The sequence below is a fragment of the Agrococcus sp. GW821-FHT14H11 genome, from assembly GCF_058803545.1.
In genome coordinates, this window is the sequence record NZ_JBXAPA010000006.1 from 1 (window position 1) to 56881 (window position 56881).

Below are 56881 nucleotides of genomic sequence, written 5' to 3' on the forward strand. Positions count from 1 at the left end.
CCGGCCGATGGCCAGGGGCTCTCTCTTCGTGACACATGTCGCGACTCAGGTGAGACCTATGTCGCGACTCATCACAGGGCGGAGGATGGGGGATTCGAACCCCCGAGGGCTTGCACCCAACACGCTTTCCAAGCGTGCGCCATAGGCCACTAGGCGAATCCTCCTGAGCCGGCCGCGAACGGCCGACCTAGCGATCCTAGCGGAGCGAGAAGGGGGCGAGGACCGAAGTCCCCGCCCCCTCCCTCACTGCGCTGCTACGGGCAGATCGCGTACTCCTCGACGGCGGACGACAGGGTCGCCTCGCTGCCGAGCAGGAAGACCGGCGGCTGTCCCAGCCGCAGGCTCTCCGTCACGATCGCCGAGTTGATGCAGGTCGGCTTCGCCAGGTACAGCGGCGAGCCCTCGGCGGCCGCGAGCGCCGAGGCGCTCAGGGCATCCGGGAACTTCTGCCCGCTGGCCAGGTACATCGCCGGCACGGGGCCGTCGAACATCTCCTGGTTCACGAGCACCGCCGTCTGGTAGCGGTCCGAGCCTGCGAAGCGGTGGACGACGAGACCCAGCAGGTCGAAGTCCAGCTCGATGCCGTTCGACATCGAGTTCTGGTCTCCGAGCAGGTACACGTTCTCCGCGCCGAGGCGGTCGAGCTCTGCGACGGACGCGTCATCCGCGCCGTCCCGGAGGCCGTCCACCAGCAGGATCGGAGCGTCGATCGAACCGGCTGCCGCGCCCGCCGACAGGGCGTCGGGGTAGTTGCGGCCGGTCGCGACGAACGCGTTCGCCGAACCCTCCTCGAAGGCGTACTGCGCGATCAGGCGGCTCGTCTCGTACCGGTCCGCACCGCCCACGCGGTCGACCGTGCCGGCCAGGCCCTCGAGCTCGTCGGCGACCGCGGGCGCGACCGAGGGCTCGCCGCCCACGATCACGATGCGCTCGGGCGACAGGCGCTCGATCTCCTCGGCCACGACGTCGGGCAGTGCGCCGCCCTGCGTCAGCAGCAGCGGTCCGCCCTCACGGGCAGCGGCGGGGGCAGCGGCGAGGCCGTCCGGGAACTTCTGGCCGCTGGCGACGTACACGACGTCAGCGCCCTCCGGGAAGCCGTGCTGCGAGATCGCGACCGCGGTCTCGTAGCGGTCGTCGCCCTCGAGGCGCTCCGGCGTCGGCATCGTCAGGTCACCCGTCGTCACGTGGACGAAGGTGCGCACGTCGGTGCCGCCGTAGCCCACCACGCCGAGGTACTCGGCGTTGGTGTCGAGGCCGTTCCACATGGCCGTGTAGGTGAAGTGCCCGCCGACGGTGCCGTCGATGGACGTCGGCTCCGTGCGGAACGAGCCCTCCTGCTGGCCCGTGCCGACGGCGACGTGGTCGAGCTCGAAGGTGCTCGGCGCGCCGGCCTCGCCGGTCGCCCAGACCTCGGCGATCGCCACGTAGGTGCCCGCCTGCGGGTCCTCCAGCAGCAGCGTCTCGTCCGCCGACCCGGTCGCAGCCGTGAACTGCTCGACCGGCGTGCCGGCGTCGTTCAGTCGCAGCACGTACAGGTCGTGGTCGGCCGTGTCGTCCTCGGCGTCGAGCGAGAAGTAGTGCGCGATCTCGCCCTCCGGGATCTCCACGACGTACTGGAAGTAGTCGCCGGCGTCGCCGCCGTCGGCTCCCAGCAGCTGGAACGGAGCCAGGCCGTTCGCCTCGAGCGGGATCGAGCCGTCGATGCCCGAGATGCCCGAGACGGGAGTCTGTCCGACGGTGCCCATGCCCTCGACCCACTCCGGGGCGGCCACCGCGACCGGCTTCACCGCGAGCGGCGAGCGGACGGTGTGCTCCGAGCTGGTCCAGGTGAGGAAGCCCGACGTCCACGCGCCGAGCTCAGCGCCGGCCGTGGTGAAGGTCACCTCGTAGGAGAGCGACTGGCCCGCCTCGGTGAACTCGAGCGTGGACGGCGACACCGCGACGTCGATGCCGGACATGCCGGACGTCGACACCGCGTACGAGCCGGCCTCGAGGGCCGTCACCGTGCGCGTCACCGTCTGCGTGCCCGCGAGCGAGCCGACGGCGATCGAGGCGATGTTGAGGTCGCTCGGGTCCATCGGGGTGCCCACCCACGAGTCGGGCAGCACGTAGCCGAGCCCGCGCAGGTAGCCGAACCAGTCGGCCGTGCCGTTCTCGTAGACGAGGCCCGCGTCGAGCATCGACTGCGTGTTCACGAAGCCGGCGCCCTGCGCCCACGGGTCGGTCGAGACCGAGCCGTCGAGGTTGCGGGTGTCGGTCGCGGTCGTCATCAGCGCGCTCTTGACCTCGGCGGGCGAGGCGTTCGGGTGCGCACCGAGGTAGATCGCGCCGAGGCCCGCCACGTGCGGCGCGGCCATCGAGGTGCCCGAGAGCATCCGGTAGGTCGGCTCGCCGTCGGCGGGGTTGGGGCCGGCGGCAATGATGCCGACACCGGGGGATGCCACGTCGGGCTTGATGACGTCGCTGCCCTCGGCGAGGGCCGGGCCGCGGGACGAGAAGCCGGCCACGACGGGCGCGACGGTCTCGATGCCCGAGGTGTTGCCGGCCTCGAACGAGACGACCGTGCCGGGCGTCTGCGCAGCGGCCAGGAGCTGGTCGCGGTACTGCGCGTCGACGTGGATCGTCGGGATCACGTGGTCGTCGAGGTCGATCGAGCCGGGCGTGACGTTGACGAGCACCGCGGCGATGCCGCCGGCGTCGGCGACCGTCTGCGACTTGTCGACGCGCGCGATGACGCCGCGGTCGCAGAGCACGATGGCTCCGGCGGCCTCGGCGGCGTCGAGCGTGCCGGGGAGGCAGAGCGCGGCCTCAGCCGGGTCCTGGCCGTCGGCGGCGATGTCGCCGGCGTAGATGAAGGGCCCGGAGATCTCCGGCGCGCCCTCCTCCATGGGGACCGTGATGGAGCCGCCCGGGATGCGCACGTCGCCCGGCAGGACGACGGTCGCCTCGTAGTTCGGGATGCTCGCCGCGGCGACCGTGGTGTACCAGGGGGATGCGTGGTCGAGGGTCGACGCACCGGGGCCCGAGTTGCCGGCCGAGACCGACACGAAGACGCCGGCTGCCGCAGCACCCAGGAACGCCACGTCGGTGGCCGTCGCGACCGAGGTCGCGGCGCCGCCGCCGATGGAGAAGTTGATGACGTCGACGCCGTCGATGACGGCCTGCTCGATCGCGGCGACCGAGTCGCTCGTCGCGCAGCCGTCGTCGTTGGCGTTCGGGTCGGGGTCAGGTCCGGTCCAGCACACCTTGTAAGAGGCGATGCGGGCCTCGGGCGCGACGCCCGACATGGTGCCCAGGTCGGCGCCGCCGGCGGAGGTCACGGCGACCTCGGCGTTGCCCGCCGCCGTGGAGGCGGTGTGCGAGCCGTGGCCGTCGCCGTCGCGCGGTGAGAGGTACTCGCCGAGGTCCTCGCCGCCGATGTTGTCGGCGCCGAAGCCGTCGACGTAGTAGCGGGCGGTGATGATCTTGGTCGAGCAGTCCTCGGCCGTGAACTGCGATCCCGTCTCGCACGCGCCGACGAACTGGCTGCCGTCGCCCTTGTCGAAGACGATCGCGTCGCCGTCGAGGTAGGGCTCCGCGCCCGGCGTCGTGCCGAGCGCCTCGCCCGCGAAGAGGGGGTTCTCGGGCGCGATGCCCGTGTCGAGCACGCCGACGACCACGCCGGCGCCGGCCTCGTCGACCCCGCCGACCTGCGACCAGAGGCCCTCGAGGTCGAGGTACTCGTTGGCTGGGCTCGCCTGGATCTGGAGCATCTCGTCGGGGAAGATCTGCGAGACGCGCGCGTCGCGCGCCAGCTCGAGCGCCTGCTCGGCCGACAGGTCGGCGACGAAGCCGTTCATCGTCACCGTGAGGTTCGTGGCGATCTGCGCGCCGATCGTGGACGCGACCTCGGCCTGCTGGGTCTCGAGGTGCGCGGCGTACGCGTTCGCTGCTGCCGAGTCGACGTCGATGTCGTCGGTGCCGAGCGGTGCGGTGCGCGCAAGGTTGGGCAGGCCGCCGCGGTAGGTCGACATCGCGTCGTCCTCCAGGACGACGATGTAGCGGCCGCTGTCGAAGCCGCTCGTGTCGATGGGGGGTTGAGGCGGAGCAGCGCTCGCTGCGGCCGCACCAAGCACCGACGCCCCCGCGCTGAGCGCGAGGGCGGTGGTGAGTGCGATGCCGCTGCGAAGGCGCACACGCTTCGAGTTCAGTGTGCTCACAAGGTGATCCTTCGTTCAGGACGAAGCCCCCGGTGAAGTGGGGGGCAGATACGGCTGAATCTATGGGCGCGCTGTGGTCGGCGGAAGAGTGTCGAGGAAGCGTTACCTTTTCGTGACCTCCCGGACGCATGGCACTAGCGTGGAGGGGTGCCGACCCGCATCGTCATCGCCTCCCCGGAGGGCCACGCAGGCAAGTCGATCGTGGCGCTCGGCCTGCTCGACGCCCTCGGCAGGAGGGTCGAGCGCGTCGGCGTCTTCCGTCCCGTCGCCCGCTCCGAGGAGGAGCGCGACGGCGTGCTCGAGCTGCTGCTCGCGCACGACGCGGTCGAGCTCGACTACGACGAGGCGATCGGCACGACCTACGCCGCGGTCCACGAGGACGCCGAGGCCGCGCTCTCGACGATCGTCGACCGCTACCACCGCATCGACGAGCGCTTCGACGCGATCGTCATCGTCGGCTCCGACTACACCGACGTCGGCAGCCCCACCGAGCTCGGCTTCAACGCGCGCGTCGCGGCCAACCTCGGCGCCTCCGTGCTCCTCGTGCTCGGCGGTCGCGACCCCGAGACCGACGCGCCCCGCACGGCCGACCAGCTGCGGCAGCTCGCCGAGGTGACGACCGCCGAGCTGGCCCAGGCCCACGCATCCATCGCCGGCGTCGTCGTCAACCGCGCCGACCCCTCGGCGATGGGCGAGATCCCGGCGGCGATGGCCGGGGCGGTGCCGGCCGGGGTGCCCGTGTGGTCGATCCCGGAGGACGCGCTGCTGAGCGCGCCCAGCGTCGGCTCGCTCTTCCGCGCCGTCGACGCGACCCTGCTGCGCGGCGACCCGGGGCTCCTGTCGCGCGAGTCGCTCGGCACGGTCGTGGCGGGCATGTCGATGGAGCACGTGCTCGAGCGGCTCATCGAGGGCGGCATCCTCGTCATGCCCGGCGACCGCTCCGACGTCGTGGTCGGCACGCTGCTCGCGCAGCAGTCCGACACCTTCCCGTCGATCGCCGGCATCATCCTCAACGGCGGCTTCGAGCTGCACCCCGCCGTGCAGCGCCTCCTCGACGGCCTCGACCTCGACCTGCCGATCGGCGCCAACCCGCACGGCACCTACGAGACGGCGCGGCGCATCGCCGGCACGCGCGGCTCGCTCATCGACGGCACGCAGCGCAAGCGCGACGCGGCGCTCGCCCTCTTCGAGCAGCACGTCGACGCCGCGGCGCTGCTCGAGCGACTCGAGGTCGCGACGACCGACGTCGTCACGCCGCTCATCTTCGAGCACAGCCTCATCGAGCGGGCGCGCGCCGACGTGCGGCACATCGTGCTGCCGGAGGGCGACGACGACCGCATCCTGCAGGCCGCATCCACCGTCCTCGCGCGGGGCATCGCCCGGCTGACCATCCTCGGCGACGAGGCGTCCATCCGCCAGCGCGCGGCGGCCCTCGGCCTCGACCTGTCGGGCGCCCGCATCGTCGCGACCGACGACGCCGAGCTGCGGCCCCGCTACGCGGCCGAGTACCAGCGGCTGCGCGCGCACAAGGGCGTCTCGATCGAGCAGGCGATGGAGCGGCTGCTCGACGTCAGCTACTTCGGCACGCTCATGGTGCACCTGGGCGACGCCGACGGCATGGTGTCCGGCGCCGCCCACACGACCGCGCACACGATCAAGCCGTCCTTCGAGACCATCAAGACGAAGCCGGGGGTCTCCGTCGTCTCGAGCGTGTTCCTCATGGCCCTCGCCGACCGGGTGCTCGTCTACGGCGACTGCGCCGTCATCCCCGAGCCGACCGTCGAGGAGCTCGCCGACATCGCGATCTCGTCGGCGCAGACGGCGCGCGAGTTCGGCATCGAGCCGCGCGTGGCGATGCTGTCCTACTCGACGGGGGAGTCGGGCACCGGCGCCGAGGTCGACCGCGTGCGGGCCGCGACGCAGCTCGTGCGCGAGCGGGCCCCCGAGCTGCCGGTCGAGGGCCCGATCCAGTACGACGCGGCGGCGGACGCGGCGGTCGCGAGCAAGAAGATGCCCGACTCGCAGGTGGCCGGGCGGGCGACGGTCTTCGTCTTCCCCGACCTCAACACCGGCAACAACACCTACAAGGCGGTGCAGCGCTCGGCGGGCGCGCTCGCGATCGGCCCCGTCCTGCAGGGGCTCAACAAGCCCGTCAACGACCTCTCCCGCGGTGCGCTCGTGAGCGACATCGTGAACACGATCGCGATCACCGCGATCCAGGCGCAGGCCTCGGGGGCGCACGCACCGGGAGCGCAGGCATGACGCGCTCCGTCTTCGTCATCAACGCCGGCTCGTCGAGCCTCAAGTACCAGCTGGTCGACGTCGACGCGGGCCGCGCACTCGCGAGCGGCCTGATCGAGCGCATCGGCGAGACCACCGGCGAGGCCAAGCACGAGGTGCCCGGCAGCGAGCCCGTCGTCGAGCAGCGCGTCATCCCGGATCACGAGAAGGCGTTCGGATGGGTGCTGCGGCAGTTCGAGCGGCACGGTCCCGACCTCGAGCGGGCAGGGCTCGTCGGCGTCGGGCACCGCGTCGTGCAGGGCGGCGCGCGCTTCGACCGCGCCGTGCGGGTCGACGACGACGTGCAGCAGCAGATCGAGGACCTCGCCCCGCTCGCCCCGCTCCACAACCCCGCGAACCTCCAGGGCATCCGCTCGGCCCGTGCGACGTTCCCCGGCCTGCCGCACGTCGCGGTCTTCGACACGGCCTTCCACCTCACGATCCCGCCGGCGGCGCACCGCTACGCGATCGAGGAGCGCGTCGCCGCCGAGCACCGCGTGCGCAAGTACGGGTTCCACGGCACGAGCCACCAGTACGTCTCGCGCCGCATGGCCGAGCTGCTCGGCAGGCCGCTCGACGAGGTCAACAGCATCGTGCTGCACCTCGGCAACGGCGCCTCGGCGACCGCGGTGCGCGGGGGCAGGAGCATCGAGACCTCGATGGGCATGACCCCGCTCGCGGGCCTCGTGATGGGCACGCGCTCCGGCGACATCGACCCGGGCGTCGTCTTCCACCTCCATCGCGTCGCCGGCATGTCGGTCGACGAGATCGACACGCTGCTGAACAAGCGATCGGGCCTGCTGGGCATGACCGGCACGGGCGACATGCGCGACGTGCTGCAGGCGGCGGATGCGGGGATCGGCCGGGCGGTCGAGGCGCTCGAGATCGTCGGGCACCGCCTGCGCGGCACCGTCGGCGCCTACCTGGCGCACCTCGGCCGCACCGACGCGATCGCCTTCACCGCGGGCATCGGCGAGAACGCCGCGCGCGTGCGCGAGATCGCGCTCGAGGGGCTCGAGGGGCTCGGCATCGTGCTCGACCCCGAGCGCAACCGCGGCCGCGGCGAGCGCCGCATCTCGGCCGACGGCTCGCCGATCGAGGTGTGGGTCGTGCCGACGAACGAGGAGCTCGAGATCGCGCGGCAGGTCGCGGCGCTGGTCGACGCCCCCTGACGACCGGCGGGCCGAGCGGCCGGTGGACGTACGGCAAGACCCTGGCGGGAGATAGCGCGTCGGCTACGCTCTCGACAGGATGACTCGAGGATGCCTCGGAGTTCAGCGGGCCCCGCTCCAGCATCCTGATGTCACGACGCCCAACTCGAGACCTCGTATGAGGAGGCCACGATGATGCATGCACACCAACCCCAGCCAGGGCTGCGCCTGGTGACGGCCGCAATGGTCGCCGCGCTGAGCGTTGCGATGGTGGTGCTCTCACCCCCGACTCCGGCCACGGCCGAGTCGACCGAGGCGGGTCAGTCCCTGGTGGCCGTCCGAGGGACGACGGTGTTCGTGCAGAACCGGATCGAGGACACCGTGGCGCAGCGGTCGTTCGTCTACGGGCGCTCGGGCGATCGGCTCGTGTTCGGCGACTGGAACGGCGACGGCATCGACACCATCGCCGTGCGACGGGGCGGCGGGGTCTACGCGTCTGACCGGCTGGGGCCGGGCACCGCCAACCGCGTCTACAGCTTCGGGCGCACGACGGACGAGCTGCTCGTCGGGGACTGGAACGGCGATGGCGTCGACACCGTTGCTGTGCGGCGCGGCAGCATCATGCACTTCACCGATTCCCCGGCCGGCGGCTCAGCGAACCGGGTGGTGGGCTTCGGTCGCTCCTCGGACCAGATCGTCGTCGGCGATTGGGACGGAGACGGCATCGACACCATCGCGGCACGCCGCGGGTCCAGTCTGTTCGTCCTGGATCGGCTGCGTTCCGGTATCGCGGATCGCGCCTTCCAGCTCGCGAGCGGGACGACCGACGTCCTGGCGGGGGACTGGGACGGCGATGGGGACGACACACTGGCCGTGCGAGCCGGAGCCCGGGTCGCGTTCTCCGACTCGCTCGGCGGCGCACCGATGACGTCGACGCGCTTCGGGCGGGCCGATGATCTCGTGGCAGCCGGCCGTTGGACGAGCCCTGTGGAGCGCCAGGCGCCTCCGACCGCCCGACCGCCCGCCGATACTGACTTCACCTCCCAGATCATCAATGCCTCGACGCTGGGCGACGGCTATGCGAGGAACTCCGTCAACACGACCTCGTTCCGAGCGGACTCGGTCGTGACGGCCACGATCGGCGAAGAGCTCGTGCAGTTCGCCGCCTACTACGACGCGCAGGGGCGGGTGGTGCTCGCCAGCCGGCCGCTCGATGGCCCATGGCGCACGGCGATCACGCAGCATCGAGGCGACGTCACGGACGCCCACAACTCCATCAGCATCGCGGTCGATGGGGAGGGGCTGCTCCACGTCGCGTGGGGCATGCATGGGACTCCGCTTCGCTACGCCGTCTCCACCGCACCGGGTTCGCTCGTCCTCGGCGGTGCAGTCCCCATGACGGGCATGCATGAACGCTCGGTGACGTACCCCCAGTTCTTGCGAGCATCGACCGGGGATCTGTACTTCCTCTACCGGGACGGCTCCAGCGGCAACGGTTCGCTCCACATCAACCGGTATGCCGCGGCGACCGGCGAGTGGTCTCGCGCGGCCACCAGGGTGATCGATGGCGAAGGCGAGGTGTCGCCCTACTGGCAGGCGACGATCGACGCCCAGGACCGGATCCATCTGTCCTGGACCTTCCGCCGCACGGCAGCGGTGGAGACGAACAGCAACGTCTACTACGCCGTCGCCACGGACGCGAGCGCGACGACGTGGGCTCGCTCCGACGGCAGCGTCTACTCGGGTCCCATCACGCTCGACACCGCTGAGCAGATCGCCGCAGTGCCCGAGGGATCGAACCTCATGAACCAGACGTCGATGGCGGTCGACGACGAAGACCGCCCTTTCATCGCCTCGTACTGGACGAGCGACGGCGTGACTCAGTACCACGTGATCCGCCAGTCCCAAGCGGGCTGGGCAGTCCTCGACACGCAGATCCGCACCACCACGTTCGACCTGGCCGGCATCGGGACGAAGGCCGTGCCGATCGCCCGGCCGCAGATCGCGGTGCGCGGATCGGGCGACGAAGCGCAGGTGCTGCTGCTGATCCGCGACTCGGAGCGCGCTTCTCGAGCCGCGCTCGCCACGACGGCCGCCATGGCGTCGAACTCCTGGACCGTGGACGATCTGACGAGCGACTCCATGGGCTCGTGGGAGCCCACCTATGACACATCAGCGTGGCGATCGACCGGCAGGCTCTTCGTGTTCCTGCAGCCTGTGCTGCAGGGCGATCACGAGACCCTGACGACGCTCGAGCCTTCGCCCGTGTCCATCGTCGAGGTCCTCACGCCCTGATCCTCCGCGGGCCGGCGAGCTCGGGTGCGAGCCGGCTCAGCGGTCGGCGAGCTCGCCCACCTCGAACTGCGCCAGGCGCTCGGCGGGCAGCTCCATGCCCTCGTGCTGCGCGGCGAAGTCCTCGGTCGCGTCGGTGCCGCAGATGCCGAGGATGCGGTCGGGGCCGCCGGGGTGCTCGGTCACCCACTCCGTGAGGTCGTAGACGGTGCCGTCGATCGCGACCCAGCAGGAGGCGGAATCGTCGTGCCCCGCGACGTCGCCGATCGAGATGCCGTCCTCGCCCGCGGACGGGGTCGGGCCCACCGCCGGCTCCGGCTCCGCGCTCGGGGCGATGCCCGCGACGCGGTCCTGCCAGACGGCGGTGGCGCCCGTGTGCCCGGTCAGCACCGCGATGATGAGCGCGCCGAGCGCGACGGCCGCCAGCACGATGCCGCTCAGCAGCCCGATGATGCCCGACGAGCGCCGGGCGCGGGTGAGCCGCCGCTGCCACAGCCACCACGCGAGGGCGGCGGCGAAGAGCGTCGCGGCGGTCGCGAGCAGCCAGTTGCCGAGCTGCTCGTGCTGGCCGGGGGAGCCGACCCTGGCGGCGAGCGCCTCGCCCGAGAGCTTCGCCACGAGCGCGCCCGCGGCGGCGATGCCGAGCACGCCGACGACGGGCCAGGCGAGCGACGCCCGCCAGCGCGGCATGGCGAGGACGAGCAGCAGGCCGAGCGCGCCGAGCGGCAGCAGCACGACGGGCACGTGCACCGCGAGCGGGTGCAGCGGCAGGCCGAAGGCGAGGTCGAACGGGTTGCCCGTCGCGGGAAGCATGCCGACACGGTACCGGCGCCCACCTGCGTCGCACCGGTGCCGCGCGTTGGGTACGATGGATGCGGCTCCCCGCGTGGCGCCATCCAGGCCAAATCCCCCAGGTCGGAGACGAAGCAAGGGCAACCGGGCTCTGGCGGGTGCGCGGGGAGTCCTGCATGTCCGGGATCGGCGCGGCACGTCACCGGCGGGAAGTAGCCTGGGTCGCATGGTCGCCGCCCTCTACCGCCGCTATCGGCCGGAGTCGTTCTCCGAGCTCATCGGGCAGGCGCACGTCACCGACCCGCTGCGCACGGCGCTGCGCGCCGACCGCGTGAACCACGCCTACCTCTTCTCGGGCCCCCGCGGCTGCGGCAAGACCACCAGCGCGCGCATCCTCGCGCGCTGCCTCAACTGCGCCGAGGGCCCCACGCCCGAGCCGTGCGGCGTCTGCGACTCGTGCGTCGAACTGGGCCGCGACGGCGGCGGCTCGCTCGACGTCGTCGAGATCGACGCGGCGAGCCACGGCGGCGTCGACGACGCCCGCGACCTGCGCGAGCGCGCCACCTTCGCGCCGAGCCGCGACCGCTACAAGGTCTTCATCATCGACGAGGCGCACATGGTGACCTCGGGCGGCTTCAACGCGCTGCTGAAGATCGTCGAGGAGCCGCCCGAGCACATCAAGTTCATCTTCGCGACGACCGAGCCCGAGAAGGTCATCGGCACCATCCGCTCGCGCACGCACCACTACCCCTTCCGGCTCATCGCGCCGGCGCCGATGCTCGAGTACGTGCAGCAGCTGTGCGCCCAGGAGGGCGTCGAGGTCGCGCCCGGCGTGCTGCCGCTCGTGGTGCGCGCCGGCGGCGGCTCCGCGCGCGACACCCTGAGCCTGCTCGACCAGCTCATCGCGGGCTCCGAGGGCGGCGTCACCTACGAGCACGCGGTCGCGCTGCTGGGCTTCACGCACGGCGAGCTGCTCGACGAGATCGTCGCCGCGCTGTCGGCGGCGGATGCGCCGAGGCTGTTCGCGTCGATCGACCGCGTCGTGCAGACAGGCCAGGACCCGCGCCGCTTCGTCGAGGACCTGCTCGAGCGGCTGCGCGACCTGATCGTCGCGCACGCGGCCAGCGACCCCGCCGCGATCCTGCACGGCGTCCCCGAGGACGAGCTCGCCACGCTCGTCGAGCAGGCGGGCGGCTTCGGCGCGGCCGAGCTCTCCCGCGCCGCCGACATCGTCGCGAAGGCGCTCACCGACATGGCGGGCGCCACGAGCCCGCGGCTCCACCTCGAGCTGATGGCCGCGCGCCTGCTGGTGCCCGAGAGCGGCGACCCCGAGGTCGGCACCCTCGCGCGCGTCGAGCGCCTCGAGCAGCGGCTCGACGGCGCGACGCCCGCACCCGCAGCGCCGGCCGCCGCGCCACCGCCTGCCACCGCATCCGCGCCCGCCCCGGCGCCGCCGAAGTCCGCGCCCGCGTCGAGGCCGAAGGCCGCGCCCGCACCCGCTGCTGCGCCGAGGGCCGCGCCCGCATCGGCACCCGCCCCGCCTGCGAGCGCCCCCGCGCCCGCTCCGGCCGCGGTCCCGCCCGTGCGGACGCCTGCGGCGAGCGCGCCCGCGCCGACGCCGGCTGCTCCTGCGCCGCAGGTCGCGGCGTCGGCGGAGGCGATCACGTTCGGCCAGCTGCGCGACGCCTGGGACGAGGTGCTGCAGCTGCTCGCCGACCAGCACCGCTCGGCGTGGATGGTCGCGACGACCCTCACGCCGATCGACCTGCGGGACGGCGACGTGCTCGTGCTCGGCTTCCAGTCGGAGGCCGACGTCGAGCGCTTCAAGCAGCCCCAGGGCACGCGTCCGAGCGTCGCCGACGCGCTGCGCACCGCCATCCGCGAGCTGCTCGGCTTCGACGTGCGGTACGTGCCGCGCACGCGTCAGGGCTCGCGCCGCGCGTCCGAGCCTGCCGCTCCGGCAGGCGGCGAGGAGGCGCACCGAGGCCGCGCCCCGGCCGCGCACGCACCCGCTCCGGCCGCCGCGCCCTCACCCGCGCTCCGGCCCGACGCCTCGGTCGCGGTGGCGCCTGCCCGCCGCGCGAAGCCAGAGATCGCGGCGGCAGCGGCCGCCGCGGAGCCGGTCACCGGCTGGGCCGTCGCGACGATCCCGAGCGACGCGGAGGCGCCGCCAGAGGACCTCCCGGAGCAGGGCCTGCCCGACCAGCCGGAGCCCGACCCCTTCTCCTTCGTCTCCGCGCCCGACGCCCCGGTCGCGGCCGAGCCCGCGCCGGTCGAGCAGCAGAGGGCGGCTCCGACCGGGCCGTCGCTCGCCGAGCTCGCGCGCTCCGCGCCGGCGCCCGAGCCCGCGCTCTCGGCTTCGCAGGCCGCGCGCTACGGCGAGGCGGTCGTGCGGGAGGAGCTCGGAGCCGAGCTGATCGAGGAGCGCCCGCGGGTGCGAGGGGAGCGCTAGGTGTACGACGGCATCGTCCAGGACCTCATCGACGAGCTCGGGAGGCTGCCCGGCGTCGGACCGAAGTCGGCGCAGCGCATCGCGTTCCACATCATCCAGACCGAGACCTTCGACGTCGACCGGCTCGCGACGATCCTCCAGACGGTGCGCGAGCGCGTGCGCTTCTGCGTCGTCTGCGGCAACATCGGCGAGGAGGACCGCTGCGCGATCTGCCGCGACCCTCGCCGGGTGCCGACGACGATCTGCGTCGTCGAGGAGCCGAAGGACGTCGTGGCCATCGAGCGCACCCGCGAGTACCGCGGGCTGTACCACGTGCTCGGCGGCGCGCTCAACCCGATGCAGGGCGTCGGCCCCGACCAGCTGCGCGTCGCGTCGCTCATGACCCGGCTGCAGGACGCCGCGGTCGAGGAGGTCATCATCGCCACCGACCCCAACGTCGAGGGCGAGGCCACCGCGACCTACCTCATCCGCACCCTCCTGCCGCTCGGCGTGCGGGTGTCGCGGCTCGCGAGCGGGCTGCCCGTGGGCGGCGATCTCGAGTTCGCCGACGAGATGACGCTCGGCCGGGCGTTCGAGGGCCGCCGCACCGTGGAGCGTTGAGCCCGCAGCGCTCATCCTCGAGGTGAGCGGAGGGCTCACAAGGTCGAGGAGCGCGCGGCCGGAGGCCGCTCGCGTCGCGAGACCGTGGCGAGGCGTCGACGCCGAGGGCATGCGCCCGCCGCCTAGACTGGGGTGTTCCGGGACCTGGGGAGCGGCGTGAGCCTCATCGTGCAGAAGTTCGGCGGGTCGAGCGTGGCCGACGCCGAGAGCATCAAGCGTGTCGCGAAGCGCATCGTCGAGACGAGGAAGCGCGGCGACGACGTCGTCGTGGTCGTCTCCGCGATGGGCGACACCACCGACGAGCTGCTCGACCTCGCCCACGCCGTCGTGCCGAACCTCCCCGCGGGTGGTCGCGAGCTCGACATGCTGCTCACCGCCGGCGAGCGCATCTCGATGGCGCTGCTCGCGATGGCGATCAAGTCGCAGGGCGCCGAGGCCGTGTCGTTCACCGGCAGCCAGGCCGGCATGCTCACCGACGACCGGCACGGCTCCGCCCGCATCGTCTCGGTGACGCCCGGCCGCGTGCGCCAGGCGCTCGATGCCGGGCAGATCGCGATCGTGCAGGGCTTCGCCGGCTTCAACAAGGTCACCGGCGACATCACCACGCTCGGCCGCGGCGGCTCCGACACCTCCGCGGTGGCGCTCGCCGCGGCGCTCGAGGCCGACGTGTGCGAGATCTACACGGATGTCGACGGCGTGTTCACCGCCGACCCGCGGGTCGTCCCGCGCGCCCGCCGCATCGCCCGCGTCACGAGCGAGGAGATGCTCGAGCTCGCCGCCGCCGGCGCCAAGGTGCTGCACATCCGCAGCGTCGAGTACGCCCGCCGGCACGGCGTCACCCTCCACGTCCGATCGTCGTTCACGAGCGACGACGGCACCATCGTCTACGACCCAGAGAGAGCGGGGTCCACCATGGAAGAGCCGATGATCGTCGGCGTCGCCCACGACCTGTCCGAGGCCAAGGTCACGGTCGTCGGGGTGCCCGACGTGCCCGGCACGGCGGCGCGGATCTTCACGATCGTGGCCGAGTCCGGCGCGAACGTCGACATGATCGTGCAGAACGTGTCCGAGGCGGCGACCGGTCGCACCGACATCTCCTTCACCCTGCCGAAGGAGGAGGCCGGCAGCGTGCTGCAGGCGCTCGAGGCGCATCGCGCCGAGGTCGGCTTCGAGTCGATCCAGCACGACGACCAGATCGGCAAGCTGGCGCTCGTCGGCGCCGGCATGCGCACGAACGCGGGCGTCTCGGCGCGGCTGTTCCGGGCGCTGTCGGATGCGGGCATCAACATCGAGATGATCTCCACCTCCGAGATCCGCATCTCGGTCGTGACCCGCGCCGACCAGCTGATCGAGGCCGTGCGCGTCGTGCACTCGGCGTTCGAGCTCGACGGCGACCAGGAGGCCGTCGTGCACGCGGGGACCGGGCGATGATCCGGCGCCTGAGCGACGAGGCCGGGCCCGCGCGCCCGCTGCGCCTGGGCGTCGTCGGCGCGACCGGCCAGGTCGGCGGCGTCGTGCTGCGGCTGCTCGCCGACCGCGCCGTGCCGATCGACGAGCTGCGGCTGTTCGCGTCCGCCCGCTCCGCCGGCCGCGCGATCGAGTTCCAGGGCCGCTCGATCACGATCGAGGACGCCGAGGCGGCCGATCCGAGCGGCCTCGACGTCGCGATCTTCTCGGCCGGCGGTGCCACGTCGCGCCGGCTGGCGCCGCGCTTCGCGGAGGCCGGGGTCGTCGTCATCGACAACTCATCGGCCTGGCGGATGGACCCGGAGGTGCCGCTCGTGGTCTCCGAGGTCAACCCGCACGCGATCACCGGTGCCGTGAAGGGCATCATCGCGAACCCGAACTGCACGACGATGGCCGCGATGCCCGTGCTCAAGCCGCTCGACCTCGCAGCGGGCCTCGAGCGGCTCGTCGTCGCCACCTACCAGGCTGTCTCCGGCTCCGGCCTCGCCGGCGTGGAGGAGCTGCGCGGACAGCTGGAGCGGTCGGCCGGCCAGCACCCGGAGCGGCTCACGCACGACGGCGGCGCCGTCGACCTCGGCAACCCCGGCGTCTACACCCAGCCGATCGCCCACAACGTGCTGCCGCTCGCCGGCTCGCTCGTCGACGACGGCTCGGGCGAGACCGACGAGGAGCAGAAGCTGCGCAACGAGTCGCGCAAGATCCTCGAGCGCCCCGAGCTGCGCGTCGCCGGCACGTGCGTGCGAGTGCCGGTCTTCACCGGTCACTCGCTCGCGATCCACGCCGAGTTCGAGCGCGACCTGTCGCCCGAGCAGGCGCGAGCGCTCCTCGAGCAGGCGCCCGGCGTCGAGCTCGTCGACGTGCCGACGCCGCTGCGGGCGGCCGGCGCCGACGCCTCACTGGTCGGCCGCATCCGTGCCGACCAGTCGGCAGAGCCGGGTCGCGGGCTCGTGCTGTTCGTCGCCAACGACAACCTCCGCAAGGGTGCTGCGCTGAACGCAGTGCAGCTGGCGGAGCTCGTCGCGCAGCGCCTCGGCTGACCAGGGCGGAACGGAGGAGGGCGGCGCCGATCGGCGCCGCCCTCCGTCTTCGACCGGCTCAGGCCGCGGGGTGCTGGGGGTGGTCGTCGCCGTGCGGGGCCTCCGCCGACGGCTCGGCGTGCGGGGCGTCCGCCGCCTGGTCGGTCGACGCATCCACCCACTCCGTGGCGAAGCTGCCGCCGTCGGCGGTGCGCTCCTCAGCGGCGCCGCCGGCGAAGCGCTGCGGCTCGCCGCTGTCGCCGCCCAGCTTCGACTCGGCCCAGTGGCGCGCGTCGGCGGCCTTCTCGCCGAGCGTCTGCCCGGCGCCCTGCGCCTGCTCGCCCAGGTTCTCAGCCTTGTCCTTGACCCACTCGGCCGCGTCGCCGAGCTTGTCCTTCGCGTCGTCCAGGATTCCCATGGTCGCTCCTCTCGCCGGATGGTGACGCGCCCATGCTAGGCCTGGGAACCTGGCGATGCGCACGATCTGGGTCGAGCGTCCATGGAGGACGTCCTAGAATCGAAGGGTGACGAAGACGATCGACGTGGCCCTCATCGGCGGAGGGATCATGAGCGCGACGCTCGGCGCCCTCCTCCACCGCCTCGAGCCCTCGTGGACGATCCGCGTCTTCGAGCGACTGCCCGAGGTCGGCCAGGAGTCATCCGGCCCGTGGAACAACGCCGGCACCGGTCACGCCGCCCTCTGCGAGCTCAACTACATGCCCGAGGGCCCCGACGGCTCGATGACCGCCGCGAAGGCGATCGACATCAACGAGCAGTTCCAGCTCTCCCGCCAGCTCTGGGCGTCGTTCGTCGAGGACGGCACGCTGCCCGACCCCTCCGGCTTCATCTCGCCGACTCCGCACATGACCCTCGTCTGGGGCGACGACAACGTCGACTACCTGCGCCGCCGCTGGGAGCTGCTGAAGGACGAGCCGCTCTTCGCCGGCATGGAGTACACCGAGGACCCCGAGGTCATCCGCGCCTGGACGCCCACGCTCATCCCCGGTCGCAAGAAGTCGCAGCGCATCGCCGCGACCCGCTCGACCGACGGCACCGACGTCGACTTCGGCGCCCTGACCCGGATGCTCTCCGACCGCCTGCAGGCCGACGGCGCGGTCGTGCACACCGACACCACCGTCACCGGGCTCAAGCGGCTCGACGACGGCACCTGGCGGCTGAAGCTGCGCCGCGAGGTGGGCCTCAGCACCAACGAGGCGATCGCGCGGTTCGTCTTCGTCGGCGGCGGCGGCGGCGCGCTCAAGCTGCTGCAGAAGTCGGGCATCCCCGAGGCGAAGGGCTTCGCCGGGTTCCCCATCACCGGTGCGTTCCTGCGCACCGACAATCCCGAGGTCGTCGCGCGCCACAACGCCAAGGTCTACGGCAAGGCGAGCGTCGGCGCCCCGCCGATGTCGGTGCCGCACCTCGACACGCGCGTCGTCGACGGCGAGGCGAGCCTGCTGTTCGGCCCCTACGCGGGCTTCAGCCCCAAGTACCTGAAGACCGGCTCGTACACCGACATGTTCGAGACGATCAAGGGCCACAACCTGTACCCGATGATCCGCGCTGGCCTCGCCAACCTCGACCTGGTCGGCTACCTGTTCGGCGAGGTCTTCGCGTCGCGGACGAAGCGCCTCGAGGCGCTGCGCGAGTTCATGCCGAACGCGCGCGACGAGGACTGGCGCCTCATCACCGCCGGCCAGCGCGTGCAGGTCATGAAGCGCGACCCCGACAAGGGCGGCGTGCTGCAGTTCGGCACCGAGGTCGTGACGGGCGCGGACGGCACGATCGCCGGCCTGCTCGGCGCATCGCCCGGCGCATCCACCGCCGTCCACATCATGCTGACGATCTTCGAGCGCTGCTTCCCGGAGCGCATGCCGCAGTGGCGCGAGACGATCCGCGAGCTCATCCCCAGCTACGGCACCCGGCTGAACGACGACCCGGTGGCCGCGCGGGAGAGCCTCGAGCGCACCGCTCGCGTGCTGCGCCTCGTCCCCGAGTCCGCGCCCGAGCTCCAGGCCGCTGCCGCGGGCAGCGGCACCGCCTAGCGACTAGAGGCAGACCGATGTCCATGACCGAGTCCCCCGAGGCGGGGACGCTGCGCCGCGTCAGCGCGGTCGCGGGCAGCGAGCAGAGGGACGCGCTGCGCGACGCGATCGACGCCGACGAGGCGCTCACCCTGACCGCGATCTCGTCGCGGTTCGCCAACCTCGTCGTCGACCCGGGGTTCCCGGGCGACGTGGTCGTGCTCGCCGAGGAGCCCGGCAGGACCATGCTCGCGCACGCGCGCACGGTCGTCGCCGCGGGCGCGCTCGTCGTCGTGCACGCCGACGTCGACACCACCCTGCGGCGGGCGCTCGAGGGGCTGGGCGCCGCGATCGTGCCGCTGAGCGAGCCAGCCGAGGCCGTGGCCGAGCAGGTCGCGGCGGTGCGCCGGCCCACGCGGCGCCGCACCACGAGCTGGACCGACGAGCCGGCCGAGCGGCGCCCTCGCCTGTCGCCGGGGGAGCGACGGGCGCTCACGCACTACGTGCAGGGCCTGACGACCGTGCAGGTCGCGGCCGAGATGGGTGTCGGCTACGAGACGGCCAAGACCTTCCTGCGCCGCGTGCGCGCCAAGTACGCGGCCGTCGACCGGCCCGCCGGCCGTCGCGCCGAGCTCATCAACCGCGCAGAAGAAGACGGCCTGCTCTAGCCGTGGCGAAGCTGTACTTCCGCTACGGGGCCATGAACTCCGGCAAGTCCACCGGGCTCCTGCAGGCGGCGTTCAACTACGAGGAGCGCGGGCAGCGCGTGCTGCTCGCGAAGCCCGCCACCGACACGAAGGGCGAGCGCGACGTCGTGTCGCGGCTCGGCGTCACCCGCGCGGTCGACTTCCTCGTCGCGCCGCAGGACTCGGTGCTGGATGCGTTCGAGGCGGCCGCCGCCGAGCGCCCCGAGCCTGTCGCGTGCCTGCTCGTCGACGAGGCGCAGTTCCTGCGGCCCGAGCAGGTCGACGAGCTGCTGCGCATCGCCGTCGAGCGCGGCGTGCCCGTGCTCGCCTACGGCATCCGCACCGACTTCCTGACGCACGCGTTCCCCGGCTCGGCGCGGCTGCTCGAGCTGGCGCACTCGCTCGAGGAGCTGAAGACCATCTGCCGCTGCGGCCGCAAGGCGCTCTTCAACGGCCGCAAGGTCGGCGACCGCTTCGTCTTCGACGGCGACCAGGTCGCGATCGACGGCGAGGCCGTCACCTACGAGTCGCTGTGCGCGACGTGCTACCTGGAGGAGTCGGGGGGACGGCTGGGCGCTCCCGCTCCGCTCGTCGAGCAGCCGCCGCCTCCGCTCGTCGAGTAGCCGCCGCCTCCGCTCGTCGAGTAGCCGCCGCCTCCGCTCGTCGAGTAGCCGCCGCAGGCGGCGTATCGAGACGAGAGCGCTCGCCGGCCCAGCGACCAGGTCTCGATACGCGCGCTGTGCGCGCTACTCGACCTTGATGCAGAAGGGCTCAACGCGGCTTCGCCGCATTGAGCCCTTCTGCATCAAGTCGGGGTGACAGGATTTGAACCTGCGACCTCGTCGTCCCGAACGACGCGCGCTACCAAGCTGCGCCACACCCCGGTGCTGCGCCGGGAACGCGTCCCCGGCTGTGCAACCTCGCCAGTCTACCCGATGTCGCGCGGCAGGAGCGACACGACGACCGCCTCCGGCGGCGTGCCGAGCCGGAACGGCGCGAAGATCGACGAGCCGATGCCCTGCGACACCGTGAGCGGCACGGAGCGGCCGCCGTGGGCCCACTCGCTCAACCCCGACGCCTGCTCGCGCGGGATGTCGCAGTTCGTGACGATCGCGTGCCCACCCGGCACGCGCACCTGCCCGCCGTGCGTGTGGCCCGCGAGGATCGCGTCGGCACCCAGGTCGACGAAGGCGTCGAGGATGCGCCGGTACGGCGCGTGGGTCACGCCCAGCGTCGCGCGCGGTGCGTCGCCGAGCGCCCGCCGCATGCGCGAGAGCGCGCCCTCGGTCTCGTCGAGCCGGTCCCAGTGCCGGTGCGCGTCCGAGACGCCGAAGCCGGCGATCGTGGTGCCGCGCACCTCGATGGCGCGGGCGGTGTTGTTGAGGCTCAGCCAGCCGAGGTCCTCGTACGCGCGCTCGAGCCCGTGGATGTCGAGGCGCTCGACGCGCGACTCGCCCGAGACGCTCGACGGCCCGCGGAAGTAGCGGAGCGGGTTCTTCAGCTCGGGGCCGTAGACGTCGTTCGACCCGTGGACGAAGAAGCCGGGCACGCCCTGGAACACCCGCAGCGCATCCGCCAGCACCGGCAGCGCGGCGCGATGCCCGAGGCTGTCGCCGGTGTTGACGATCAGGTCGGGCTCGAGCGTCGCCAGGCCCTCGAGCCAGTCGAGCTTCGTCTCCTGCCAGGGCGCGAGGTGGATGTCGGCGAGGTGCAGCAGCGTGATCGGGCGCGCGCCGGCCGGGAGGATGCGCAGCGTCTCGGAGCGGATCCGGAACGCGCGCGGCTCGACGGCCGTGGCGTACGCGGCGACCGCGGCGCCGGCGGCGAGCACGCCGCCGACGACCGCGCCGACCGCGCGGCTAGCAGCCAGGGTCGCCCCCGGAGGCGTTGGTGCCCACGACGACCGAGATCGGGTCGTCGGGCTCGCCCGGGGTGTCGGGCAGCGGGTTCTGCGCGAGCACGGTGCAGAGGTTGGCCTCGCCGTGGTCCTGCCAGGTGATCTGCAGCAGCGCGGGGTCGAACCCTGCGCCGGAGAGCGTCGTGCGGGCGTCGGCGAGCGAGCTCGCCACGAGGTCCGGCCACATCTGGGCGGCCGGGTCGGCAGGCGGCGCGGTCTCCTCCGCGTCGCCGCCCTCGGCGAGCCCGCCGTTCGACGGGTAGAGGATGATCGGCGTCGAGGTGGTCACGAGCGAGCCGGCGCCGGGCGCCGTGTACTCGACGAGCCCATCGGCCTGCAGGCCGTCGATCGGGTCGGAGACCTGCACCGTGTACCCGGCGCCCTCGAGCGCGGCCGTGGCGGCCTCGACCGACTGGCCCGAGACATCCGGCAGCTGGCTCGCGTTGCCGCGCAGCGTGTCGGCGTCGGGGGAGAGGAACTCGCCGCCCGGGTAGCGCGCGATGCCCTCGGCCATCGCGCCGCGGAAGATCGTCGAGCGCACGTTCCAGCGCTCCTCGAGCGAGTAGTTGCCGACGATGTTGCCGACCCAGACGGAGGTCGCGATCTCAGGGCTCGCGCCGTTCACCCAGGTCTGCACGACGCCGTTCGTCGTGCCCGTCTTCGAGATGACGGGCGTGGTGCCGGGCGGGTTGTTGATCGGGTTGCGCTCTGTGACCGTCTCGAGCGTGGCCTGCAGCACCGACGCCACCTCGGGCGTGATGGCCTGCCGGCAGTCCTGGCCGGGAGGCTGCACCTCGGAGCCGTCGCGCGCGACGATGCGGTCGATCGCGATCGGGCGGCAGTAGACGCCGCCGTTCGCGATCGTGGCGAAGGCCGAGGCCATGCCCATCGGCGTCACGTTCGAGCCCGAGCCGATCACGGCCGGCGCGAAGATCTGCCAGTCGCTGCCGTCGGCGGGGACGACGCCCATGTTCGCGGCCGTCTGGTGGATGTCGCACAGGTCCATCTCGCTCGCCATGCGGGCGATGCCGGTGTTGACGGAGTTGACCATGATCTCGGTCGGCGTCATGCGGGCGTACTCCTCGCCCTCGTTGTTCTGCGGGTCCCACGGCTCGGAGACGAGGCCCGTGCACTCGGCGCGGAAGGCGCCCATGGGCCACTCCTCGCGCGTCGCGTCGATCTGCTCGTCGACCGAGTGGCCGTCGATGATCCACTGGGCGAGCGTGAAGATCTTGAACCCGGAGCCCGGCTGGAAGCCGCCGGATCGGCCGTGCGCGTAGTCGGCGTTGAAGTTCACCGCGCTCGCGGTCGGCGGTGCGCCGTCGCCGTTGAAGTAGTCCTTGTTCTGCGCCATCGTCAGGATGCGCCCGGTGCCGACCTCGAGCTGGGTCACCGCGCCGCCGGACTGCCAGCGGGTCTCGGTGTTCGGCACGTTCTGGTCGAGCAGCGCCTGCACCGAGTCGTTGAGACCGAGGTCGATCGACGTGTAGATGCGGTAGCCGCCCTGGAAGAGCGCGGCGGCGTTGTCCTCCTCGGACGCGCCGAGGATGTAGTGCCCGTCGACCTGGTCCTGTGCGAGCACGCGCTGCACGTAGTCGCAGAAGAAGCGCGCCGAGTCGTAGCCGGCGATGCAGCCGTTGTTCGCCGGCTGGATGTCGACGAACTCCTCGTCGACCGGCGTCGCGAGCGCCTCGTCGCGCTGCTCCGCCGTGATGTAGCCGTCGGCGGCCATCCGGTTGATGATGAAGTCGCGCCGCTCCTGGTTGCGCTCCCAGTTGTCGGCGTTGAACAGGTTGCGGATCGACGGGTTCTGCACCGTCGCGATGAGCGCGGCCGACTCGGCGATCGTCAGCTCGGAGGCCGGCTTGTTGAAGATGCGCTGCGCGCCAGCCTGGATGCCGTAGACGTTGCCGCCGAAGTTGGCGATGTTGAGGTAGGCGAGCACTACCTCGTTCTTCGTGTAGCGCTGCTCGAGGCCGATCGCGAGCCGCATCTCGGCGAGCTTGCGCTGGTAGCTCTCCTGGTACTGCTGCTCGTAGGTCTCCTGGTCGCCGCGGATGAACGCGTCCATGGCGATCTGCTGGCGCACGAGCTGCATCGTGAGGGTCGAGGCGCCGGACTCGCCGCCGAAGCCGACCTGCGAGAGGCCGGCGCGGATGACGGACGGGGCGTCGACGCCGCCGTGCGAGTAGAAGCGGCGGTCCTCGCCAGCGACGAGCGCCTCGACGGTGTTGCGCGGCACCTGCTGCCAGCGCAGCACCTGGCGGTCCTGGGCGTAGAACTGGGCGATCTCGACGGGCTGGCCGTCGCGGAGGCCGTAGATGCGGTTGCGCTCGGCCTGCTGGTTGATCTGCGCGTACGAGGGCAGGCTCTCGAAGATGTCGAGGCCGCTGTTCGCGGTGCTCGAGGCGACCGCGAGCGCCGGCGTCAGGGTCGCCGAGACGAGGATCCCGGCGATCGCGCTGAAACCGATGAGTCCCAGGAGCGAGGCGAGCAGGCTTCCTGGCTTGTGTCGTGATGCGGCCATAGCATACGAGGGTACGCGACCAACCTATGAGGGCAGGGGACCACGCACGATGGCGAAGACGACCTGGGAGTATGCGACGACGCCGCTGCTCATCCACCGAGAGACGGCGATCCTGAACACCTGGGGCGCCGACGGATGGGAGCTCGTGCACGTCGCGAACGGCCCTGAGGGCGGCCTCGTCGCGTTCCTGAAGCGCCCGATCGAGGCGTCCGCGTGAGCGTCGCCGAGCGCATCCGCGAGCTCGGCTTCGAGCTGCCCGCGGTCGTGCCGCCCGTCGCCTCCTACATCCCGGCCGTCTCGAGCGGTCGCCTCGTCTTCACCTCCGGCCAGCTGCCGATGGTCGACGGCGCGCTGCCGCGCACGGGCAAGGTCGGCGCCGAGGTGTCGGCCGACGAGGCCACCGCCGACGCGCGCCAGTGCGCGCTCAACGCGCTCGCGGCGATCGACGCCGAGATCGGCTCGCTCGACCGCATCACCCGCATCGTGAAGGTGGTCGGATTCGTCGCCTCGGCCGAGGGCTTCCACGGCCAGCCGGGCGTGATCAACGGCGCGAGCAACCTGCTCGGCGAGATCTTCGGCGACGCGGGCCGCCACGCGCGCAGCGCCGTCGGCGTGGCCGAGCTGCCGCTCGGCGCCCCGGTCGAGGTCGAGGTCATCGCCGAGTTCGCCTAGCCGCGCCGCGCCGGCGCGCCCGCCGAGCACGCCGCCGCAGATGCAGGGCCGACGGCTGCCATGCGGGCGCATCCAGCGCAACTCGCCCTACATCTGCGCGGCGGGGCGGCGCGTCAGCGCAGCTGCGACTGGATGGCCTCCACCACCGACTGGTCGGCGAGGGTCGTCGTGTCGCCGAGGTCGCGGCCCTCCGCGAGGTCGCGCAGCAGCCGCCGCATGATCTTGCCGGAGCGCGTCTTCGGAAGGTCGGGCACGATGAACACCTGGCGGGGCCGCGCGATCGCGCCGATGTCGGATGCCACGTGCTGGCGGAGGATGCGCTCGGCCTCCTCGACGGGGTGGTGCGCGGCGCTCTCCTTCAGGATCACGAACGCCACGACCGCCTGGCCCGTCGTCGCATCCGTCGCCCCGACGACCGCCGACTCGGCGACGCCCTCGTGCGCGACGAGCGACGACTCGATCTCGGCGGTCGAGAGCCGGTGGCCCGACACGTTCATGACGTCGTCGACGCGGCCGAGCAGCCAGATCTCGCCGTCCTCGTCCTTGCGGGCGCCGTCGCCGGCGAAGTAGCGGTCGCCGAACTTCTCCCAGTAGGTCTCGCGGTAGCGCTCGTCGTCGCCCCAGATGGTGCGCAGCATCGATGGCCACGGGCTCGTCACGACCAGCAGGCCGCCGTCGCCGTCGTCGACGGACGCGCCCGAGTCGTCGACCACGTCGATCTCGATGCCGGGGATCGGCACCTGCGCGCTGCCGGGCTTCAGCGTCGTCACGGACGCGAGTCCCGAGATCATGATCGCGCCGGTCTCGGTCTGCCACCAGGTGTCCATCACCGGGGTCGTGCCGCCGCCGACGACGTCGCGGTACCAGATCCAGGCCTCGGGGTTGATGGGCTCGCCGACCGTGCCGAGCACGCGCAGGCTCGACAGGTCGCTCGAGCGCGTGTGCTGGCGGCCGAGCTTCATGAAGGTGCGGATGGCCGTGGGGGCGGTGTAGAAGATGGTCACGCCGTAGCGCTCGATGATCTGCCAGGGGCGCTCGGGCGTCGGGGTGTCGAAGGTGCCCTCGTGCATCACCTGCGTGGTGCCGTTGGCCATCGGGCCGTAGACGATGTAGCTGTGGCCGGTGACCCAGCCGATGTCGGCCGTGCACCAGTAGACGTCGGTCTCGGGCTTCAGGTCGAACACGTGGCGGTGCGTGAACGAGGTCTGCGCGAGGTAGCCGGCGCTCGTGTGCAGGATGCCCTTCGGGCGCCCCGTCGTCCCGGACGTGTAGAGGATGAAGAGCGGGTGCTCGGCGGGGAACGCCTCGGCCTCGTGCTCGGGCTCGGCGTCGGCCATCGCCTCGTGGTACCAGACGTCGCGGCCGTCGACCCAGTCGATCTCGTTCTCGCCCCGCCGCACGACGAGCACGTTCGTGACGCCGTGGCCGGGCTCGCGGAGCGCCTCGTCGACCGTCGGCTTCAGCGGGAACACCTTGCCCTTGCGGTGCCCGCCGTCGGTGGTGATGACGAGCTTCGCGCCGGCGTCGTCGATGCGGCCGCGGAGGTTGGAGGGGCTGAAGCCGCCGAAGACGGCGGTGTGCACGGCGCCGATGCGGGCGCAGGCGAGCATCGCGGCGACCGCCTCGGGCAGCATCGGCAGGTAGATGGCGACGCGGTCGCCCGCTTGCACGCCGAGCGAGGTGAGCACGTTCGCGAGCCGCTTGACCTCTGCGGTCATCTCGCCGTACGTGATGGTGCGGCGGTCGCCGGGCTCGCCCTCCCAATGCAGCGCGACGCGGTCGCCGTGCCCCGCGTCGACGTGCCGGTCGAGGCAGTTGACGGCGACGTTGAGGGTGCCGTCGTGGAACCACCGCGCGTGCGGCGGCTGCCAGTCGAGCACCTCGGTGAAGGGCGTCTCCCACTGCAGCTCGCGCGCCTGCTCGGCCCAGAAGCCGAGCCGGTCGTCGGCAGCCCGCTCGTAGAGCGCGGCATCCGTCGCGGACTCGCTCGCGAGCGCCTCGGGGGGCGCGAACCGGCGGGTCTCGGTGAGCAGGTGGTCGATGTGGTCCGACACGGGTCCTCCAGACTTCCTCGTCGCTGCGAGCCTAGCGAGGGCGCGGCGCGAGGTTGCGCCGTGTTGCGCCGCCCGGCGCGCGCTCGGAAGCCTACGATGGCGACGCCGGCCCTGCCGGCACCAGCAGGTGACCGGTGGATCCCCCATCCGCCTCCCTGCGGCGGCGTCCCCTCCCCCCAGGTGGGCGCCGCCTCCCTCGTTGCGGCGCGGTCGCCCTCTCCACAGCCGCCCGGCGGCGGTCCCCGCACGGCGCTCGCCGCCCGTAGCGTGCGCCCATGCAGCAGCGCGCCACCGGGATCCCCTTCGTCGCCGGCGCCCCGCGCCCGAGCACGCGCGACCCGGCGCGCACGGCGGCCGACGGCGGCACGCTGCGCGAGTTCGGCGAGCTCGCGCCGCTCGTGGCGGAAGCGGCGGTGACGGATGTGTTCGTCACGGGCGGGCAGGTGTGGGTCGATCGCGGTCGGGGCGCCGAGGCCGCGGCGCTGCGGCTCGAGCCGGAGCGCGTCCGCGCGCTCGCGGTCGCGCTCGTCGCGGCGGGCGGGCGCCACGTCGACGAGGCGACGCCGTGCGTCGACGTGCGCCTGCACGACGGCATCCGCGTGCACGCAGTGCTGCCGCCCGTCGCGGTCGCGGGCGCGCAGCTGTCGATCCGGCTGCCGCGCGTGCGCTCGCTGACGCTGGCCGAGCTCGACGCGGCGGGCGCCTTCGCGCTCGTGCCGCTCGCCGAGGTGCGTGCGCTCGTCGCCCGGCGCGCGAACGTGCTCGTCTCGGGCGCCGGCGGCTCGGGGAAGACCACGCTGCTCGGCGCGATGCTCTCGGAGGCGGGGGAGGGGGAGCGCATCGTGACGATCGAGGACGTCGCCGAGCTGCGCATCCGTCATCCGCACGTCGTGGCGCTCGAGGCGCGGCAGGCGAACGCGGAGGGGGCGGGCGCGATCGGGCTCGAGCAGCTCGTGCGCGAGGCGCTGCGCATGCGGCCCGATCGGCTCGTGCTGGGAGAGTGCCGCGGCGCCGAGGTGCGCGAGCTGCTGTCGGCGCTCAACACGGGCCACGACGGCGGCGCGGGCACGCTGCACGCGAACTCGCTCGACGACGTGCCGGCGAGGCTCGAGGCGCTCGGCGCGCTCGCGGGCCTCGGCCCCGCAGCGCTCGCGCGGCAGGCGGTCAGCGCGATCGACGCGGTGCTGCACGTCGAGCGCGCGGCGGTCGCGGGCTCGCCCGCGCGCCGGGTGGCGGCGATCGGGTCGCTGGTGCTCGAGGGCGATCGGCTGGCGGTGCGGCGGCGATGACCGCTGCGGCGCAGGAGGAGGCCGCCGCGACCGTGCACCGGCTCGCGGCGCTCGTCGCGGGCGGCCTGCCGATCGATCGCGCGTGGTCGGTGCTCGGCACGGATGCGTCGGCGGTCGACGCGCAGGCGGGCGGCGCGAGCGGCACGGTCGCCGCGGTGCTCGCGCTCGCGCGCGAGACGGGTGCGCCGACCGCGCCGACGCTCGAGCGCCTCGCCGGGCTGCTGCGCGAGCAGGCGGTGCAGTCGCGGGCGCTCGAGGCGGCGCTCGCCGGGCCGCGCGCGACGGCTCGGCTGGTGATGGCACTGCCGATCGTCGGGGTCGGCTTCGGGCTGGCGCTCGGGCTCGATGTCGTCGGCGCGGCGACGAGCGGCGGCGTCGGCACGTGGTCGATGCTCCTGGGCGCGGCGCTGCTGGTGGTGGCGTGGGCCTGGTCGCGGGCGATCGTGCGCCGCGCGGCGCGCGGCGAGGCGGCGCCGGGGCTGGCGCTCGACCTGGTCGCCGTCGCGCTCGCGGGCGGCGGCGCGACCGATCGCGCCCGCGCCGCGGCGGAGGCGGCGCTCGCGGAGGCCGGGGTGGCCGCCGGCGGCTGGGCCGAGGTCGACGCGGCGCTCGCGCTCGCGCGTCGCGCGGGCGTGCCGGTGCGCGGCCTGCTGCTGGCCGAGGCGCAGGCGGCGCGCATCCGCGCACGGCTCGAGGCCGAGGCGCGGGCGCAGCGTGCCGCAGTGCAGCTGTCGCTGCCGCTCGGCGCGTGCGTGCTCCCGGCCTTCTCGCTGCTCGTGATCGTGCCGCTCATCGCGTCGATGCTGACCGGCGCCCTCACCCCGCTCACCTAGGGGGCGGACAGGTCGGGCGCCTACGGTCGGGGCATGCGCAACCTCTTCGAGTCCATCGTCAACTGGTTCGCCGCGCTCGCCGCCTCGTTCGGCAGCGCCCCGCACCCGATCGTGGCGACGGTGCCCATCCGCCCGCAGCAGCGCCGGCGCTGAGGCCCGTCGGCGACCCCTGACCGGGTCGCCCGCAGCATCCCGATCGAGCCGCTCCTCCACAGGGCGGCTCGATCGCCGCACGCCCGCACCCGCGTCTGGCGCACCCTTGGGGCTCCCCGAGGGAAGGAGGCGAGCATGCGGATGCTCGACAGGCTGGTGCAGGAGGAGGACGGCGCGGCGACCGCCGAGTACGTCATCGCGACGATGGCTGCGGTGGGCTTCGCCGGGCTGCTGGTGGTGATCCTGCGCTCCGACGAGGTGCGCGGGATCCTCACCGACATGGTGCAGCGAGCCCTGACGGTGCAGTAGGTGGCACCCGGCAGCGACCGCCGCGGCGAGCTCGGCGCGGTGACGGCCGAGCTCGCCGCGGCGCTGCCGGCGGCCGTGCTCGCCATCGGCCTCGCGGTCGCTGCGGTGTCGGCGGCAGCGGCCCAGGTCGGGCTCGAGCAGTCGGCGGGCGCGGCGGCGAGGGCGGCGGGGCGCGGCGACGACCCGGCGCTCTACGCCGACGGCGCCGCGCTGCGCATCGAGGCGCGCGGGGAGCTCGTCTGCGCCGTGCTGGCGCGCGACGCGCTCGGCGGCGCGCTGACGCTGCAGGCGAGCAGCTGCGCGCACGGCGGCGGCCGGTAGATGCGCTCGCGATGGGCGGAGGAGCGGGGCGCCGGCGCCGCGCTCGCGCTCGCGGTGGCCTGCACCGCGCTGCTGCTGGCGCTGCTCGTCGTCGGCGCGGGCACCGCGTCGATCGCGCAGGCGCGGGCGGCGGCCGCGGCGGAGGCGGCCGCGCTTGCGGCAGCCGATGCGCGCTCCGGCTTCGCCGACGGCGCGCCGTGCGCGCTCGCGCAAGCGGTCGCGGCGGCGAGCGGCGCACGGCTCGAGGGGTGCGCGCTCGACGGGCTCGATGCGCGCGTGACGGCTGTCGTCCCGGTCGGCCCGTGGCGCGCATCCGGCACCGCCGTCGCCGGACCGCCGACCTGGGGAGCACCATGACACCGTGTGTATTGTGTCGAGGCGTGGCCCGGTCGGGCGCACCATCCCCCAAGAAGAGCAGTGAGCGTGAGCATGGGCAAGAAGCTCGTCATCGTGGAGTCCCCGGCGAAGGGCAAGACGATCGAGCGGTACCTCGGCGAGGGATACCAGGTGCTGGCCTCCGTCGGCCACATCCGCGACCTCGTCAGCCCGCGCGACCTGCCCGCCGACCTGAAGAAGGGGTCGTACGGCAAGTTCGCCGTCGACGTCGACCACGGCTTCGCCCCCTACTACGTCGTCAGCGACGAGAAGAAGAAGACCGTCGCCGAGCTGAAGCGCGCGCTCAAGGACGCCGACGAGCTCATCCTCGCGACGGATGAGGACCGCGAGGGCGAGGCCATCGCGTGGCACCTGCTCGAGGTGCTGCAGCCGAAGGTGCCGGTCAAGCGGATGGTGTTCCACGAGATCACGAAGGACGCGATCGAGCAGGCGAAGGACTCGATGCGCGAGCTCAACATGCCGCTCGTGGACGCCCAGGAGACCCGCCGCATCCTCGACCGCCTCTACGGCTACGAGGTGAGCCCGGTGCTGTGGCGCAAGGTGCGGCAGGGCCTGTCGGCCGGCCGCGTGCAGTCGCCGACCGCCCGCCTCATCGTCGACCGCGAGCGCGAGCGCATGGCGTTCGTCGCCGCCGGCTACTGGAGCCTGACCGCGCAGTTCGAGGCCGAGGGGTCGCGCTTCGGCGCGCGCCTCGTGCGCCTCGACGGCGCCCGCGTCGCGACCGGCAGCGACTTCGACGACCGGGGCCAGATCAAGGGCGTGCGCACGATCCTCGACGCGGAGGCGGCCGAGTCGCTCGCGACCGAGCTCGAGCAGACAGCCTTCGCGGTCGCCGGCGTCGAGTCGAAGCCGTACCGCCGCCGCCCGTCGGCGCCGTTCACGACGTCGACGCTGCAGCAGGAGGCGGGCCGCAAGCTCAAGCTCTCGGCGAAGCAGACGATGTCGGTGGCGCAGTCGCTCTACGAGCAGGGCTACATCACCTACATGCGCACCGACTCGCCCTCGCTGTCGTCGCAGGCGATCGCCGCAGCGCGCGCGCAGGCCACGAGCCTCTACGGCCCGGGCTCGGTGCCGCAGGCCGCTCGCCACTACGCCGGCAAGTCGAAGTCGGCGCAGGAGGCGCACGAGGCGATCCGCCCCTCCGGCGAGGCCTTCCGCACCCCGAGCGAGGTCAAGGCGTCGATGACGCCCAACGAGCACCGGCTGTACGAGCTCATCTGGAAGCGCACCGTCGCGAGCCAGATGATCGACGCGACCGGCCAGACCGCGACCATCACCATCGCCTCGGAGAAGACGGCCCGCGGCGTCGCCGAGTTCACCGCATCCGGCACCGTCATCACCGAGCCCGGCTTCCTGCAGGCGTACGAGGAGGGCAAGGATGCCTCGCGCTACGCCGACGACGCCGAGGCCGAGGGCACGCTGCCCGACGTCAAGGGCGGCGACCGCGTCGACCTCGCCGAGCTCGAGCGCAAGGAGCACGTGACGACGCCTCCGCCGCGCTACACCGAGGCGAGCCTCGTGAAAGCGCTCGAGGAGCTCGAGATCGGCCGGCCGTCCACGTACGCCTCGATCATCGACACGATCGTGCGCCGCGGCTTCGTCACGCAGCGCGGCGGCGCGCTCGTGCCGAACTGGATCGCGTTCTCGACCATCAAGCTGCTCGAGGACAACCTCGGCGACTACGTGGACTACGACTTCACCGCCGAGATGCTCGCCGACCTCGACCGCATCGCCGACGGCGAGCTCGACCGGCAGGAGTGGCTGCAGCGCTTCTACTTCGGCAGCGACGAGCGGCCCGGCCTGAAGTCGACCGTCGAGAACCTCGGCGACATCGACGCGCGGGCCGTCAACTCGATCCCGGTGGCCGAGGGCGTCACGCTGCGCGTGGGCCAGTACGGCCCCTACCTCGAGGGCACCGGCCCCGACGGCGAGACGAAGCGCGCGAACCTGCCCGAGGACCTCACGCCCGACCAGCTCACGCCCGAGAAGGCGGAGGAGCTCTTCGCCGCCGAGCCCGTGCAGGACCGCGTGCTCGGGCAGCACCCGGAGACGGGCCTCGACGTGGTCGTGAAGAACGGCCGCTTCGGGCCCTACATCGAGGAGGCGCTGCCGGTCGAGCTCGACGACGAGGGCAAGCCCGTCGCCCCGAAGAAGGGGAAGGCCGCGCCCAAGCCGCGCCGCGCATCCCTCTTCAAGGCGATGGAGCCGGAGTCGGTCGACCTCGAGACCGCGCTCAAGCTGCTCTCGCTGCCGCGGGTCGTGGGCGTCGACCCGGAGTCGGGCGTCGAGATCACCGCGCGGCCGGGCCGCTACGGTCCGTTCCTGTCGAAGGGCGAGGACACCCGCTCGCTCGACGAGGAGGACCAGATCTTCTCGATCACGCTCGAGCAGGCGGTCGAGCGGTTCGCGCAGCCGAAGTACGGCGCCCGGCGCGCCGCGTCGGCGCTCAAGGAGTTCGACGCCGACCCGGTCTCGGGCAAGCCGGTGAAGGTGCGCGACGGCCGCTTCGGCCCCTACGTGACCGACGGCGAGACGAACGCGACCATCCCGCGCGGCGAGGAGGTCGAGGCGATCACCTTCGAGCGCGCGATCGAGCTGCTGCAGCTCAAGCGCGAGAAGGGCCCGACCAAGAAGCCGGTGCGGAAGACGGCCGCCAAGAAGCCCGCCGCCAAGAAGCCGGCTGCCAAGAAGCCGGCCGCGAAGAAGCCGGCGGCGAAGAAGCCCGCGGCGGAGCAGTGACCGGCGCCTTCATCACGCTCGAGGGCGGCGACGGCTCCGGCAAGTCGACGCAGGCGGCGATGCTGCAGGCGTGGCTCGAGGAGCGCGGCCGCACGGTCGTGCGCACGCGCGAGCCCGGCGGCACCGAGCTCGGCGTCGAGATCCGCCGGCTCGTGCAGCACACCGAGGGGCACGTCGCGCCGCGCGCCGAGGCGCTGCTGTACGCCGCCGACCGCGCGCAGCACGTCGCGACGCTCGTGCGGCCTGCGCTCGAGCGCGGCGACGTCGTCGTGCAGGACCGCTACCTCGACTCCTCCGTCGCCTACCAGGGCGCCGGCCGCGAGCTCGACGGCCAGCAGGTGCGCGACCTGTCGCTGTGGGCCGTCGATGGGCTGCTGCCGGATCTCACGATCCTGCTCGACATCGAGCCCGAGGCGGGGCGCGAGCGGATGGCCGCGCGCGAGCACGCGCCGTACGACCGGCTCGAGGAGACGGGGCTCGACTTCGCGCGGCGCGTGCGCGAGGCCTACCTGGGGCTCGCCGCGGCCGAGCCCGACCGCTTCGCCGTCGTCGACGCATCCGGCACCCCCGACGAGGTGCACGCGAGCGTCGTGTCGTTCGTGCGTGCGATGCTCGACGCGCACCACTGAGGGGGAGCGGATGACGGGCGGCTGGAGCGAGATCGTCGGCCAGGCGGATGCGGTCGAGCAGCTGCGTCGCGCCGCGGCCGAGCAGCCGGGCGACGCCCACGGCGCGATGACCCACGCGTGGCTGCTCACGGGCCCGCCCGGATCGGGCCGCTCCAACCTCGCCTACGCCTTCGCCGCGGCGCTGCTGTCTGCGCCGACCGGCATCGAGCCGGAGGTGGCGACCCTCGTCGAGGCGCGCACCCATCCCGACCTCGTGACGCTCTCGACCGAGGGCGTGCTCATCACCATCGCGCAGGCCCGCGCCGTCGTGCAGCGCGCATCGCTCGCACCCTCGACCGCGCGCTACCGCGTCGTGGTGGTGGAGGACGCCGACCGGATGGCCGAGCGCACCTCCAACGCGCTGCTCAAGGCACTGGAGGAGCCGCCGCCCGAGACCGTCTGGATCCTCTGCGCGCCCAGCGAGGCAGACCTGCTGCCGACGATCCGCTCGCGCGTGCGCACCCTCACGCTGCAGGTGCCCGACCCGGCCGACGTCGCCCGCCTGCTCGTCGAGCGCGACGGGGTCGACCCCGCGGTCGCCGAGCGCGCGGCTCGCGAGGCGCAGAGCCACATCGGCATGGCGCGTCGGCTCGCGACGAGCGACGAGGCGCGGGCCCGCCGGGCCGAGACGCTGCAGATCGCGATGCGGGTGTCGACGGCGGCCTCGGCCGTGCTCGCCGCGGCCCGCTACGTCGAGATCGCGACGGCCGACGCCGACGCGCTCTCGGCCGAGCGCGACGAGGCCGAGCGCGCGCAGGCGCTGCGCCAGCTCGGCATCGAGCCGGGCGGCACCGTGCCGCCGCAGCTGCGCCGCCAGCTGAAGGAGCTCGACGACGCCCAGAAGCAGCGCGCGAAGCGCGGCATGCGCGACGGCGTCGACCGCATCCTCGTCGACCTGCTCTCGCTCTACCGCGACATCCTCATGACGCAGCTGGGCGTCGGGCGCGAGCTCGTCAACGAGGCGATGCGCCCGACCGTGCAGGCCGCAGCCGACTACCTCGAGCGCGCCGCCGTGATCGACGTGCTCGACCAGATCCGCATCGCCCGCGAGCGCATCGAGGCCAACGTGCCGCCGCTGCTGGCGCTCGAGGCGATGCTCGTGCGCGCCGCGCGGGCGGCGCAGCGCCGCTGACAGGCCCCGGCCACACGCTCGGGCAATACCGTGGGGGCATGCATCGCCTCCGCCGCCGCGGCCTCACCGCACTGGCCGTCGTCGCCGCCACCGGGCTCGCCCTCACGGGCTGCGTCATCCTGCCGCCGCCGCTGCCCGGCAGCCCGAGCACCTCCGGCACGCCCGGCGCGAGCGACGAGCCGCTGTGGAGCCCCACGGGCGAGGCGGTCGCGCCCGAGCTCGAGCCCTACTTCGGGCAGGACGTCGACTGGCAGGACTGCGGCGCCAACTGGTGCGGCACCGTCACCGCCCCGATGGACTGGTTCAGCGCGGGCGAGGAGTCGATCGAGCTCGCCGTCACGGTGGCGCCCGCGACCGGTGAGCGCCGCGGCGCGATCCTCTACAACCCCGGCGGCCCCGGCGCATCCGGCGTGGAGTACGTGCAGAGCTACGCCGACTACCTGCTGCACCCGGATGTGCGCGAGCACTACGACCTCGTCGGCTTCGACCCCCGCGGGGTCGGCGGCTCGACGCCCATCTCCTGCTACGACGACCCGCAGGAGCTCTACGACTGGCTGTGGGAGATCCCGCCGGGCCCCGCGCCCGAGCCGCTCAGCGATGAGGACCTCGAGCAGCAGCTCGAGTCGGCGCAGTGGCTGGGCGACGCATGCCTCGAGCACACCGGCGACTACCTGCAGCACATCGGCACCGAGCAGGTCGCGAGCGACCTCGACCTGCTCCGGGCGCTGCTGGGCGAGGAGCGGCTCAACTACCTCGGCGTCTCGTACGGCACGCTCATCGGCTCGACCTACGCCGACCTGTTCCCCGAGAACGTCGGCCGCATGGTGCTCGACGCGGCGGTCGCGCCCGACTCGACCGACTTCGAGGGCACGCTCTACCAGGCGGCCGGCTTCGAGCTCGCGTACGGCAACTTCGTCGCCGACTGCCTGCAGCAGCGCGACTGCCCCTTCCAGGGGTCGAAGGAGGATGCGCTGCAGCAGACGCGCGCCCTGCTCGACGCGATCGACGCCGACCCGATCGAGGTCGCCGACGGCCGCCAGCTCGGCTCCGGCGCGTTCTTCACCGCGATCGCCGCCAACCTCTACAGCGACGCGCAGTGGGAGACGCTGCGCCAGGTGATCGCCGACGTCGCGGCGGGCCGCGGCGAGACCGCGTTCGCGCAGGCCGACGCGTACTACGGCGTGCGCCCGGACGGCTCGTTCGAGGACAACTCGCTCGAGACGCTCATCGCGGTCAACTGCCTCGACTACCCGCCGGTCACCGACTTCGACGAGGTGCGCGCGAACGCCGAGCAGATCATGGCCGCGGCGCCGACGCTCGGGCCCGACTTCGTGGGGCTCGGCAGCTGCGCCGCGTGGCCCTTCGAGGCGACGCGCGAGCCGCACGAGATCACCGCGCCGGGCGCCGAGCCGATCATCGTGATCGGCGGCATCAACGACCCGGCGACGCCGTACCAGCAGTCGGTCGACCTCGCGGCGATGCTCGAGTCGGGCGTGCTCATCTCGGTCGACGCGGAGGGCCACGGGCAGTACTTCGGCGGCAACGACTGCGTCGACCGGCCGGTGAACGAGTACTTCCTCGACGGCGTCGCGCCCGCCGGGCAGATCGACTGCTGAGGCGGCCCGGCGCTCAACCGCTGAGCGACGACGCCGGCCAGCGCCAGTCGGCGACCTCCGGCACGTCGACCCCGTGCTCGCGGGTGTGGGCGCGGGCCCTCGCGCGCGCATCGACGAGCTCGTCGAGCAGCCCGGCGTGCGCCTCGGCGAGCCCCGGCACGCGCTGCAGCACGTCGATCGCCAGCCGGTAGCGGTCGAGCTCGTTCATCATCACCATGTCGAACGGCGTCGTCGTCGTGCCGCGCTCGAGGAAGCCGTGCACGTGCAGGTGCGGGTGGTGGCCCCGGCGGTACGCGAGGCGGTGGATGAGCCACGGATAGCCGTGGTAGGCGAAGACGGTCGGCGCCTCGGGCGGGAAGATGCGGTCGTACTCGTCGTCCGGCAGTCCGTGCGGGTGCACGTCCGGCGGCTGCAGCCTGCCGAGGTCGACGACGTTGACGACGCGCAGCGACAGCTCCGGCACGCGCTCGCGGAGGATGGCGGCCGCGGCGAGCGCCTCGAGCGTCGGGACGTCCCCGGCCGCCGCCAGCACCGCATCCGGGCGCGCCCCCTCCCGCTCGGTGCCCGCCCACGGCAGCACGCCGAGCCCGCGACGGCAGTGCTCCTCGGCCTCGGCCATGCTCAGCCACTGAGGCGCCGGCTGCTTGCCGGCCACGACGACGTTGATGCGGCCCGTCGAGCGCAGGCAGTGGTCGGCGGTCACGAGCAGCGTGTTGGCGTCGAACGGCAGGTGCACGCGCACGACCTCTGGGCTCTTGTTGAGCGCGACGTCGATGAAGCCCGGGTCCTGGTGGCTGAAGCCGTTGTGGTCCTGCCGCCAGACGTGGCTCGAGAGCAGGTAGTTGAGGCTCGCGATCGGCTCGCGCCACGGCACGTGCATCGCCGACTCGAGCCACTTCGCGTGCTGGCCGAGCATCGAGTCGACGATGTGCGCGAACGCCTCGTAGGTGTTGAACAGCCCGTGCCGGCCCGTGAGCAGGTAGCCCTCGAGCCAGCCCTGGCACTGGTGCTCGCTGAGCACCTCGATCACGCGACCGGTGGGGGCGAGGTGCTCGTCGCCGGGCTCGATGCGCGCGTTCCACTGGCGCTCGGTGGCGGCGTAGACGGCGGGGGCGAGGCGGTTGGATGCGGTCTCGTCGGGCCCGAAGATGCGGAACGTGCGGGGGTTGTCGCGGATGACCTCGGCGAGCCACTCGCCGAGCACCGCCGTCGCCTGCGCCTCGACGGCGCCGCGCGCGTCGGGTGCGACGTCGATCGCGTGCCCGCCGATCGCCGCGAGGCGCAGCGGCTGCCGCAGCACGCCGCCGTTCGAGGCCGGCTCCGCGGCCATCCGCAGGTCGCCCTCCGGCACGTTGGCCCGCACGGCGGCGGCCGGCGCGCCGCGCTCGTCGAAGAGCTCCTCGGGTCGGTACGAGCGCATCCACTCCTCGAGGATGCGGCGGTGGCCGTCGTCGTCGCGCACGCCCGACAGCGGCACCTGGTGGGCGCGCCAGGTGCCCTCGATGCGCTCGCCGTCGACCTCGTCCGGGCAGGTCCAGCCCTTGGGGCTGCGCAGCACGATCATCGGCCACGCGGGCCGCTCGGTGAGCGTGCCCGCGGCGGCGTCGGCCTTGATCGCCGCGATGCGGTCGAGGGCGTCGTCGAGCACCGCGGCGAAGCGCGCGTGCACCTCCCGCGTCGGCTCGTCGTCGAAGCCGACGGTGACGACGAGCGGCTCGTGGCCGTAGCCGCGCATGAGCGAGACGAGCTCGTGCTCGGGGATGCGCGCGAGGAGGGTCGGGCCGGCGATCTTCCACCCGTTCAGGTGCAGGATCGGCAGCACGGCGCCGTCGGCTGCGGGGTTGAGCAGCTTGTTGCCGTGCCAGGCGGTCGCGAGCGGACCGGTCTCGGCCTCGCCGTCGCCGATGACGCAGGCGACCAGCAGGTCGGGGTCGTCGAACGCGGCGCCGTAGGCGTGCGCGAGGGAGTAGCCGAGCTCGCCGCCCTCGTGGATGGAGCCGGGCGTCTCGGGTGCGGCGTGGCTCGGGATGCCGCCCGGGAACGAGAACTGCCGGAAGAGCCGCTGCATGCCGCGCTCGTCGAGCCCGACCTCGGGGTAGCGCTCGGCGTAGACGCCGTCGAGCCAGGCGCCCGCGACGACCGCGGGCCCGCCGTGGCCGGGCCCGGTGACGAAGAGGGTGCGCTGCTTGCGCTCGCGGATGGCGCGGTTCAGGTGCGCCTGCAGGAACGTGAGTCCCGGGGTGGTTCCCCAGTGGCCGAGCAGCCGCGGCTTGATGTGCTCGCGCGCGAGCTGCTGCCGCAGCAGCGGGTTCTCGAGCAGGTAGATCTGCCCGATGCTCAGGTAGTTCGCCGCGCGCCACCAGGCGTCGACGCGGTCGAGGTCGTCGGGGGAGGGCTCGCCGCCCCGTCGCTGCCAGGCGGTCGCCGTCATGGCTCGAGCCTGGTGCGCGGCGCCCTCGGTCGTCAAGGGCGGATGCCGTCCCGCCGGTCGTGGCGCAGGCCGGCCATGCGCTATGCTCGATGATCGTGCCTCGGCACGCCGCCTTAGCTCAGTCGGCAGAGCGATTCACTCGTAATGAATAGGTCGGGAGTTCGATTCTCCCAGGCGGCACCAGCACTTCCTCCCCGGCATCGTCCCGGGCCCGCGGTCCATCAGCGGCGGGGGAACCGGCGCAGCAGCCGCCGCCAGCCGCGTCTCGACGCCGCCGCCGTCCGCCGCTCCAGCCGGCCGAGCGGGCCGCGCGCGGCAGCGCCCGTGGGCAGCGCCGCGAGGAACCACGCGAGGCGCAGGCGCATGAGGCCCGTCTCGCGGCTCGTGACCAGCAGCGTGCGAGCCGTCATCCCGATCTGGCCGCGCGTGCCGCGGGGGCGGGTGAAGGATCGGGCGGAGACGCCGACGGTGAGCTGCGGGTCGTAGCGCACCGCGCTGCCGGGCGGCAGGTGCAGCGACAGGTCGACGTCGTCGTGCACGTCGGCGCGGTCGCGGTGCACGGCCAGTCGCATCCGCCTCCAGAGGTCGGCGCGCATCGCGAAGTTCGAGCCGTACAGCGGCGCGTGCCCGAGCAGCGCGGCGATCAGCCGGAAGTAGCCCACCGTGAGGCTCTTGCGGCCGAGGTACCGCACGAGCCACGTGCCGCCGTAGAAGGTCGCGGCCCCGCTGATCGCGTCGAGCTGCGGGTCGGCGGCGAACGCCGCCTCGATGCGCCCGACCCACTGCGGCGGCGGCACGGTGTCGGCGTCGAGCCGCGCGAGCACGTCGCCGACGGCCGCGTCGAGCGCGGCGGCGGTCGCCCCGGGGATGCCGGGCGCGCGCACCGCGAGCGCGCGCGCGCCGTGGCGCGCGGCGACCTCGGCGCTGCCGTCGATGCTGCCGCTGTCGACGACCAGGATCTCGTCGGGCGCGCGCGACTGGCGCGCGAGCGCGGCGAGGCAGCCCTCGAGCGCGATCGCGTCGTCGCGCACGGGGATCACGACGGAGATGCGCACGTCAGGCTCCGCGGATGAGCTGCAGCAGATCCTCGGTCAGCTCGAGCGGCGAGGTCTCGCACGGGCTGTGCCCGCCCGGGTACACCGAGAGGCGCGCGCCGATCTCGGCGGCGAAGCGGCGATGCAGCTCGAGCGGCCAGATGTCGTGCTCGCCCACCGCGACGAGCTTCGGCAGGCGCGCGGTGGCGAGGATCCCGCGCACGTCCGGCGTGTGCTGCATGAGCTCGAAGGCGTCGGTGACCGATCGGCGCCGCGTCAGGCCGAAGCGCTGCCGCACGAAGCGGATGCGCGAGCGCGGGACCCGGGCGACGTTGCGGCGCAGCGCCCACACCACGATCGCCGCGTTGACGCGGCTGCTCGCGACGACGCTGAACCGCCCCACCACGGGGACGTCGCGGAAGCCCGGGCCGGGCCGGGGTGGGCAGCTCATGAGCGTCAGGCTCGAGAACAGCTCGGGCCGTCGCACGAGCGCGAGCTGCGCGACGATGCCGGCGAACGAGTACCCGAGCACGTGCGACGGGCCGCCGCGGGACTCGAGCAGCGCGATGAGGTCGTCGACGAACAGGTCGTAGTCGTAGCGGGCGCGCGGCGGCACGAGGCGCTCCGGGCCCGCCGCGGCCGACTCGTACTGGCCCGCGAGGTCGTAGCTGAGCGCGCGCAGCCCGGCATGCGCCAGGCCCGGCAGGACGAGCGAGAAGTCCTCCTTCGAGCCGGTCAGGCCCGGCGCGAGCAGCACCGACTCGCCCTCCTCGGGCCCCATGCTGAGGGTCGCCAGCCGTCCGCTCGGGGCGTCGAACCACGAGCGGGATGCGCCGCGGGGCGTCGCGGTCCAGTCGACGACGTCGACGACGCGGGCGCCGGCGCCGGTGTGCCAGCGCTCCAGCGGCCCGCCGCCCTCCGGAGCGGGACCCGGGCCGCCGCGCGTCGCGGTCATGCGCGGAGGCCCTCCGGGGCTGCGCCCGTCACCCTCTGCACGAACCGGTGCAGCCGGCGGTACACCTCCTGCGACTCGGCGTGCGCGGCGTTCTGCTGCCACGTGTGCACCGCCCTGCGCGCCGACCGGTCGTACACGAGCGCCTCGACCGGGATGCGGTGCGCGCGGAGCCGCTGGAGGAAGTTCATGTTGGCGCGGTAGAAGTAGTCGCGCTCGGAGGTGGTCACGAGCACGGGCGGGAACTCCGGCGCGAGCCACTCGATCGGCGAGAGGAACCGGGCCTCGCCGCGCAGCCAGCGCGCCGCCGCCGACGCCGTCGCGCCCCGGACGTGCCGGTGACGGGGCACGAGCATGCGGATGAAGTCGAGGCTGAGCGCGGAGCCCCGCTCGAAGACGACGGAGAAGTCGACCACGCTGCAGTGCTGCACGAGCCCCTTCACGATGCGCCGGTCGGGGACGGAGGCCAGCGCGTGGTGGTGCTGCAGCTCGGGGTGGAAGGAGGCGGCGGTGAGCAGCGCGGCGATCTGCCCGCCCGCGGAGTCGCCGCCGAGCACCACCGACTCGGGGTCGCCCCCCGTAGGACGCGATGTGCTCGGTGACCCACGCCATCACGGCTGCCGCGTCCTGCAGGATGTGCCCCATGTGGGCGCGCGTCGCGCGGCGGTAGTTGGCGTTGACGACCACCATCCCGCCGACGCTCTGGCTCGCGCAGTACTTCGTGAGCGCGGCCTTGTCGCCGGAGGTCCACCCACCGCCGTGGAAGTAGACGTAGACCGGCAGCGGCGCCGCCCCGGCGCCCGCTCGATCGGCGTGCCCCGCGGGCGACAGCACGTCGAGGCGGTGCGCGGCGTCGCCGTCCCCGACGTAGTCGATGTCGAGGTCGTAGCGGACGTCGGCGATCGGGTCTGCGTTGAACGTGCGCAGCTCGCGGCCCGCGACCGCGCGCATCATGGCGCGCCACGCCCAGACCGGCACGCCGCGCGACGGCAGCGCCCGGCGGAGGGCTCGCCAGAGGCGGGTCGACCCCGGTCCCGTCGTCATGCGTGCACCTGCTCGCCGATCCTGCGCCGACCGGTGCGGCCGCACCGCACGACGCTCTGGCGCCTCACGATACGGCCGCGCCCTCGGCGCCCGCTATGCCCTGTCGGTCAGCGGCCGAACAGCGACGCGAAGAAGCCGCGCTTCGGCTCGTCCTGGTGGCCTCCGCACCACTGCGAGGCGGGCACGCCGCGGCGCACCTCGGCGACGTGCTGGCCGCAGCCGGCCCAGGTGGTCTTGCCGCAGGTTCGGCAGCGGACGGATCGGCACATGATGTCTCCTCGAGGCGATCGGCAATACCCCTGGGGGTATGTGGTTGCGACCCACGATACCCACCGGGGTATCGCCTCCGCAACTCGGGCGACGCATCCGAGTCCTACGCTGGGCGAATGACCACAGCACTCCTCATCGTCGACGTGCAGAACGACTTCACCGAGGGCGGCGCGCTCGGCACGACGGGTGGGGCGGCGGTCGCCGCCGCGATCACCGAGCATCTGCGCAAGCACGAGTACGCGCTCGTGGCCGCGAGCCGCGACTGGCACGACCCCGACAGCGACAACGGCGGGCACTTCGCGGCAGGGGAGCCCGACTTCGTCGACTCCTGGCCGGTGCACTGCGTCGCCGGCACCGAGGGCGCCGAGTACCACCCCGCGCTCGACGCGCTCGCGATCGACGTGCACATCAAGAAGGGGCAGGGCGAGCCCGCGTACTCCGCGTTCGAGGGCACGACCGACGACGGCGAGACGCTCGGCGAGGTGCTGGAGGAGCAGGGCGTCGATCGGCTCGACGTCGTCGGCATCGCGACCGACTACTGCGTGAAGGCCTCGGCGCTCGACGCGGCGCTCGCCGGGCTCTCCGTGCGGGTCATCGACGGCCTGACCTCTGCGGTGTCGCCCGTGACGCGCGCGGCGGCGCTCGACGAGCTGCGGGACGCGGGCGTGGAGGTCGTCGGCCTGCCGTGACCAAGGTGTAGCCGAACTACATGTAGCCTGTCTGCATTGCGCATCCGAGCGACGCGGTGTTTACATAGCCGAGCTAACAGATAGGCTGGCTAAGTGGCTACCTCCTCCCGCACCTCGTCCACCCGCCGCGTGCCCACCTGGCTGCGGGTGCTCATCCCCGCCGTCCTGATCCTCGGCTGGCTCGTCGCGCTCGGGCTCGGCGGCCCGACCTTCGGCCGGCTCTCGTCGGTCGTGTCGAACGACCAGACGAGCTTCCTGCCGGCCAGCGCCGACTCGACCGAGGTGCAGTCGCTGCTGCCGGAGTTCCTCGGCGCCGACGAGGTGCCCGCGATCGTGGTGCTCGCGATCGAGGGCGAGCTCGACGAGGGCGACCTCGCGCAGGTCGAGCAGCTGCGGCAGGAGATCGCCGAGCTCGAGGGCCTCGTCGAGGTGTCGCCGGTCATCCCGAGCGACGATGGCCAGGCCGCGCAGGTCGTGGCGCTGCTCGACGGCTCGGGCTCGACCGAGGAGCTCACCGAGACGGTCGAGGCCGTGCGCCTGGCGCTCGAGGAGGCCGAGCTGCCCGCCGGCGCCACCGCAGCGGTGACCGGCCCCGCAGGCTTCAGCGCCGACATCTCGGCCGCCTTCGCCGGCATCGACGGCATCCTGCTGCTCGTCGCGCTCGGCGCCGTGCTCGTCATCCTCATCGTGGTCTACCGGTCGCCGCTGCTGCCGATCCTGGTGCTGCTGACCTCGGTCGCCGCGCTGTGCCTGGCCATCCTCGTGGTGTTCCTGCTGGCGCAGGCCGGCGTCCTCACGCTCAGCGGCCAGACCCAGGGCATCCTCTTCATCCTCGTCGTCGGCGCGGCGACCGACTACGGCCTCCTCTACACCGCGCGCTACCGCGAGGCGCTCGGGCAGGAGCGCTCACGCTGGCGCGCGACGCTGCAGGCGCTCCGCGGCTCGTTCGAGCCCATCATCGCCTCGGGCGGCACGGTGATCGCGGGCCTGCTGTGCCTGCTGCTGAGCGACCTCGTCTCCAACCAGCAGCTCGGCCCAGTCGCCGCCATCGGCATCGCGGCGGCGATCCTCGCCGGCCTCACGCTGCTGCCCGCCCTGCTGCTGGCGTTCGGCCGGGTCGCCTTCTGGCCGTTCGCGCCGACGCCCGAGCGGCCGCGCACGAAGCCCGAGGGCAAGGGCCTGTGGAACGCGGTCGCGCAGCTCGTCGACCGTCGCGCCCGCGCCGTGTGGATCGCCTCGGCGCTCGTGCTCGGCGTCGGCGCGGTCGGGCTCGTGCAGCTGCAGGCGAACGACGTGCCCTCGAGCGAGTTCGTGGTGGGGGAGTCGCAGGCGCGCGACGGGCAGGAGCTGCTCTCGGCGCACTACCCGGGCGGCTCGGGCTCGCCCACGCAGATCCTCGCACCGGAGCGGGAGCTGGATGCGGTGGCCGAGGCCGCGGCGGAGGTCGACGGCGTCGACGGCGTCGCGGTCGCGAGCGAGGACTCGCCCGCCGGCTCGATCCCGCTGCCCGTGGACCCGGCCTCACCGTTCGCCGCGGCCACCCCGACCGTGGTCGAGGGGCAGGTGCTCATCCAGGCGACGCTCGTCGACGCCCCCGACTCGGACGCCGCGCAGGAGACCGTGCGGGAGCTGCGCGAGCGCGTGGCCGCCGTGACGCCCGACGCGATCGTCGGCGGGCCGACCGCGACCGCGATCGACACGAACGACGCATCCCAGCGCGACCGCGCGCTCATCATCCCGGTCGTGCTCGCGGTGATCCTGCTGATCCTGATGGCGCTGCTGCGCTCGATCGTGTCGGCGGTGCTGCTCATCGCGACCACGGTGCTGTCGTACGGGACGGCGCTCGGCGTCGGCGCCGTCATCCTCACGGCGCTCGGCGTGCCCGCGATGGACCCCTCGGTGCCGCTGTTCGCCTTCGTGTTCCTCGTCGCGCTGGGTGTCGACTACAACATCTTCCTCATGACCCGCGTGCGCGAGGAGGTCGGCAGGCTCGGGCACCGGGAGGGCGTGCTGCGCGGTCTGCGCGTCACCGGCGGCGTCATCACCTCCGCCGGCGTGGTGCTCGCGGCGACCTTCGCGGCGCTCGGCGTGATCCCGGTGCTGTTCCTGCTGCAGCTCGCCATCATCGTCGCGCTCGGCGTGCTGATCGACACGACCATCGTGCGCTCGCTGCTGGTGCCGGCGCTCGCGCTCGAGATCGGCCCGAGGACGTGGTGGCCGTCGAGGCTGGGGCGGGAGGGCGCCGAGTCGTAGGCTTGGAGGAGCTCGTCGCCGCTCGCGCGACCGGGCGACGATCGTATACGATCAACCGCAATCATCCCGCGAAGGAGTCCTCATGAGCGCGACCACCGAGAGCCAGGTCCTCGAGGCCGTCCACGGCCGGCTGTTCATCGGCGGCGAGTGGATCGACGGCGAGCAGGGCACGATCGACGTGCGCGACCCGGCGACCGGCGAGGTCATCAAGCAGATCGCGAACGGCTCGGTCGAGGACGGCGTGCGAGCGCTCGACGCGGCGGTCGCGGCGCAGGAGGAGTGGGCGCGCACGCCCGCTCGCGTGCGCGGCGAGATCCTGCGGAAGGCGTTCGACCTGCTCCAGGAGCGCAAGGAGGAGTTCGCGCTGCTCATGACGCTCGAGATGGGCAAGCCGCTGGCCGAGGCCCGCGGCGAGGTCGCCTACGGCGGCGAGTTCCTGCGCTGGTTCTCGGAGGAGGCGGTGCGCATCGACGGCCGCTACATGATGACGCCCGAGGGCACGGGCCAGATGATCGTGACCCACCGGCCGGTCGGCCCCTGCTTCCTGATCACGCCCTGGAACTTCCCGCTCGCGATGGCGACCCGCAAGATCGCTCCCGCGCTCGCCGCGGGCTGCACCGCGGTCGTGAAGCCGGCGACGCTGACGCCGCTGACGACGCTGGCGCTCGTGGGGCTGCTCGAGGAGGCCGGCCTGCCGAAGGGCGTCGTGAACGTCATCACGACGAAGTCGACCGGCGCGCTCTCGGAGCGGCTGCTGGCCGACCCGCGGCTGCGGAAGGTGTCGTTCACGGGCTCGACGCCCGTGGGCGTGCAGCTGCTGAAGCAGGCGGCCGACAACGTCTTGAAGGCGTCCATGGAGCTCGGCGGCAACGCGCCGTTCGTGGTGTTCGACGACGCCGACCTCGACAAGGCGGTCGAGGGCGCGCTGCTGGCGAAGTTCCGCAACATCGGGCAGGCCTGCACGGCCGCGAACCGCTTCATCGTGCACGAGTCGATCGCCGACGAGTTCGCACGTCGCGTCGGCGACGCGGTGAAGGCGATGAAGATCGGCCGCGGCACCGAGGAGGGCGTGCAGATCGGCCCGCTCGTCGAGGACAAGGCGGTCGACAACGCCGTGCGGCTCGTCGAGTCGGCGGTGGCCGACGGCGCGACGCTCGTCACCGGCGGCAAGGCGATCGACGGGCCCGGCTCGTTCTTCGAGCCGACCGTGCTCGACGGCGTGGATGCGTCGATGGCGGTGTCGATCGAGGAGATCTTCGGGCCGGTGGTGGCGATCCAGCGCTTCGCGACAGAGGACGACGCGGTGCGGCTCGCGAACGCCACCGAGTACGGCCTCGTGGGCTACGTCTTCACCGAGGACACCAAGCGCGGCCAGCGCATGATCGACCGCATCGACACGGGCATGATGGGCCTGAACGTCGGCGTCGTCTCCAACGCGGCGGGCCCGTTCGGCGGCGTGAAGCAGTCGGGCCTCGGCCGCGAGGGCGGCGCCGAGGGCATCCACGAGTACCTCGAGACGAAGTACACGCTCATGCCCAACCCCTTCGCCTGATCGGTCCGGCCGCGCCGCCTCACACCCGCGAGGCGAGCTGCGCGAGCACCTCGCCTGCGGGGCCCTCGGTCGCGCTGCGCCAGCCGGTGCCGGCCCACAGGTGCAGCCGGTCGGCATCGCCCGCTCGGCCCGCCGCCTGGCGGAGCTCGCGGGTGAGGTGGTGCAGGGCGGGGTAGGCGGTCGGCGCCGCGGCGTCGTGCCGGTCGATGAAGCCGTTGCGCAGCGCGCGCGCCGGTCGACCGGTGAACGCCCGGGTCAGCACGGTCTCGGTCCAGCGCGGATCCCGCAGCGCGGCGCGGTGCGTCGGCGAGGTGCCGGCCTCGTCGGTGCGCAGCAGGAGCGTCCCCACGGCGACCGCCTCCGCGCCGGCGTCGAGCAGCGCGCGCACCGCGGCGGGCCCGTCGACGCCGCCCGCGGCGATCACCGGCAGGTCGACCGAGCGCAGCACCCCGCGCACGACCGATGCCGTCGAGGCCGGCTCGATCGCGCGCAGCGGGTCGTGGGTCGCGGAGTGCCCGCCGGCGTCGGGGCCCTGCACCACGAGTCCGTCGACGCCTGCTGCGGCGGCGCGGCCGGCCTCCTCCGGCGTCGTGACGCTGGCGAGCACGCGCGTGCCGCGCTGCTGCAGGGCCGCGATCTCGGACCGCGGCGGCAGGCCGAACGTGAGCGAGACGACCGGCACGGGGTGCGCGAGCAGGTGGTCGAGCTTGGCCTCCCAGGCGTCGTCGTCCTCGACGGGCTCGGGGTCGAGTCGCAGGCCGTAGGCGTCCGCCTCCGGCTGCAGGCGCTCGGCGTACGCCGCGATCGCCGCCCGGTCCACCGCGGCGCTCGCGGGCACGAAGAGGTTGACCCCGAACGGCGCGTCGAGCGCGCGGAGCTGCTCGATCTCGCCCGCCATCGCCTCCGGCGCCTTGTAGCCGGCGGCGAGGAACGGGAAGGCGCCGGCCGCCGCCGCGGCGGTGGCGAGCGCCACCGAGGTCGGGCCGCCCGCCATGGGTGCGGCGGCGAGCGGCAGGTCGGTCGAGAGCAGGGAGCTCCTGGCGGTCATGGTGCCTCCGTCACGCCGCCGGGGCGAGCAGCTGGTGGGCCGCGAGCTCGCGGTAGAGCGGCGAGCTCTCGAGCAGCTCGGCGTGCGTGCCCGTCGCGAGCACGCGGCCGGCCTCGAGGACGACGATCTGGTCTGCGTCGACGACGGTCGCGAGCCGATGTGCGATCACGAGCGTGGTGCGGCCCTCGCTCGCGACGTCGAGCGCGAGCTTGAGCGAGGCCTCGTTGCGCGCGTCGAGGTTGGCGGTCGACTCGTCGAGCAGCAGGATCGGCGTTGCGGCGAGCAGCGCCCGCGCGATCGCGAGCCGCTGCCGCTCGCCGCCCGAGAGCAGCACGCCGCCCTCGCCGACCTCGGCGCCCAGCCCGTCGCCTGCGCGACGCACGAGCTCGCCCAGGTTCACCGACTCGAGCGCGGCGAGCAGCTGCTCGTCCGTCGCGTCGGGCGCGCCGAGCAGCAGGTTGTCGCGCAGCGACCCGGCGAGCACGGGCGCGTCCTGCTCGACGTAGCCGATCCGGGAGCGCAGGGATGCGCGGTCCACGTCGCGGACGTCCTCGCCGCCGACGAGCACGCGGCCGGCGTCCGCGTCGTAGAAGCGCTCGACGAGCGCGAACGCCGTCGACTTGCCCGCGCCCGACGGGCCGACGATCGCCGTGCGGGTGCCCGCCGGCACGGCGAACGACACCCCCTCGAGCACCGGCCGGTCGGGGGAGGACGGGTACGCGAAGGCGACGTCCTCGAAGGCGACCATCGGCGCTCCCGGCCGCGGCTCGAGCGCGACGCGCGCATCCGCATCCGTCTCCGAGGGGAGGCGCACGATCTCCTGGATGCGCCCCAGCGCGCCGAGCGCGACGCTCACCGCCGAGATCGCCCCGGCGAGCTGGCCGAGCGGCATGATCATGAGGAACAGGAACAGCAGGAAGCCGACCAGCTGCGCGATGCCGATCTCGCCCGTGGCGACCCGCAGGCCGCCGACGCCGAGCACCACCAGGAACGCGAGCTGCATCGCGACGCCGAAGATCGGCACGACGAGCGCCGAGATGCGCGCGACGCCGACACCGGCCGCGAACGCGTCGCCGGCGCGGTCGCCGATCCCCCGTGCCTCGCGCTCGGTCGCGCCCGCGGCGCGCACCGTGCGCACGGCCGAGATGGCGCGCTCGAGCGCGCTCGTGAGGTGCCCGACCTGCTCCTGCGCGCGGCCGGAGGCGCGCGTGAGCAGCGGCATCACCGCGAGCATCGCGGCGATCGCGACGCCCAGCACGAGCACGGTCAGGCCCAGCAGCAGCGGATCGATGACGAGCATCGCGATCACCGCGCCCACGAGCGTCAGCAGGCCGCCGATCGACTCGACGAGCCCCTGGGTGAGCACGGCGCGCAGCAGCGTCGTGTCGCTGCCCACCCGGCTGACGAGGTCGCCGACGCGGCGGGCGTCGAACTCGGCGATCGGCAGCCGCAGGAGCGAGCCGACGAGCGTGCGGCGCGTGCGCAGCACGACGTGCTCGCCGAGCACCTGCAGCAGGAAGTGCTGGAAGCCGTCGAGCACCGCGCCCACCACGACGATCACGAGCAGCAGGAGCGGCAGCCACGCGAGCGGCTCCGACCGCTCGACGCGGGCGATGAGCTCCTGCGCGAGGGCGGGCTGGGCGAGCGAGAAGGCGGCGCCCAGCACCGACAGCACGATGGCGCCGGCGAGCAGCCCCTTCTTGGGGAAGAGGTAGGGCAGCAGCTCGCGGACGCTCGCCCGCGGCCCGTCGTCGCCCCGCCGTCGGCCGAAGATCCCTCGTCGCTCGCTCATCGCATCCATTCTCCCGCTTCCCAGGGGCGCCGATGTCGGCGGCAGGGCCTAGCATCGGGAACCGTGCCAGCACCGGTGATCGAGGCCAAGGGCCTGACGAAGCAGTACGGCGACTTCACGGCGGTCGACGGGATCGACTTCGCGATCGAGCCGGGGGAGGCGTTCGGGTTCCTCGGCCCCAACGGCGCGGGCAAGTCGACCACGATGCGCATGATCGCGGCGACGTCGACGCGCACGTCGGGCGAGCTCCGCGTGCTCGGCTTCGACCCCGAGAGCCACGGGCCCGAGATCCGCGCCCAGCTCGGCATCGTGCCGCAAGCCGACCAGCTCGACGAGGAGCTGCGGGTCATCGACAACCTCATCGTCTACGGCCGCTACTTCGGCCTGCCGCTGCCGTACGTGAAGCGCCGGGCCGAGGAGCTGCTCGAGTTCGCGCAGCTCACCGAGAAGCGCAAGGCCCGCGTCGACGGGCTCTCGGGCGGCATGAAGCGCCGGCTCACGATCGCGCGCGGACTCATCAACAGCCCCAAGGCGATGCTGCTCGACGAGCCGACCACGGGCCTCGACCCGCAGGCGCGGCACGTGCTGTGGGACCGCCTCTTCCGGCTGAAGGAGGAGGGCACGACGCTCGTGCTCACCACGCACTACATGGATGAGGCCGAGCAGCTCTGCGACCGGCTCGTGGTGGTCGACAAGGGCACCATCGTCGCCGAGGGCAGCCCCGCCGCGCTCATCCGGCAGTACTCCACCCGCGAGGTGCTCGAGGTGCGGTTCGGCTCGAGCCGCAACGCCGAGGCCGCGACCGTGATCGAGGGCATCGGCTCGCGCATCGAGGTGCTGCCCGACCGCGTGCTCGTCTACGACGACGACGGCGAGGCGGCGATGTCGGCGGTGCACGAGCGCGGCCTGCAGCCGATCACGAGCCTCGTGCGGCGCTCGAGCCTGGAGGACGTCTTCCTGCGGCTGACGGGAAGGTCGCTGATCGAATGAGCGGCACGGTGCAGCGCCGCGGGCTCGTCGACGTGGGCGGCGTCGACCACGCCGCCGTCGCGCGCTCCTCGCGGTCGTGGGGCTGGTGGTTCGTCGCCGAGCACCGCATCCGGTCGATGCGCTCGTACGTCGCGTCGTGGGTCGCGATCGGCGTCGGCTCGCCGTTCCTGTTCCTGCTGGGGCTCGGCGTGGGCCTCGGGCTGCTGGTCGACGCCAACCAGGGCGCCGCGGGCGTCGACGGCGTGCCGTACCTGACCTTCCTCGCGCCCGCGCTCGCGATGGCGACGGTGATGCAGACCGCGTCGCAGGAGAACACCTACGGCGTCTTCGGCGGCTTCAAGTGGTTCCCGATGTTCTTCGCCATGAACGGCACCCCCATCGGGCCCGCGCACATCGTGATCGGCTTCCAGGTGTCGGTGCTCGTGCGGGTGCTGCTGCCGCTCGTCGCCTTCGTGCTCGTGATGGTGCTCTTCGGCATCGGCTCGGCCGCCGGGGCCCTCCTGCTCGTGCCCATCGGGCTGCTGCTCGGCGCCGCGGTCGGCTTCGCGGTGATGTCGTGGGTCGCGACGCAGACCGAGGACCGCGGCCAGCTCTCCTTCATCGAGCGCTTCGTGGTCGTGCCGCTGACGCTCTTCTCGGGCACCTACTTCCCGCTCGAGACGCTGCCCTGGTTCCTGCACTGGATCGGCTGGATCTCGCCCCTCTGGCACGCGGCCGAGCTCGGCCGAGCGGCGCTGTACGGCGCCGCGCTCGCCCCTGGCATGGCGCTCGTGCACGTCGGTTACCTCGTGCTGCTGGCCGCCGCCACCTGCCTGCTCTCGATCCGCACCTTCCGACGGAGGCTCGACCGATGAACGAGCAGCTGCTCGAGGCGCCCGCGCCGACCGTCCGCGGACCGCTCCGCGGCATCTACGCCGGCAACACGCGCTCGGTCGTGGCCCGCGGCCTCCAGGTGATCGCCCGCAACAACTGGCTCATCGTCGTCACCGGCTTCTTCGAGCCGGTCTTCTACCTGCTCTCGATGGGCATCGGCCTCGGCGCCCTCATCGGCACCGTCGAGTTCTACGGCGCCGAGGTGCCGTACGCGGCCTACATCGCGCCCGCGCTCATGGCGGTGAGCGCGATGAACGGCGCCGTGTACGACTCGACGATGAACGTCTTCTTCAAGATGAACTACGCGAAGCTCTACCAGCAGATGCTGTCGACCTCGCTCGGCCCGCTCGACGTCGCGCTCGGCGAGATCCTGCTGGCGCTGTTCCGCGGCCTGCTGTACGCGTCGGGCTTCATGCTCGTGACGACCCTCATGGGGCTCAACCTCTCGTGGACGGCGATCCTGGCGATCCCCGCGGCGCTCGTCGTGGCGTTCGGCTTCGCCTCGTTCGGCATGGCCATCACGAGCTACATGAAGACCTTCCAGCACCTCGACTACGTCTACTTCGTCATGATGCCGATGTTCCTGCTGTCGGCGACGTTCTTCCCCATCGAGGTGTACCCGCAGGGCCTGCAGTGGGTGATCCAGGCGATGCCGCTGTGGCACGGCGTCGACATGATCCGGCAGCTGACGACCGGGCTCATCCAGCCGTCGATCCTGCTGCACCTGCTGTACTTCGCGGTGATGATCGTCGTGGGCCTGTGGTTCACGACCTCGCGCCTGCGGGCCCTCTTCCTGCGCTGACGCCCAGGCGGCGTGCCTAGGGTGGGCGCATGGCACGCGTGCTCGTCTTCGCCCCCGCTCCGACGCTCACGATCACGGTCGAGGAGCACGAGGGCGCACCCGACGTGCACCTGCACGTCGGCGGGCAGGGCGTGTGGCAGGCGCGGATGCTCGCGGCGCTCGGCGCCGACGTGACGGTCGTGTGCACGGTGGCGGGGGAGACGGGCGCGGTGGCGCGGCAGCTGCTCGACCGCGAGGGCTTCGAGGTCGTCGCGATCGACCGCGACGGGAACGGCCCGGCCTACGTGCACGACCGGCGCAGCGGCGACCGGCAGGAGGTCGTGGAGGCGCACGGCGAGCCGCTGACCCGGCACGACCTCGACGCGCTCTACTCGGCGACGCTGCGCGCGGCGATGGACGCTGAGCTCGTCATCCTCTCGGGGCCCGACGGCGACGAGATGCTCGAGGCGGATGTCTACCGCAGGCTCGCGAGCGACATGCGCGAGCTCGGGCGCACCGTGCTCGTCGACCTCGCCGGCGAGCGCCTCGCTGCCGCGCTCGAGGGCGGCGTCGACGTGCTGAAGGTCAGCCACGAAGAGCTGGTCGACGACGGCCGGGTCGACGACGGCGACGACGAGGGTCAGCTCGTCGCGGCCGCGCAGCAGCTCGCCGACGACGGCATCGCGCTCGTCGCGGTCACCCGCGCGGACGCCGGCTCGGTCGTCGTCGGCGAGGAGGGCGCGTGGCGCGTGGTCGCGCCGCAGCTCGAGCCGGTGGACACGCGAGGTGCCGGCGACTCGTACACGGCGGGCCTCGCCGCGGCGCTCGCGGCCGGCGGCAGCCACGCCGACGCGGTGCGCCTCGGCGCCGCGGCCGGCGCCGTCAACGCCACGCGGCGCGGGCTCGGCACCGGCGACGCCGAGGCCATCCGCGCCATCGCCGAGCGGGTGGAGCTCGAGCCGATCGGGAAGGAGCGCTGATGCGCGCACTCATCACGAACGACGACGGCATCGACTCGCCGGGGCTCGCCGCCCTCGCGCGCGCCGCCGCCGACGCTGGCATGGAGGTCGTGGTCGCGGCCCCCGCCCACGAGCACTCCGGCGCCAGCGCATCCATCATCGCCACGCAGGGCACGGCGGTGACCGCCGCGGGCGGCAAGGGCACGGTGCGCTCCGAGCGCCGCACGGTGCCGGGCGTCGACGGCGAGGCCTACGCGGTGCACGCGGCGCCCGCGCTCATCGTGCTGCTCGCGCTGCACGGATCGTTCGGCGGAGTGCCCGACGTCGTGCTGAGCGGCATCAACCGCGGCGCGAACGTGGGCGGCGCGATCATGCACTCCGGCACCGTCGGGGCCGCGCTCACGGCGGCGCAGGGCGGCGTGCGCGCGCTCGCCGTCTCGCTCGACGTGGGGCTGCGCGACGGCGGCGACGAGCACTGGGAGACCGCGGCGGCGATCGCCGGCCGCGCGCTCGCGACGCTCGTCGGCGCGCCGGCAGGCACCATCCTCAACGTCAACGTGCCCGATGTGCCCGACCCCGCGGCGCTCGAGCTCGTCGAGGCGCCGCTCGCGCCGTTCGGCATCGTCCAGACCACGATGACCGAGCTCGACGGCGACGAGGTGCGGCTGTCGATCCGCGAGCACCGCGCCGCCGACGCGCCCGGCAGCGACATGGAGCGGCTCGCCGCCGGCAACGCGACCGTGACGGGCGTGCGCACGATCGCCGACCGCGGCGCCTGACGCGCGACGACGAGCGGCCCGCCACCCCGAGGGGCGGCGGGCCGCGGTCGAGCGGGGCGCGTCAGCGCTCCATGTCGACGTCCTTCGTCTCCTTCGACAGCAGCAGCGCGATGAGCGTCAGCACCGCGGCGCCCGCGAGGTAGACGCCCACCCAGAAGATGCTGCCGCCGCCCGCCGTCCACAGCGCCACCGCGATGAACGGCGCCACCGCGGCGCCCAGGATCGACGAGACGTTGTACGAGACGCCCGAGCCCGTGTACCGCACGTTGGTCGGGAACAGCTCGGGCAGCAGCGCGCCCATCGGCCCGAACGTGAAGCCCATGAGCGACATGCCGATGATGAGCCACGCCATCACGCCGACGAAGCCGGCGCTCGTGAGCGGCACCCACAGCAGGCCGAAGGCGATGATGCCGAGCGTCACGACGATGAGCGTCGCGCGGCGGCCGAAGCGGTCGGCGAGCGGGCCCGAGACGAGCGTGAAGATGCCGAAGAACACCACGCCGACGATGAGCATGATCACGAACGCGTTGTAGGAGTAGCCGAGCCCGGGGATCGCCGCGTCGGTGGGGGTGCGGCCGTACGTGAGCGAGAACGTGGTCATCAGGTAGAAGAGCACGTACGTCGCGAGCATGAAGAAGGTGCCGAGCAGCAGCTCGCGCCAGTGGTGGCGCACGACGGTGCCGAGCGGCAGCCGCTGGATCGTGCCCGACTGCTTCGCCTTCTCGAACGACGTCGACTCGACGAGCCGCAGCCGCACCCACAGGCCGACGACGACCATCACGGCCGAGAAGAGGAACGGGATGCGCCAGCCCCAGTCGAGGAACGCCTGCGAGGGCCGCGAGGGGTCGTCGCTCGGCAGCAGCGCGGCGATGATGAGGAAGAGGCCGTTGGCGATGATGAAGCCGATCGGCGCGCCGAGCTGCGGGAAGGTGCCGTACCAGGCGCGCTTGCCGGCGGGGGCGTTCTCGGTCGCGACGAGCGCCGCGCCCGACCACTCGCCGCCGAGCGCGAAGCCCTGCGCGAGGCGCATGAGCACGAGCAGCGCGGCGGCGAACCAGCCGACCTGCGCGTAGGTGGGCAGCACGCCGATGAGGAACGTGGCGATGCCCATCGTCAGCAGCGCGCCGACGAGCGTCGCCTTGCGGCCGAACTTGTCGCCGAGGTGCCCGAAGACGACCGAGCCGATGGGGCGCGCGACCATCGCGGCGCCGAACGCGGCGAACGAGGCGAGGAGGGCCGTCGTGTCGTCGCCGGTGGGGAAGAAGAGGTGCGGGAACACCAGCACGGCGGCGGTCGCGTAGACGTAGAAGTCGTAGAACTCGATCGTCGTGCCGATGAGGCTGGCGAAGATGACGCGGCCGCGGGAGTTGGCCGGCTGCGACGACGCGGCGGTCGTCTGGGTTGCGGAGATGGACATGCTGCTTCCTGGATGCGGTGGCGCGCGCTGGATGCGGGGTGGTGCGGCGCGCGCGAACGGTGCGGTCCGCTCGTGACGGGCCGGCCATCTGGGGGACGGCTGCGGCCCCGGGACGACGACATCCCAGTGTACCGAGCCGGGTAACCGGCCACGGCCTCGACGACCGTTGCCCGCCCGCCGTCGCGGCGCATCCGCCCGTCGTGGGAGGGCGGATGCGCCGGGCTCAGCCCTGCAGGGAGCGGAGCGCGAGCGCGGCCTCGACGACCGCCTCGGCGGCCTCGCGGCCCTTGTCCTCCTTCGAGCCGGGCAGGCCCGCTCGGTCGATGCCCTGCTGCTCGTCGTCGAGGGTCAGCACGCCGAAGCCGACGGGCTTGCCGGTGCGGATGGCGACGTCGGTGAGGCCGACCGTCGCCGCCTGCGCGACGTAGTCGAAGTGCGGCGTGCCGCCCCGGATGATGACCGCGAGCGCCACCGCGCCGTCGCACCCGGCCTCGATCGCCGCCTGCGCGACGACCGGCAGCTCGAACGAGCCCGGCACGGGCAGCTCGACCACGTCGGCGCCCATCTCGGCGAGCGCGCGCCGGGCGCCCTCGAGCAGCCCGGTCGCGATCTGCTCGTGCCACCGTCCGTGCACGATCGCGATGCGCATCCCGCTCGCGTCCAGCCCGCCCGTCCGCGGTGCTCCTGCTCCGGCCATCAGTCTTCTCCCTGCTCGTCGTTGGCTGCGATCACGGCCGGCAGCTGGTGACCCATGCGGTCGCGCTTGGCCGAGAGGTACTGCTCGTTGTGCTCGCCGACGCCCACGAGGAGCGGCACGAGCTCGGAGACCTCGATGCCGTGGCGCTCGAGCGCCTCCTGCTTCAGCGGGTTGTTGGAGAGCAGCCGGATGGACTGCACGCCCTGCTGCCGGATGATGCCGGCGGCGGCGCCGTACTCGCGGGCGTCGGCGGGGAGGCCGAGCGCGAGGTTGGCGTCGAGCGTGTCGAGCCCGTCCTCCTGGAGGCGGTACGCCTTCAGCTTGTTGATGAGGCCGATGCCGCGCCCCTCGTGGCCGCGGAGGTAGACCACCATGCCGTTGCCGGCCTCCTGGATGGCCTGGATCGCCGCGTCGAGCTGCGGGCCGCACTCGCACTTGAGCGAGTGCAGCGCCTCGCCGGTGAGGCACTCGGAGTGCACGCGCACGAGCGCGCCGTCGGCCAGCTCGTCGCCGGCGATGATCGCCACGTGGTCGGCGCCGGTCTGGCGGTCGCGGTAGGCGGCGACGCGGAACGTGCCGAAGCGCGTCGGCACCTTGGTCTCGACCTCGAAGGAGACGCGCGCCGACTCGTCGTTCGCGCCCTTGCACGCCGTCGGGAGCCCGCCCGCGTCGAGGTAGTCGATGAGGTCCTCGATGGTGATGACCGGCAGGTCGTGCTCCTCGCCGAAGGCGATGAGCGAGGGCAGCCGGCGCATCTCGCCGCCGTCCTCGACGAGCTCGCCGATCACGGCGACCGGCTCGAGGCCCGCGAGCTTCATGAGCTCGACGCCCGCCTCGGTGTGGCCCTTGCGCTCGCGCACGCCGCCCTCGACCGCGCGCAGCGGCACGATGTGGCCGGGGCGGCGCAGGTCCTGCGGGGTGGTCGCCGGGTCGGCGAGCACGCGCAGCGTGTGGGCGCGGTCGTCGGCCGAGATCCCGGTGGAGTCTCGGTCGGCGGCGTCGACGGTGATCGTGTACGCCGTCTGCCGCGCATCCTCGTTCTCGAGCACCATGAGCGGCAGCCCGAGCTCGTCGGCGCGCTCGCCGGTGAGCGGCGCGCACAGGTAGCCCGACGTGTGGCGCACCATGAAGGCGATCCACTCGGTCGTCGCGAGCTGCGCCGACATGATCAGGTCGCCCTCGTTCTCGCGCCCCTCGTCGTCGACGACGATGACGGGCTTGCGCTCGCGCAGCGCCTTGAGCGCGGCGTCGATGGTGGTGATGCTCATGATGCCTCCCGCTGCAGCTGCAGCATGCGCTCGACGTGGCGAGCGACGATGTCGGTCTCGATGTTGACCCGGTCGCCGGCGGCGCGGAAGCCGAGCGTCGTCGACTCGAGCGTCTCGGGGATGAGCGACACCTCGAACCACTGCTCGGCCTCGCCCGGCTCGCTCACGGCCGACACGGTCAGGCTGATGCCGTCGACGGCGACCGAGCCCTTCCGCACGACGAGGTGCGCGAGCGCCGGGTCGAGCGCGAAGCGCACGGTGCGCTGCCCCTCGGCGTCGACGACCGAGAGCACCCGCGCGGTGCCGTCGATGTGGCCCTGCACGATGTGGCCGCCCAGGCGGTCGCCGACGGCGGCGGCGCGCTCGAGGTTCACGCGGTCGCCCGGTCGGCGGTCGGCGAGCGTCGACATGTCGACCGAGATCTGCATGACGTCGGCCGTGAACGCATCCGCCGTCCGCTCGACCACGGTCAGGCAGAGGCCGTTGA

Annotated in this window: 46 protein-coding genes, 3 tRNA genes, 1 other RNA gene and 1 pseudogene (1 of these 51 cut by a window edge); 31 read left to right on the plus strand and 20 right to left on the minus strand. The window is 73.1% G+C overall.

Annotation, left to right across the window (positions count from 1 at the left end):
* Window positions 1–79: 79 nt before the first annotated feature.
* Together AC1RNL_RS07780 and AC1RNL_RS07785 are read right to left on the minus strand one after the other, a co-directional pair.
* Window positions 80–164 (minus strand) — tRNA-Ser (locus AC1RNL_RS07780).
* Window positions 165–254: 90 nt separating this feature from the next.
* Window positions 255–4199, minus strand: coding sequence for a cell wall-binding repeat-containing protein (locus tag AC1RNL_RS07785; protein ID WP_492934910.1), 3945 nt, complete (start codon window positions 4197–4199; stop codon window positions 255–257).
* Between the two features lie 147 nt (window positions 4200–4346).
* Between AC1RNL_RS07785 and pta the strand changes: the two genes are divergently transcribed.
* From pta to AC1RNL_RS07800, 3 genes are all read left to right on the plus strand, one after another.
* Window positions 4347–6461, plus strand: a complete 2115-nt coding sequence (gene pta / locus AC1RNL_RS07790; protein ID WP_492934911.1) for a phosphate acetyltransferase — start codon at window positions 4347–4349, stop codon at window positions 6459–6461.
* A complete protein-coding gene (locus tag AC1RNL_RS07795; protein WP_246992203.1) occupies window positions 6458–7651 on the plus strand; it encodes an acetate/propionate family kinase in 1194 nt (397 codons plus the stop codon). The genes pta and AC1RNL_RS07795 overlap by 4 nt, the downstream gene beginning before the upstream one ends.
* Before the next feature lie 171 nt (window positions 7652–7822).
* The gene (locus AC1RNL_RS07800) at window positions 7823–9925 is read left to right on the plus strand and encodes a BNR repeat-containing protein (RefSeq protein ID WP_492934912.1); all 2103 of its coding nucleotides are present in this window, start codon (window positions 7823–7825) and stop codon (window positions 9923–9925) included.
* 36 nt (window positions 9926–9961) lie between these two features.
* Here the strand turns inward: AC1RNL_RS07800 and AC1RNL_RS07805 are convergent, their stop codons facing one another.
* Window positions 9962–10735 (minus strand): cytochrome b5-like heme/steroid binding domain-containing protein, encoded by a 774-nt coding sequence (locus AC1RNL_RS07805; RefSeq protein ID WP_146357937.1) that lies wholly within the window; start codon window positions 10733–10735, stop codon window positions 9962–9964.
* Window positions 10736–10795: 60 nt separating this feature from the next.
* Here AC1RNL_RS07805 and ffs point away from each other — a divergent pair.
* The 5 genes from ffs (at window position 10796) to AC1RNL_RS07830 (ending at window position 16270) form a co-directional block, all read left to right on the plus strand.
* Window positions 10796–10892, plus strand: an RNA gene (gene ffs / locus AC1RNL_RS07810) — signal recognition particle sRNA small type.
* Between the two features lie 48 nt (window positions 10893–10940).
* Window positions 10941–13166, plus strand: coding sequence for a DNA polymerase III subunit gamma and tau (locus tag AC1RNL_RS07815; protein WP_492934913.1), 2226 nt, complete (start codon window positions 10941–10943; stop codon window positions 13164–13166).
* Entirely contained in the window at window positions 13167–13766 is a 600-nt protein-coding gene (gene recR / locus AC1RNL_RS07820) for a recombination mediator RecR (RefSeq protein ID WP_492934914.1), read from the plus strand.
* Between the two features lie 156 nt (window positions 13767–13922).
* Complete coding sequence (locus AC1RNL_RS07825) at window positions 13923–15197, plus strand: aspartate kinase (RefSeq protein ID WP_128188334.1); 1275 nt, start codon at window positions 13923–13925, stop codon at window positions 15195–15197.
* On the plus strand, window positions 15197–16270 hold the full coding sequence (locus tag AC1RNL_RS07830) for an aspartate-semialdehyde dehydrogenase (RefSeq protein ID WP_492935016.1): 1074 nt from the start codon (window positions 15197–15199) through the stop codon (window positions 16268–16270). The genes AC1RNL_RS07825 and AC1RNL_RS07830 overlap by 1 nt, the downstream gene beginning before the upstream one ends.
* A gap of 58 nt (window positions 16271–16328) precedes the next feature.
* Here AC1RNL_RS07830 and AC1RNL_RS07835 read toward each other — a convergent pair whose 3' ends face one another.
* The gene (locus AC1RNL_RS07835) at window positions 16329–16667 is read right to left on the minus strand and encodes a hypothetical protein (RefSeq protein WP_128188332.1); all 339 of its coding nucleotides are present in this window, start codon (window positions 16665–16667) and stop codon (window positions 16329–16331) included.
* A 106-nt stretch (window positions 16668–16773) separates the two neighbouring features.
* Here AC1RNL_RS07835 and AC1RNL_RS07840 point away from each other — a divergent pair, with 106 nt between their 5' ends.
* Genes AC1RNL_RS07840 through AC1RNL_RS07850 form a run of 3 tightly spaced genes read left to right on the plus strand, consistent with a single transcriptional unit; the run spans window position 16774 to window position 19582 of the window.
* Window positions 16774–18294 (plus strand): malate:quinone oxidoreductase, encoded by a 1521-nt coding sequence (locus AC1RNL_RS07840; RefSeq protein ID WP_492934915.1) that lies wholly within the window; start codon window positions 16774–16776, stop codon window positions 18292–18294.
* Between the two features lie 23 nt (window positions 18295–18317).
* A complete protein-coding gene (locus AC1RNL_RS07845; protein ID WP_492934916.1) occupies window positions 18318–18941 on the plus strand; it encodes a helix-turn-helix transcriptional regulator in 624 nt (207 codons plus the stop codon).
* Between the two features lie 2 nt (window positions 18942–18943).
* Entirely contained in the window at window positions 18944–19582 is a 639-nt protein-coding gene (locus AC1RNL_RS07850; RefSeq protein ID WP_492934917.1) for a thymidine kinase, read from the plus strand.
* 187 nt (window positions 19583–19769) lie between these two features.
* Here the strand turns inward: AC1RNL_RS07850 and AC1RNL_RS07855 are convergent.
* The 3 genes from AC1RNL_RS07855 to AC1RNL_RS07865 form a co-directional block, all read right to left on the minus strand.
* Window positions 19770–19843: transfer RNA gene (locus AC1RNL_RS07855), tRNA-Pro, on the minus strand.
* 44 nt (window positions 19844–19887) lie between these two features.
* On the minus strand, window positions 19888–20790 hold the full coding sequence (locus AC1RNL_RS07860) for a metallophosphoesterase (RefSeq protein WP_225792856.1): 903 nt from the start codon (window positions 20788–20790) through the stop codon (window positions 19888–19890).
* 28 nt (window positions 20791–20818) lie between these two features.
* Entirely contained in the window at window positions 20819–23383 is a 2565-nt protein-coding gene (locus AC1RNL_RS07865) for a transglycosylase domain-containing protein (protein WP_492934918.1), read from the minus strand.
* A 49-nt stretch (window positions 23384–23432) separates the two neighbouring features.
* Here AC1RNL_RS07865 and sp36 point away from each other — a divergent pair, with 49 nt between their 5' ends.
* Both sp36 and AC1RNL_RS07875 read left to right on the plus strand, forming a co-directional pair.
* Window positions 23433–23600: a Sp36 family protein gene (gene sp36 / locus AC1RNL_RS07870; RefSeq protein WP_164877025.1), complete on the plus strand. Its 168-nt coding sequence runs from the start codon at window positions 23433–23435 to the stop codon at window positions 23598–23600.
* Complete coding sequence (locus AC1RNL_RS07875; protein WP_128188327.1) at window positions 23597–24055, plus strand: RidA family protein; 459 nt, start codon at window positions 23597–23599, stop codon at window positions 24053–24055. Before sp36 ends, AC1RNL_RS07875 begins: the two co-directional genes overlap by 4 nt.
* Window positions 24056–24168: 113 nt before the next feature.
* Here the strand turns inward: AC1RNL_RS07875 and acs are convergent, their stop codons facing one another.
* A complete protein-coding gene (gene acs / locus AC1RNL_RS07880; protein ID WP_128188326.1) occupies window positions 24169–26109 on the minus strand; it encodes an acetate--CoA ligase in 1941 nt (646 codons plus the stop codon).
* A 275-nt stretch (window positions 26110–26384) separates the two neighbouring features.
* On the opposite strand from acs, the gene AC1RNL_RS07885 reads away from it, so the two are divergent.
* From AC1RNL_RS07885 to AC1RNL_RS07925, 9 genes are all read left to right on the plus strand, one after another.
* On the plus strand, window positions 26385–27398 hold the full coding sequence (locus tag AC1RNL_RS07885) for a TadA family conjugal transfer-associated ATPase (protein ID WP_492934919.1): 1014 nt from the start codon (window positions 26385–26387) through the stop codon (window positions 27396–27398).
* The gene (locus AC1RNL_RS07890; protein WP_492934920.1) at window positions 27395–28231 is read left to right on the plus strand and encodes a type II secretion system F family protein; all 837 of its coding nucleotides are present in this window, start codon (window positions 27395–27397) and stop codon (window positions 28229–28231) included. Before AC1RNL_RS07885 ends, AC1RNL_RS07890 begins: the two co-directional genes overlap by 4 nt.
* Window positions 28232–28519: 288 nt before the next feature.
* Window positions 28520–28693 (plus strand): DUF4244 domain-containing protein, encoded by a 174-nt coding sequence (locus AC1RNL_RS07895; RefSeq protein WP_146357911.1) that lies wholly within the window; start codon window positions 28520–28522, stop codon window positions 28691–28693.
* Window positions 28694–29014, plus strand: coding sequence for a TadE family type IV pilus minor pilin (locus AC1RNL_RS07900; protein ID WP_492934921.1), 321 nt, complete (start codon window positions 28694–28696; stop codon window positions 29012–29014). It abuts the gene before it with no gap.
* A complete protein-coding gene (locus AC1RNL_RS07905) occupies window positions 29015–29371 on the plus strand; it encodes a helicase (protein ID WP_492934922.1) in 357 nt (118 codons plus the stop codon).
* 72 nt (window positions 29372–29443) lie between these two features.
* Complete coding sequence (gene topA / locus AC1RNL_RS07910) at window positions 29444–32149, plus strand: type I DNA topoisomerase (protein WP_396131330.1); 2706 nt, start codon at window positions 29444–29446, stop codon at window positions 32147–32149.
* Window positions 32146–32778 carry a dTMP kinase gene (gene tmk / locus AC1RNL_RS07915; RefSeq protein WP_492934923.1) on the plus strand — a complete coding sequence of 211 codons (633 nt, stop codon included), beginning with the start codon at window positions 32146–32148 and terminating at the stop codon, window positions 32776–32778. Before topA ends, tmk begins: the two co-directional genes overlap by 4 nt.
* Before the next feature lie 10 nt (window positions 32779–32788).
* Entirely contained in the window at window positions 32789–33949 is a 1161-nt protein-coding gene (locus AC1RNL_RS07920; protein WP_128188826.1) for a DNA polymerase III subunit delta', read from the plus strand.
* Window positions 33950–33987: 38 nt separating this feature from the next.
* The gene (locus AC1RNL_RS07925; protein WP_492934924.1) at window positions 33988–35565 is read left to right on the plus strand and encodes an alpha/beta hydrolase; all 1578 of its coding nucleotides are present in this window, start codon (window positions 33988–33990) and stop codon (window positions 35563–35565) included.
* A 13-nt stretch (window positions 35566–35578) separates the two neighbouring features.
* Here the strand turns inward: AC1RNL_RS07925 and AC1RNL_RS07930 are convergent, their stop codons facing one another.
* On the minus strand, window positions 35579–37996 hold the full coding sequence (locus AC1RNL_RS07930) for a phosphoketolase family protein (protein WP_492934925.1): 2418 nt from the start codon (window positions 37994–37996) through the stop codon (window positions 35579–35581).
* Between the two features lie 107 nt (window positions 37997–38103).
* Here AC1RNL_RS07930 and AC1RNL_RS07935 point away from each other — a divergent pair.
* Window positions 38104–38179: transfer RNA gene (locus AC1RNL_RS07935), tRNA-Thr, on the plus strand.
* 38 nt (window positions 38180–38217) lie between these two features.
* Here AC1RNL_RS07935 and AC1RNL_RS07940 read toward each other — a convergent pair.
* The 5 genes and pseudogenes from AC1RNL_RS07940 to AC1RNL_RS07960 form a co-directional block, all read right to left on the minus strand.
* Window positions 38218–39051, minus strand: coding sequence for a glycosyltransferase family 2 protein (locus AC1RNL_RS07940; protein ID WP_492934926.1), 834 nt, complete (start codon window positions 39049–39051; stop codon window positions 38218–38220).
* 1 nt (window position 39052) lies between these two features.
* Window positions 39053–39985 (minus strand): alpha/beta fold hydrolase, encoded by a 933-nt coding sequence (locus AC1RNL_RS07945; protein WP_492935017.1) that lies wholly within the window; start codon window positions 39983–39985, stop codon window positions 39053–39055.
* Window positions 39982–40542, minus strand: coding sequence for an alpha/beta hydrolase (locus AC1RNL_RS07950; RefSeq protein WP_492934927.1), 561 nt, complete (start codon window positions 40540–40542; stop codon window positions 39982–39984). Before AC1RNL_RS07950 ends, AC1RNL_RS07945 begins: the two co-directional genes overlap by 4 nt.
* Window positions 40543–40612: 70 nt before the next feature.
* A pseudogene (locus AC1RNL_RS07955) lies at window positions 40613–41026 on the minus strand (hypothetical protein); the annotation flags it as partial.
* Between the two features lie 107 nt (window positions 41027–41133).
* Window positions 41134–41295 (minus strand): DUF8730 family Cys-rich protein, encoded by a 162-nt coding sequence (locus AC1RNL_RS07960; RefSeq protein ID WP_164877051.1) that lies wholly within the window; start codon window positions 41293–41295, stop codon window positions 41134–41136.
* 117 nt (window positions 41296–41412) lie between these two features.
* Between AC1RNL_RS07960 and AC1RNL_RS07965 the strand changes: the two genes are divergently transcribed.
* From AC1RNL_RS07965 to AC1RNL_RS07975, 3 genes are all read left to right on the plus strand, one after another.
* Window positions 41413–41985: an isochorismatase family protein gene (locus AC1RNL_RS07965; protein ID WP_492934928.1), complete on the plus strand. Its 573-nt coding sequence runs from the start codon at window positions 41413–41415 to the stop codon at window positions 41983–41985.
* Between the two features lie 93 nt (window positions 41986–42078).
* Complete coding sequence (locus AC1RNL_RS07970) at window positions 42079–44238, plus strand: MMPL family transporter (RefSeq protein ID WP_492934929.1); 2160 nt, start codon at window positions 42079–42081, stop codon at window positions 44236–44238.
* An 82-nt stretch (window positions 44239–44320) separates the two neighbouring features.
* The gene (locus AC1RNL_RS07975; protein ID WP_128188820.1) at window positions 44321–45790 is read left to right on the plus strand and encodes an NAD-dependent succinate-semialdehyde dehydrogenase; all 1470 of its coding nucleotides are present in this window, start codon (window positions 44321–44323) and stop codon (window positions 45788–45790) included.
* Between the two features lie 19 nt (window positions 45791–45809).
* Here AC1RNL_RS07975 and AC1RNL_RS07980 read toward each other — a convergent pair whose 3' ends face one another.
* Window positions 45810–46838: an NAD(P)H-dependent flavin oxidoreductase gene (locus AC1RNL_RS07980; protein ID WP_492934930.1), complete on the minus strand. Its 1029-nt coding sequence runs from the start codon at window positions 46836–46838 to the stop codon at window positions 45810–45812.
* 10 nt (window positions 46839–46848) lie between these two features.
* Entirely contained in the window at window positions 46849–48639 is a 1791-nt protein-coding gene (locus AC1RNL_RS07985) for an ABC transporter ATP-binding protein (protein WP_492934931.1), read from the minus strand.
* A 54-nt stretch (window positions 48640–48693) separates the two neighbouring features.
* On the opposite strand from AC1RNL_RS07985, the gene AC1RNL_RS07990 reads away from it, so the two are divergent.
* From AC1RNL_RS07990 to surE, 5 genes are read left to right on the plus strand one after another with little or no spacing between them, the layout of a single operon-like run.
* Window positions 48694–49620, plus strand: coding sequence for an ABC transporter ATP-binding protein (locus AC1RNL_RS07990; RefSeq protein WP_128188817.1), 927 nt, complete (start codon window positions 48694–48696; stop codon window positions 49618–49620).
* On the plus strand, window positions 49617–50474 hold the full coding sequence (locus AC1RNL_RS07995; protein ID WP_128188816.1) for an ABC transporter permease: 858 nt from the start codon (window positions 49617–49619) through the stop codon (window positions 50472–50474). Before AC1RNL_RS07990 ends, AC1RNL_RS07995 begins: the two co-directional genes overlap by 4 nt.
* Window positions 50471–51295 (plus strand): ABC transporter permease, encoded by an 825-nt coding sequence (locus tag AC1RNL_RS08000; RefSeq protein ID WP_128188815.1) that lies wholly within the window; start codon window positions 50471–50473, stop codon window positions 51293–51295. The genes AC1RNL_RS07995 and AC1RNL_RS08000 overlap by 4 nt, the downstream gene beginning before the upstream one ends.
* Before the next feature lie 29 nt (window positions 51296–51324).
* Window positions 51325–52254 carry a 1-phosphofructokinase family hexose kinase gene (locus AC1RNL_RS08005; protein ID WP_364196554.1) on the plus strand — a complete coding sequence of 310 codons (930 nt, stop codon included), beginning with the start codon at window positions 51325–51327 and terminating at the stop codon, window positions 52252–52254.
* Window positions 52254–53012, plus strand: coding sequence for a 5'/3'-nucleotidase SurE (gene surE, locus AC1RNL_RS08010; protein ID WP_492934932.1), 759 nt, complete (start codon window positions 52254–52256; stop codon window positions 53010–53012). The genes AC1RNL_RS08005 and surE overlap by 1 nt, the downstream gene beginning before the upstream one ends.
* 61 nt (window positions 53013–53073) lie before the next feature.
* Here the strand turns inward: surE and AC1RNL_RS08015 are convergent, their stop codons facing one another.
* The 4 genes from AC1RNL_RS08015 to AC1RNL_RS08030 form a co-directional block, all read right to left on the minus strand.
* Complete coding sequence (locus AC1RNL_RS08015) at window positions 53074–54429, minus strand: MFS transporter (protein WP_492934933.1); 1356 nt, start codon at window positions 54427–54429, stop codon at window positions 53074–53076.
* Window positions 54430–54652: 223 nt separating this feature from the next.
* A complete protein-coding gene (gene ribH, locus AC1RNL_RS08020) occupies window positions 54653–55126 on the minus strand; it encodes a 6,7-dimethyl-8-ribityllumazine synthase (RefSeq protein WP_492934934.1) in 474 nt (157 codons plus the stop codon).
* On the minus strand, window positions 55126–56394 hold the full coding sequence (gene ribB, locus AC1RNL_RS08025; RefSeq protein WP_364196546.1) for a 3,4-dihydroxy-2-butanone-4-phosphate synthase: 1269 nt from the start codon (window positions 56392–56394) through the stop codon (window positions 55126–55128). Before ribB ends, ribH begins: the two co-directional genes overlap by 1 nt.
* Window positions 56391–56881 carry the 3' portion of a riboflavin synthase gene (locus AC1RNL_RS08030; RefSeq protein ID WP_246992129.1) on the minus strand. It continues 139 nt past the right edge of the window, so only the last 491 of its 630 coding nucleotides appear in the window; its start codon lies beyond the right edge, outside the window; it ends in the stop codon at window positions 56391–56393. The genes ribB and AC1RNL_RS08030 overlap by 4 nt, the downstream gene beginning before the upstream one ends.

Coding starts and splice junctions, on each gene's coding strand:
- AC1RNL_RS07795 (WP_246992203.1), top strand. CDS start 6,458: ATGACGCGCTCCGTCTTCGTCATCAACGCCGGCTCGTCGAGCCTCAAG.
- AC1RNL_RS07800 (WP_492934912.1), top strand. CDS start 7,823: ATGATGCATGCACACCAACCCCAGCCAGGGCTGCGCCTGGTGACGGCC.
- AC1RNL_RS07805 (WP_146357937.1), bottom strand. CDS start 10,735: ATGCTTCCCGCGACGGGCAACCCGTTCGACCTCGCCTTCGGCCTGCCG.
- AC1RNL_RS07815 (WP_492934913.1), top strand. CDS start 10,941: ATGGTCGCCGCCCTCTACCGCCGCTATCGGCCGGAGTCGTTCTCCGAG.
- AC1RNL_RS07835 (WP_128188332.1), bottom strand. CDS start 16,667: ATGGGAATCCTGGACGACGCGAAGGACAAGCTCGGCGACGCGGCCGAG.
- AC1RNL_RS07845 (WP_492934916.1), top strand. CDS start 18,318: ATGACCGAGTCCCCCGAGGCGGGGACGCTGCGCCGCGTCAGCGCGGTC.
- AC1RNL_RS07865 (WP_492934918.1), bottom strand. CDS start 23,383: ATGGCCGCATCACGACACAAGCCAGGAAGCCTGCTCGCCTCGCTCCTG.
- sp36 (WP_164877025.1), top strand. CDS start 23,433: ATGGCGAAGACGACCTGGGAGTATGCGACGACGCCGCTGCTCATCCAC.
- AC1RNL_RS07885 (WP_492934919.1), top strand. CDS start 26,385: ATGCAGCAGCGCGCCACCGGGATCCCCTTCGTCGCCGGCGCCCCGCGC.
- AC1RNL_RS07890 (WP_492934920.1), top strand. CDS start 27,395: ATGACCGCTGCGGCGCAGGAGGAGGCCGCCGCGACCGTGCACCGGCTC.
- AC1RNL_RS07895 (WP_146357911.1), top strand. CDS start 28,520: ATGCGGATGCTCGACAGGCTGGTGCAGGAGGAGGACGGCGCGGCGACC.
- AC1RNL_RS07905 (WP_492934922.1), top strand. CDS start 29,015: ATGCGCTCGCGATGGGCGGAGGAGCGGGGCGCCGGCGCCGCGCTCGCG.
- topA (WP_396131330.1), top strand. CDS start 29,444: ATGGGCAAGAAGCTCGTCATCGTGGAGTCCCCGGCGAAGGGCAAGACG.
- AC1RNL_RS07920 (WP_128188826.1), top strand. CDS start 32,789: ATGACGGGCGGCTGGAGCGAGATCGTCGGCCAGGCGGATGCGGTCGAG.
- AC1RNL_RS07925 (WP_492934924.1), top strand. CDS start 33,988: ATGCATCGCCTCCGCCGCCGCGGCCTCACCGCACTGGCCGTCGTCGCC.
- AC1RNL_RS07930 (WP_492934925.1), bottom strand. CDS start 37,996: ATGACGGCGACCGCCTGGCAGCGACGGGGCGGCGAGCCCTCCCCCGAC.
- AC1RNL_RS07945 (WP_492935017.1), bottom strand. CDS start 39,985: ATGACCGCGACGCGCGGCGGCCCGGGTCCCGCTCCGGAGGGCGGCGGG.
- AC1RNL_RS07960 (WP_164877051.1), bottom strand. CDS start 41,295: ATGTGCCGATCCGTCCGCTGCCGAACCTGCGGCAAGACCACCTGGGCC.
- AC1RNL_RS07965 (WP_492934928.1), top strand. CDS start 41,413: ATGACCACAGCACTCCTCATCGTCGACGTGCAGAACGACTTCACCGAG.
- AC1RNL_RS07975 (WP_128188820.1), top strand. CDS start 44,321: ATGAGCGCGACCACCGAGAGCCAGGTCCTCGAGGCCGTCCACGGCCGG.
- AC1RNL_RS07980 (WP_492934930.1), bottom strand. CDS start 46,838: ATGACCGCCAGGAGCTCCCTGCTCTCGACCGACCTGCCGCTCGCCGCC.
- AC1RNL_RS07985 (WP_492934931.1), bottom strand. CDS start 48,639: ATGGATGCGATGAGCGAGCGACGAGGGATCTTCGGCCGACGGCGGGGC.
- AC1RNL_RS07995 (WP_128188816.1), top strand. CDS start 49,617: ATGAGCGGCACGGTGCAGCGCCGCGGGCTCGTCGACGTGGGCGGCGTC.
- AC1RNL_RS08000 (WP_128188815.1), top strand. CDS start 50,471: ATGAACGAGCAGCTGCTCGAGGCGCCCGCGCCGACCGTCCGCGGACCG.
- AC1RNL_RS08005 (WP_364196554.1), top strand. CDS start 51,325: ATGGCACGCGTGCTCGTCTTCGCCCCCGCTCCGACGCTCACGATCACG.
- surE (WP_492934932.1), top strand. CDS start 52,254: ATGCGCGCACTCATCACGAACGACGACGGCATCGACTCGCCGGGGCTC.
- AC1RNL_RS08015 (WP_492934933.1), bottom strand. CDS start 54,429: ATGTCCATCTCCGCAACCCAGACGACCGCCGCGTCGTCGCAGCCGGCC.
- ribH (WP_492934934.1), bottom strand. CDS start 55,126: ATGGCCGGAGCAGGAGCACCGCGGACGGGCGGGCTGGACGCGAGCGGG.
- ribB (WP_364196546.1), bottom strand. CDS start 56,394: ATGAGCATCACCACCATCGACGCCGCGCTCAAGGCGCTGCGCGAGCGC.